Genomic DNA, 57,671 nt, shown 5'->3' on the forward strand with positions numbered 1-57,671 from the left:
TACAGCGTCCTGTCGGCAAGGGGCCGGCCGTAGGAATACGGCCGGCCCTGCTCTTAAAAAACGCCCATGCGACACCGAAATCATTCGGGTATCAAACCCGCCAGGCGCACGTCAGCCCAATGGGTCGGTCAAGTGCCGTGCAGGCGCCGATTGCGCGGCAAAACGCGTAATCATCGCATCGTTGAAGGCCGGAATATCGTCCGGCTTGCGGCTGGTCACCAGAATGCCGTCGGTTATGCAAGGCTCGTCGACCCAGTGCGCCCCGGCATTACGCAGGTCGGCTTCAAGAGAGGGCCAGGAGGTCATGCGCCTGCCCTTGACCAGCCCTGCGTTGATCAGCGTCCAAGGCCCGTGGCAGATGGCGGCGATGGGTTTGCCAGCATCACCAAACGCTTTGACAAACGCGACTGCAGCTTTGTTCATACGCAGCTGATCCGGGTTGATTACACCGCCCGGCAGCAGCAAGGCATCGAACGCCCCCGCCTGGGCATCCGTCAACAATTGATCAACGTTGAAGCTGTCGCCCCATTCCGTGTGTTTCCAGCCGCGCACCTCGCCTGGCTTTGGTGAAATGAGTACCGTCGTCGCGCCGGCGCCATCCAGCGCCGCCCGCGGCTCAACCATTTCTTCCTGCTCGAATCCGTCGGTAACCAGAATAGCGATGTTCAGATTTTGAAGTGTGCCTGACATGACCTAACCTCCATATGGGTTAGAGGTTTCTAGGCGCACGCGCGTAAGTATCCGAGGCCTAAACCCCCATGCCGTGTCAATTTGCCATAAGGCGTAAGCGATGATTGCTAGACGCGCCTAATCCACCCAATCCTTCTTCAAGGTGCGCGAGGCCAGAAGGAGCAGGATGGCGGCCAGCACGTAGAAAGCCAATCCACAAATAAAGGCGTATTTGATGGAATCCGCACCATAAGCCGGTTTGAAGACGTCCGACATCTTGCCAAAGAAATAGGGGCCCACGCCAAGCCCGATCAGATTGTTGATCAGTAGAAATAGAGCAGACATCTGGCTGCGCGACCGTGCCGGCCCCAGATGTTGAACGGCTGTCAGGACTGGCCCAAGCCACATCAAGCCCAGCGCCTGGGGCAACAGAAAGAGGAAAAACGCGTGTTCCGGTGTGACAGCCAAAACACCCAGCGCATACAGGGGCGCCGAAACGATGAAGGCCGCCGCCGGGATAAGCGGATAGGCAGATTTTGATTTCTGACCCAACTTGTCGGCCAGCCAGCCGCCGGCCAACATGCCGATGACGCCGCCGACAAGGGTTATGGTCGCAATGAAGCGTGACGCTTCAGGCAGGGCGAAATGAAAGGATCTCACCAGGAACGACGGCAGCCAGAACATCAGCCCGTAGCCGACAAGGGACGAACAGCCCGCGCCGATGGCCAAAAGCCAGAAGGAGGGCTTGGCGAACGCAATACGGGCAACGGTAAGAATGCCAGGGGCCTTTTCCACCGCTGGGGCGTTCGCGGCGCGTTTGGGCTCACGCACCAAAAGCCGGAAAAAGGGCGCAACCGCGATCCCCGCAATGCCGACCGTAATGAAGGCGCGTCGCCAATCCGAGGCCAGCAGTCCGCCGACGAAGGTGCCGGCAGCGGCGCCCACGGGGATGCCCAATGAATAGATGGCCAGCGCCCGGGCGCGCGACTTAGGCGGGAAATAGTCAGACACCAGGCTGTACGCGGGAGCCACGCCGCCCGCTTCGCCAACCCCAACCCCCATGCGTGAAATAAACAACTGCGTGAAATTGGTCGCCAGGCCGCAAAAGCCGGTGAAGCCGGACCAGACGACCAACGCGCCAGTCATGATCCAGGTCCGCGAAAATCGATCCGCCAGCCACGCCGCCGGTATTGCGAGAATGGAATATAGAGACCCGAAGGCCAGACCGCCCAACCACCCCATCTGCGTGTCGGTGAGGTTAAACTCGGTTTTAATCGGCACGGCCAGAATGCTGATGATCTGCCGATCGAGAAAATTCAGGATGTAGACCAGGATCAGCATGAACAGGACGAAATAGCGCCGCTTGGATGATATTCCGGCGGATTGACCTGAGGTATCGTCTGACATGTCTTTCCCCTATCGCATCACGCCACGTCGTGGACATGACTTTTGGCGACTTGATGCATACGTGATTTTTCGGGCGGTTACCCGTCGGTTTTCCGGACCAAAACGAAGATCGGGTTTACCCAACCTCGCCTTCGGTCCGTGTTCTGCATAGCCATAACAGAAACGACGGCTCAGGCCATGCCCGAACCGCCGCTTCCTGGATATGGGCCTAGTATTTGTATTCCAGCGAAACCATGAAGGTCTTAGGCGGACCGTAATAGGCGGTCACCGAATTGCCAAAGCCTGCTGTCGGGAAGTTGTATCCGCCGACGCGATAGCGTTCATCGGACAGGTTACGTCCATAGGCGCCGATCTTGTAACGGCCATCCGGGGTCGTCCAACTGGCGCCCAGGTCATAGAGCCAGAAGGCATTCTGATCGAGCGCCGGCACGGCAAACTCGAACATCTGCATCTTGGAACGATAGCTGGCTTGCGGGGCAATTACGAACTGGCCGCCGGCAATGGTGGTGCGATAGGTGGCACCGAAGCTGTTGGTCCATTTGGGTGTGTTCTGGAACGATGCGCTGCCGGCCAGGTTGGTCGTCACGCCCGTGGTCACGTTGTAGCTAAAGAATTCGTCGTATTTGGCGTCGATGTAACCGATTGAGGTCGAGACGGTGAGGCCGTTGGTAACACGAAGGGTGCCTTCGAACTCAGCGCCCTTGATCGACGCCTTGCCGGCATTTTCGACCTGGGAGGCGACGGTCGTACCAACCGTCGTCTGGCGCGTGATCTGCACATCGGTATATTTCGATGAGAAGACGTCCGCAGAGAAATTCAGACGGTTGTCAAAGATCGAGCCCTTGAGGCCGGCTTCCTGGGTGGTGACATGCTCCGGCTTGTATCCGTTGACCGTCGACGGTGTCACCGAGGCGTCACCGCGCATGTCGAAGCCGCCCGACTTAAACCCGCTCGAAACCGACGCGTAGCCCGTGACCGCAGGCGTAAAGGCGTAGGACAGAGACAGACGCGGCGTAAAGGCCGAGAAGGTCCGCTGGTTTGTATAGTTGGTTTTCAGGTCAGGTGATGCCGTCAGGAACACCGTACCGCCGAATGCCGGGCTATGCGGGCCGTAATAGTTGGCCTTGTAGACCGAGCCGGTCTTGTGATCTTCGGTGTAGCGCCCCCCGACCGAGAAGGACAGCTTGTCATTGACCTTGACGCTCGAGTCGAAGAAGAAGGCCCAGGACTGAGTCCGCACCTTGCCTTGGGTCAGGGCGGTCAAACCATTGGCGAATTTCGCATAGACCGGCCCCAGTGCGGCATAGGCGTCATAGGTGCCCAGGATGGTGTCGAAGGCGCCTTCGGAGGTCGAGTTAAGATAGAACAGACCTGCCACTGTGTTCCAATGCTGGCCGGAATAGATGGTCTGCAATTCCTGCGTAACCTGCGTGTCGGCATAATAGGCCTGAACATCGAGCGCGTTCTTCGGCGTTCCATCGAAGTCAATAAGGGTGTCGGTACGGCCCTTGCGGACGGCGGAGATCGATTTGACGCTCCAGGTATCGTTGAACTTATAGGCCAGGGTCGCCGAAGCGCCCTCATTGGTCACCTTATTCTTGTCGCCGATGCCGGCATAGGTGTCATAAACGCTGGCAGTCGGCAGTCCGAGGTAGGCGTTCGCGCCGGTATAGAGGGGGCCGCCAAAGGCATTCTTGGCGATGACTTCACGGTGGCCCTGTTTGGGTGAGGAGTTGTCGGTGAAGTTGTCATAGGCCAGGCGCGCCGAAAACTGCTCGTTCGGATGATAATCGGCGCTTATGCGATAGGCAGTTACGTCCTTGTCATACTGCTGAGCGCCCGTGAGGAGGTTTTTACCATAGCCGTCATGCTTTTCGCTGGCCACGGCGGCGCCGACAGTCAGGCTGTCCGTCAAGGGCAAGGCCCCTGACAGGATCAGGTCGCGTTGATTGTATGAACCGAGATTGACCTTGGCGGTGAAGGTCGGCTTGCGACCCAGCGGGCGGGTCACATACTTGACCGCGCCGCCAATGGTGTTGCGCCCGTATAGGGTCCCTTGGGGCCCGCGCAGCACTTCGATGCGCTGCACATCATAGATATCCAGCACGGCGCCCTGGGGACGGGCGATATAAACGTCGTCCACATAAAGCCCGACGCCGGGTTCGAAGCCCCACAGGGGATCCTGCTGCCCCACCCCCCGAATGAAGGCGATGAGCGTCGAGTTCGAGCCGCGCGCCACCTGTAAGGTCAGGTTCGGTGTGGTCTGCTGCAAGGAGGTGATGTCGGGCGCGCCGGTGCGGCCCAGTTTTTCCGCCGAATAGGACGTGACCGCGACGGGCACGTCCTTCAGCGACTCGTCGCGACGGCGGGCGGACACGACGACCGTCACGGTATCGTCGGCGGCTGCGGCGCTTGGGGCTACGCCTTGCGCGAAAGTGGCAGGCGACAGAATGAGGCTGGAGGAGGCCACCCCAGCAAGCAAGGCAAGCTTGAGATTCGATTTCATGTTTCGGTTCCCTGTAAGCGGTGCGCTTCTAATTTGTCTCACCGCATATTTGGCAAGGTGTATTCAGTTGTTATTTATGTAAAGATAAAATGTAAATTTGGAAACGATCGCCGAAACTATAGTAAATACAGCGGCAATTTTACAACAAATGGGCAATATAATATATTAAGCACACAGATATACGTGAAAATACATAAATGTATTTTCATTTTAAAATTAGAAGAATTAATTTACGTCAATACATTAAAGCGAAGGAAATATGTATTGGCCTACAGCAATAGAAAACACATTCACCGCGCGGTCCACCCCCCATCGATCGGAATGGCGGTCCCGGTAATATTGTGCGCCAAAGGCGAGGTCAGCCATAAAGACAGCAGGCCGATTTCAGACGGCGCGGACAAACGTTGGGTCGGCTGCTTGTCGGCCAACAAACTGGCGATGCCGGCGGCCCGATCGCCACCAAGGCTTGCCGCCCGGCTGCGTATCTGGGGTTCGATCAATGCCGTTTCGGTCCAGCCCGGACAAATACAGTTGACGGTGACGCCACCGCCGTCGCGCGTTCCGGCGCGAGCATATTCCAAGGCGGCAACCTTGGACAAACCGATCAGGCCGTGCTTGGCGGCAACATAGGGGCCCTTGTCGGTCGAAGCGACCAGTCCGTGAACCGAAGCAATATTGATGACCCGCCCGTATCCGCGCCGGGCCATTTGAGGCAAGGCCAGGCGCATGGTGCGAAAGGCGCCGGTCAGATTGACTGTGATGAGATCGGTCCAGATATCGTCGGTGATCTCCGAAAAACTGACTGTCTTTTGTATGCCTGCGTTGTTGATTAGGATATCGGGGCCACCCTGCCCGCCCGTCCATTGCGACACAGCCGTCATAAGCCCGGTGATGGCAGCGGCGTCACGCAGATCCCCGGGGAAAAAACGAACGTCGGGCGCGCCCGCCTGGCGCATGATCTCGATCGCGCTCTCGACCTGCTCAGGCGTAGCCAGACCATGGAGGGCGACGCGCGCGCCGGCCGTCGCCATAGCGGTGGCGATGGCCAGGCCGATGCCTTGAACAGAGCCGGTGATCAGAGCGGTGCGACCATTGAGAAAAGCTTGCGTATTCATGCGGATACTCGCGGCTCCGCAAGAAAGGCATCAATGGCCGCAATCGCTTCGGGCTCATCCAGCATGGGCGCATGCCCCCGGTTTGGAACAGTGACCGTCTTCAAGCCGTCATGACGCTGCGCCATCTTTTCCAAAGTCCGCGCACTGAGCAGATCGGACAGCGCCCCGCGAATGGCCAGGATCGGCAAGCCAGCCAACGCGTCCCACATCGCCCACAGATCAGGCGGCACCACAGGTGTTTGTGTATCGGCCTTCAGCCCGCCTGATATAGCCGGGTCATAGGCAAGAACCGGCACGCCCTCGGCATTTTCTGTATAAAGGCGACGGGCGAACGCCACCCAGTCGTCAGGACCGTAGTCGGGAAAGGCAACGCCATTAGTCAGTTTCGCCAGTTCGGCAGCTTGCGCCCAATTAGCGGCCGGCGGGGTCTTGCCCGTATAGCTGGCTATACGCGCCAGCCCGGCCGGATCGAGCTCGGGACCGACATCATTCATGACAACGGCCACCAGTCTGGTACGAGCCATCGTCCCCAATATCATCGCCATCAGGCCGCCCATGGAGGTGCCGATCACGATAACGCGGTCAAGGCTCAGATAGTCGAGCAGGCGAACCATATCCGCAGCGTAAATCAACGGTTGATAGTTAATGGCGTCCGGGTCCCATTGCGACCGGCCGCGCCCTCTCTGGTCGGCGCAAATGACGCGGTATCGCCCCTTGAGATGCATGGCCAGGTCATGGAAATCGGCACTGTTACGCGTCAAGCCGTGTAGACAGAGTATAGCGGGCCCATTCTGCGGAATCCCTTGCAGCGACCCTTGCTGCGGCAGCCCGTAGTCGCGGGCATAGAGCGGCAGGCGTCCATCGCTGCTGGCATAATAGATATCGGAAAAGTCCGTCATCCTGTTTTCGCCCCCGACCTTCGGGATGAAAACGCCCAAGGCGCCGCGCCTGAGCGCAGACCTGTTCCGAGCTTCCCGTCCCTATACCGGCTATGTGTCCGGCTTTTTGTCGTTTGAGTATTTTTCAACAAACGTTGAATGTCAACATAAAATTCAACAGATGTTGAATTTGACGACACTCGCCTATCCATGCCACACAGTCATAAAGACGTCGCACACAACGCCGACGCGCCGCGTTCTGCCTGCGTGTACCTGAATTTATAGGAAATTTTCGATTTGCCGCCTGCCGATTCCAGCTTCCATAAGACGCCCGCCGCCCGAAAGGCGACGACACCAAAGGAATCGCCGCAGCGCCGTCGGCGCCTGCTGGATGCGGCTGAGGAATTGTTTTCGTCGCGCGGCTTCTATGGTGTTACGGTGCGCCAGGTCGCCGAAATAGCCGAAGTCGATGTCGCGCTTCCCAACTATTATTTCGGTTCGAAACGCGGCCTGTTCGACGCCGTTTTCCATCGCCGGGCAGAGGTATTGAACCAGGCACGCAGCGCCGGCATCGACGCTGTTATCGCGGCAGCCGGTGACGGACGGCCGTCGGTCGAAGATATTCTGCACGCCTTCATCCAGCCGGTTTTGGAGGCCCAGGCCAGCAGCGACCCTGGATGGCGCAACTATTGCCGCCTTGTCGCGCAGGTCAATTCATCGGCGGTGTTCGCCGAAATGATGAGCACCCATTTTGACGAACTCATAGCCAAACTCATAAGCGCGCTCCGGATCGCCTTGCCACAGGCCAAGGAACGTGAACTCTATTGGGCCTATCACTTCCTGACGGGCGCCCTGACCCTGACCATGGCAGATACCGGCCGTATCGACCACCTGTCGCATGGGTTATGCCATTCGGCAGACGCCCATGACGCCTACCGCCATCTGGTCACCTTCTTTGCGCGCGGATTTACAGCCGCCGCCAACGACTGAACGCGAACGCCACAGCGTCTTACTTGCACGTCCGTCCCTTGGCGGGGTGGCGCACCATCTCGCCGAACCGCCGCGCCGTCTCCGTCGCCGCAGCGGCGGCGTCAGGCACATAACCCGTGGTTTGCAGAAAGGCATGTATCAAGGTGCCGTAGGTCCTCACCTCGACGGGGCACCCCTTGTCTTTCAGCCGCGCGGCAAAGGCCAGTTGCGAACCGCTCAGCGGATCGAACCCCGCCGTCACGATCAAGCTTTGCGGCATCGGACACAGGTCCGCCTGCATGGGCGACGTGTCCGCCGATGTCGTTGCCGACCCTGCCGGATAGACCAGACCGGCCAAGTAGGCGAGCGCATCCGCATCCAGACCATAGCCCGTCCCAAAGGTCTTCATCGACGGATAAACACCCTCGCGATCGACGCCCGGGTAATACAGCAGCAATGCCGATGGACCGGTCTTTTTCGCCTTCGCCGCGCGTAGGGCGACCGATATGGCCAAGGTGCCGCCCGCGCTGTCTCCCCCGACGGCAACCGCACGGGCGTCTCCGCCGAACGCACGGATATGCGAGAGCGTCCAATCATAGGCGTCTTCGGCATCGTTCCAGGCGGCGGGATACGGATGCTCCGGAGCCAGCCGGTAGGCCACAGACACGACAATGACCCGCCCTTCGTTAGCAATCAGGCGCATGGCCCGGTCCCAGCCTTCGATACTGCCGAACATGAAACCGCCGCCGTGGTAGTAGACCAGGACTGGCAGCCGCTTTTCGGTAGACTTCGGCTGGTAGATGCGCACAGCGATACCATCGCCAGCGCGGCCTGTGACCATGTCATCGGACACGGTCTGCATCGCGGCCGTCTCCAGGGTGCGCAATGCCCAATAGCGATCGAGCGCCGTACGGGCAGCGTCCCGGCCTTGCGCTGTGGCATAGCTGCTGCGCAGATAGGCCTGAACCGCCGGCGCCGACGCAGGGCGGGTAACGGTTTCCAGGACATATTGAAGGCGGGCGTCTAAAATGGCGCCATTGGCCGTTTCGCGCGGCCCTTTCAGGTGGGACACAAACCAGTCTTCCGGTTGATACAGCGCGTCAAGTTGCACCTGCTCGGCAGGCGTGGCTGCGATCGGTTCCGCCATTGCGCTCCCTGCCAGCCCCAGAACGGCCACCGCGGCCAATAGAACGAATCTGATCATTGTCCCTGCCCTTTTTGTGTTTATCTTTACGCATACGTCAAACAGCGGAAAAGGAAAAGGGGCTTCACCAGATCGCCCGGCAAGCCAGCAACGCCACTTTATCAAAAGGCCGACCCACAATCGCGACAGCGGGTATCTGGCGGACTTGAAAGCCGAATTACAGCCTTGCACAGGTGCGAATGTGCCATCTGCTGTATGAAGCAGCGGTTCGAAGATGGGTTCGCTGCCCAGGCAACGCCGTCTTTAGTCAGCTGGCAACGCCGGTCTGACTGAAGTGGTTTTTTATTGGTTTCAGGATCACACCAACACAATGAATGTCTTGATAGTCGATGCAGATGCTTCGCCTTCTGCCTTGTGGCGAAGGCATTCGCGCGGATTGCCTTCGACTCGTTCCTTCAGCGCATTCCCTTTGCCTCATTTTCGGGTATCGGCTATTCGTTTCGAATTTAGACCTATAGTTGCATTTAATAAAAATGCAGCCATAAATTAACGCTTCCTCAACCACAATAATCAACCATAGGCTTTAGCCATCGGAGGAGGCTTGTAATGTTGAGTACCGTGAAAATTAAAACGAAACTATTGGCCCTGGTCGGAGTCCTTGTCTTACTGACCGGAGGCGTCGCCGCTTTCGGAGTTAATCGCATCCAAGCGCTGGGCAAGGCTATCGTGCAGGTAGACCAGGTTGATGGCGCCGCTACCGCGTCGGCACGAATGTCCGCCCTGGCGGCCGCCATGAACCGCTCTGAATACAAGGCCATGACCGATTTTTCGAACGGCACGATCGCACAGATTCGCCAGTCAACCGTCGAGCGCGACGCAAACTTCGAGAAACAGCTCAGTTCAGCTGTCGCAAGCGTGACAGACGACGCGCAACGCCGTCAACTGGAGGACATTAAAGCCGCCTACACGCAGTACAAAGCGTCCCGAGCAACCACGTTCGATATGGCGGAACGTCATGCCGGACAAGCTGCGCTCGCCGCGAACGCGGCCGATATGCTGGATCACGTCAAGAAAAGCCGCGCTGGTTCGGACGACTTCGCCAAGAAGCTCGACGCCTACGCAGATGCCGCCGAGCACCTCGGTACGCAGACAGCTTCTGCGCAGAGCCGTCAAGCTCAGGCCGCAGCAATGGCCATGATAATCGTAGCCGCTACAGGCGTTCTGATCGGGATGATCGGCGGTTACGTGCTGGCGACCTTCGGGATTTCAAATCCCGTCATCAAAGCCGTCGAGCAATTGCGCGACCTAGCCGATGGCAAGCTGGATATCAAAATCGCCGGGCTTGAGCGCAGGGACGAATGCGGCGATATTGCGCGCGGCCTTGAGGTGTTTCGCGGGAATGCCCTACGCTCTCGCGACATGGCGCGTTCGGTGAACGGCATAGTGTCGATCGTCTCCTCAGCCTCTACAGAGATGCAAGCCACAGCCACACAACTCAGTGCCTCTGCGCACCAAACCAGCTCGCAATCGGTGACCGTTTCAAGCGCGGCTGAGGAAGCCGGCAGCAATGTGACATCCGTGGCGGGAGCGGCCGAGCAACTCGGTGCATCCATCACTGAAATCAGCCGCCAAATTCATGCGTCGACGGAAATTTCAGCACACGCTGTGCTCGAAGCGGACAAGGCGATGAAAGTCGTGGACGAGTTGAACCAGTTGGCAGCCGGCATTGGAGATGTGGTCGACATCATTTCAAATATTGCCAGCCAGACCAACCTCTTGGCATTAAACGCGGCGATCGAATCGGCACGCGCCGGCGAAGCAGGACGCGGCTTTGCCGTGGTCGCCTCGGAAGTCAAGCAATTGGCAACCCAGACCAGCCGTGCAACGACCGAAATCGGTAAGACGATCATGCAAATTCAATCGTCCTCCGAGCGAGCCGTTGAGGCCATTCAGGCGATCAACGGCACCATCGGCGAAATCCAGAAGACGGCCAACAATATCGCCGTAGCGGTTGAGCAGCAAAGTGCCGCCACCGGCGAAATTGTGCAAGCCGTTGCTCAGGCCTCGATCGGAACGCGTCACGTTACGGAGAACATGGTAGGTGTCGCGCAGGCTGCGGAAGAGACTGGTGCCGCTGCCGGCCAGATGCTGAACGCATCCGGGGAATTGGCACAGCAGGCCGGCATGCTCCAGACTCAGATGGATGATTTCATGCGCCTGTCCAAGGTCGCTTGAATCGTCGCAAGTCAGGGAAGGCCTTCGATACGCGCGGTACTGCCTACGCTTCCACGCTTCATAGGTTTAGAAGGCCTTCCCATCAAACTTTCGATGTATAGTGTTGGCCTCTTGGCTCAGGCGCAACCAGACTGGAGAACCCGTGTTCGACGGTCAAAGACGTATGCAATCCAAGCTTTCGCAGTTTAATAAAAGTCCGCCACTTTAATAAACTTGCGCGCACATTAATGCTAAATATTAGTCCTGTATTCAGGTCTTTCCTATAGGGTTGTCCCGCAACAGGGTATAGACCGAAGAGATGTCAAGCATAAGCGCCATTAATAATTTGCCGGATAGCAAATGTTGCTTCGGGACGGCGGCAATGGCAGAAGACGAAAGCCTTTGGCTTACCTCGCGAGCGTTCAAGGAAGTCAACGCCGCGGCTATAATCGTCGATGATCAGGCCCATGTCTTGTCAATTAACGGCCAATTTTTTCACCTCATCGGCATTGGGGCGGACGGTTTGCTTGAAAAGCCGCTACACATTCACTGCCCTGAAATAGCCGCTTCCATCGAGCACTTGCGGCGCGAGGGGAAGAGTCACGATGAATTTCTCATTCGCGATCAATCCGACCATCCCGTTTGGATTCAATTAAGCATTCGCACGATTAGCGAAGCCGGGGCCCCTATAAGGCAGGTAGTGACGTTGACGGACATCACCTATGCCAAGCTCCATGACGGCCTATATCATAAGATCCTGGAAGCCTTGATCCAGGACAGACCGGTAGGCCAGATTCTCAACCTGCTATGCACCGAAGTAGAGCAATTCTTGCGCGGTGTAAGCATGTCGATATTACGCGTCGATGCAGATGGGCGGCTGCGGCATATCGCGGCGCCAAACCTGCCTGATCGCTACTGTCGCGCAATCGACGGTATAAGGATAGGCCCCAAAGTTGGGTCTTGTGGAACCGCAGCGTTTCGTGGGGAACAGGTTCTCGTGCATGATATCCCAAACGATCCGCTTTGGGAGGATTTTCGCGACGCCGTTGCCCCAATGGGCTTTACGACCTGCTGGTCGATTCCAATCTGCGCTAAGGACGGCAGTGTCGCTGGTACCTTTGCCTTTTATGCGCAGCAACCGTTACCGCAAACCGCATTCATGAGCCATATGGTCGACATCTGCGGTCGGCTGTGCCGACTGGCGCTTGAAAAGCGTGAATATGAAGATAAAATTCAATACCTTGCCCACAACGACATGCTGACAGGTCTGGCGAACAGAGCCTTTTTCCAGACACGCCTGTTCGAAGAAGCACAAAGGTCGATCCGCCAAAAGACATCGCTTGCACTTCATATGATCGATCTAGATCGGTTTAAGGAAATTAATGACGGGCTGGGACATCCCGTCGGAGATGAGGTCTTATGTATCGTGGCAGATACGCTCAAATCGGCGGCACGTAATGGCGATGTCGTTGCCCGCCTTGGCGGTGATGAATTCGTTTTGCTTCAGGTCGCCGTTCGCCGGAAGGAACAGGCAGAAGCCCGCGCCCATGAGATTATTAGCGCCCTTGACACCGCCATTCAGAACCGCCTCGTAGGGACAGGTATAAAGGCCGGCGCCAGCGCGGGGTTCGCCGTGTTCCCACAAGATGCCGACGATATGGACATGGTTGTCAGACACGCGGATATGGCGCTTTACCAGGCAAAATCGGATGGGAAAGGCGTTTGGCGTGCTTTTGATCTGACTATGGCTGAAGCTTTACATCGGCGGCGCACGCTTGAAGGGGACTTACGCGTAGCCTTGGCCAATCCTGCCGACAATTTATGGGTGGCTTACCAGCCGCAGGTCCGGCTCAGCGACAGTGCGATAATTGGATTTGAAGCATTGGCGCGCTGGACGCATCCGCACTTGGGTGAGATCAGTCCGGTGCAATTCATTCAGGTGGCGGAAGAGAGCGGTTTGATCGGCTGTCTTGGCAGATGGATCCTCGAAAGTGCCTGTAATACGGCCGCACATTGGCAAGACCCTAATGGCATATCGGTAAACCTGTCGGCGCTGCAAATTTTTGAAGATGACCTGGTCGAATTTATCCAAGAACTCCTTATTCGAACCGGCCTTGCGCCAAACCGTTTGGAACTTGAGGTTACCGAGAGCATCCTGATCGAAAACACTGATCGCGGTCTTCACACGCTCCGCCGCTTGAAGGCATTGGGCATTCGGATAGCCATGGACGATTTTGGGACGGGCTATTCTTCGCTAAGTTATCTTCAGACCTTCTCCTTCGACAAGATCAAAATCGATCGAAGTTTTGTCAACGGCCTTGAACGCGGGGTCCACGCCCGCGCCATCATCCGGGCGGTAATCGGTCTGGCCCACGCCATCGATGTCCCGGTCATTGCGGAGGGGGTCGAGACCGGGATTCAGTTCGAACTGTTACGAGACCAGGGATGCGACGAAATCCAGGGATATTTCGTAGGCCGTCCGATGTCTGCCGATATGCTCGAAGCGTGGCGCTTTGACTGGAGAAACAGAAGCCTCGGTCTGGCCAGACGGGCATCATAGCACTGCCGTGCTACCGAGCAAGTAATCAACATGCCTGGTTACGGCTTCGAACTCAACTCTACGCATCCGCAAACGTCTCGAAGAACTCGTCCAGTCATCTTGTCAGTGGCTTCCAACCGTGCCAGGCGACGGCGCTTCCGGCTTTCTGATGAAGAACGCAGCAACGACTGCACCAAGGGAGATAACGGCGCCACATAGGAAGGCGGCCTTTATGCCACCGGTCGTTACCGAATGCAAATCAGCCCCCGCAGCGGCCAAGCCTGCGCTCTCCAGCGTCATGATGGCAACAAACAGGGCCGTGCCCGCCGCACCCGCCACTTGCTGTGTAGCGCCGAGCATGGCGCTCCCGTGCGAATACAAATGTGGCGGCAATGCCCCCAGGCTGACCGTGAATAACGGCGTGAACATTAGGGCGAGGCCAACGCTTAGCGTCAGGTGGGCGATCAGTAACAGCCAGACCGACGTATCCCGCTGGATGAAGGTCAGCCCCCATAAGGCAAGGCTTAGGAGAATAGCGCCTGGAATAACCAGTGGCACGGGACCATGCTTGTCAAACAGACTGCCAACGGTCGGCGCACATAGCCCCATGATAAGGCCGCCCGGCAAAAGCAAAAGTCCGGCCTGTAATGTCGTTAGGCCCAGGACATTTTGGAGATAGATCGGCAGGAGGATGAACGCGCCGAACATCGACATCATGAGGATGGCCATCATCGCCATGGCGATTGTGAAGCGTCTGTGGCTCAATGTGCGCATGTCGAGCAGGGCGCGGTTCTCTCTCTCCAAAAATCTCTGCCGCATGATGAAGATCGCGATGACGGCGGCTCCTATCAGCAAGGGAATCCACGGCGATATGACGGGGACATGGAGGGCCGCCTCCCCCAGTCCGCTCAGGCCGTAGACGAAACCTCCGAAGCCTATGGCTGACAGGAAAATCGAGAGAATATCGATCGGCGCCTTGTTTGGAACGGACACATTCTGGATCCGTGCCGCCCCTAAAGCCAGTGCGCCCAAAGCGATCGGCAGCACGAGCAGGAACATCCACCGCCAGTCCAGGACCGAAAGGATCAGCCCGGAGATGGTCGGGCCAAGCGCCGGGGCAACCGAGATGACAATGGAAATATTGCCCATGGTCTTGCCTCGGGATTCAGGCGGCACGAGAGTCATAACCGTCGTCATCAGAAGCGGCATCATAATGGCCGTGCCTGACGCCTGCACAATTCGTCCAATGACCAGGATAACAAAGCCCGGCGCTAACGCCGAGATCAATGTGCCCAGGCAAAATAGCGACATGGCCAGAATAAAAACCGGCCGGGTGTTCAGGCGTTGCAAAAGGAAACCTGTGATGGGGATTACCACAGCCATGGTCAGCATGAAGGCCGTCGATAGCCATTGCGCAGAGCTGGCCGTAACACCGAGGTCCTTCATCAGATGCGGCAGAGCCACAATCATAAGGGTTTCGTTCAGGATCACGACAAAGGCCGAGACCAGCAGAAGGCCGATCACAAGCCTGTTGCGGGCGCCGTGGTCTTCTGTGATCCCGACGGGCTCAGGATCCAATGGAGATTGCATGTCTGTGGTCATGAGCTTTTGAGCCGATCTCGTTCACGTAGGGTTGCCGCCAAAGGCAATCACAGCCTGCCTCTAGCGACCATTCGTGCCAAAAGGCGACAGTGGCCGCAAGTTTTGACTGTCAATTTGTCAAACTTGCCTCACGGCTTACATTCGTCTGGATGCGGCGCACTTACCCGTTCTTTGTGCATCTGCGAACAAGGCCTGCCACGCAATTATACGAGACTGTGCTAACCTTAGTTGCCACCGGGCCTCCGTCTGAAACTGAAGGCAATATCAGGCAAACCACATGTCCGATACGTCTCCCCATTTTATCGAATGAATACCCTCGGATAGCAGGCTTTCCAGGTTCGCACCGTCAAGGACCTGATCGCATATCAAAGCGATGAGCTGGCGCAGTTCCAAAGAAACCTGGCGTCCGCAGCGAACATCCATTATGCCATTTGGCAATGGTGGGCCCAATCCGAAGGCCACGGATCAGGTTCAAGAAACAAAAGATACGCTCCGCGCCGTGGCTTAAATTTGATCGGCGGCTCAGTTGGGTTTCAAACCGATTGTGCCGCCAGTCTGCCGTTGATAGCGGTCCCTTATATCTTACATCTCTAACGCATCGATACCTGTCACCGGTTTAGGTTGTGGTTCCTTGCATCATGTCGGATATCAAGGTGTGAACATGCATACGCGACGTCCATATTCGCGCCAGCCTATTGTGCCCTTATAAAGCGTTGCGTCTCTTGCCTCCGCCCGGCCCGTTCGCGGTGATCGCTCATCATCAAACGACAGATATCAAAACCACCGCCGCCAAATCGCGACGATCACAATCGCCACGGCCGATCCCACCATCAATCCCGTAACATAGGAAAAGCCGGAGACACCGGAATGAAAAAATGGCGTGTCGAAATTCATGCCGAAGATACCCGCCGTTGCGCCGACGATTCCTGTGATGACCGTCACGATCGTCAGGGCTTTCACCAGTTTGTTCGTGTCCTGAGCCACCCGGGTGGTGTAAAGATCAAAGCTGCCAATGACCGTTTCGCGGGCATTCGACACGGCATCCTGAAGACGCTCTAAGATACGGCCCAAGCCTTCGAAATACACCCGGTCGGACTCCTCAATATGAGCAAAAAAGTCGGGTCGTGTGAGCGCGTGAATGGTGTTGGCCGCCTCCGCCAGGGATTTCCGTAACCTGGACACCTGGCCCCGCAATTTCGCCAAGGTTTCAAGCAGAGTCTGCTTTTCATTGGAGGTGAAAATCGCGCTGTCGAGCTTGTCGATCTCCGTTTCAATCCGGGTAACCTCTTCTCGGTATACCTCCAGGAGCTCAACAACGAGCGCCACGGCAAAGGCTGATGGGGTCAGACGCCCGTTCAAAGTTTCGCCGCGGTCCGTTTCAACAAAGCGGTCCATGAATTTTGGGCGTGTCTCAGAAACAGTCAATAACCAGCTCTTGCCGACAATGAAAACCAGTGATGCCGAATGTTTGCCTTTCGATGCGGACGGGCATGGCATAACAAACCTGTAAAACGTGTCGAAAATTTCCAGACTCCCGGTTCCGCGTTCTTCCGCCAGCGCTGCCTTCATATCTGGCGGCAGATGCATAAAACCGTCAAGATCAACGCCAGAGCCGTCAACCCAAAGAAGCTGGTTCTTGCCTATTCGTCTAGGCCGGTGTGTCAGCTGGATTTCTTCGTCGTGACCTTCGGCGTTGTAGAGAAAGGTCCGTATCGATGTCATAGCCCTGTTCCGATCTGCCTTCATGTGGGAAACGGTGGTGTTGATCGACGTTATGCGGCGCTACATCTGGTAAGTGACCGGTGTATCACGGCCAGACTCTCGAAATCGCGCGCGCAGAGGCTATGGGCCAAGCTTAAAGCTGAGATTTCGACATCATTAAGCGTGCCGGTTCGTACCCACTGATCCTCAGTCAAATCATTCAAGACGCTAAGTGTTCGACTGCGCGCAGTCTCAAACGCTTCCAACAGCGTGTCCAGTTCATCCCCTTTGACCTTGGCGTCCGAGGCATCCCATGTCGTTTCAACCCATCGAAACGACAACGCCGGACGCTCTTCCAGCAGCACGCACGTCAGGTCCGACTGAAACGTCTGTATCTCGAAATCCAGACTGTGTTTGAGTTGTTCGATCGCGTCATCTGCTGCGGAACCTTCGGCGGCCTCGGCCCTTGGATCAGACGCCAAGGCTTTGGTATGAGCGACTACACGGGCCGGGAACTCAGCCAGGGCTGAAAAAGTCACGATGCGCATATGGGATGTGCTCGCCTTATCGTGCCTTGTTTGGCCAAAGCAAGAGGGCGGCAAGTATAATGCCCACGCCAACGGCTAACGGCGTGACCGACAGTGGAGCGTGATGATTGATCCGCAGGATACGCCGGCCGGTGGCCTGAAGCCGCTTATCCGCGCGGACGACGTCTTGGTGGAGCCGTTGCCGGCCGTGTTCGGCGCTGCGTTCCACATCTTTGAGCGCCCGCCTCACCTCACTGTGGACGAACTCTGACAATATCGATGCGTCGCCCGATATCGCGACATCAGGCATATGATCGTGGTCGCGCGGCACTGATTTAACGGTAAGTGGCATGATTCATCCCCTTTAGTGTCACGGCACTTTAAGTCCGGTCCCGTAGAGAAGCAGCGCGCTTCCCTTGCCCCTTTTATAATAAATACATAGGCACCCAGACTCTCGGGTGGACGGACTTTTGAGCCTGCTACAGCTTACGCGTTTTTGATTTCCCGTCCTGTCTCCCACCGGCCTTCCTTACGGCCGTCCTGGTAGCCTCAAACGCATATTAAGGTGTTGCGTCTGGAGTAAAATCGCAGGCCAGCGCAGTTGAGGAGATATCAATGACGATAACTGTGGCCAAGGGCGTTGCCATGCCCAGCATTATCAAACCCGGTGACACGGAACTGACCGACGCCAAGGGTGTTCCCTTTACCAGTGAAACACGCGACCAGCACGGTGCGGACACGGTTCCAACCGGTATCGATGACACGCCCAAACCCTATAGCGGGGCTGGCGTCGATATCGACTCTACGGACATGCCGGATGATGGGGTCATTGCCGTGCACGACACCGATGACGACCTGCTTGCAGAAGAGCAAACGCACAAGATCAGTGATATCCCCTCTCCGGACGGACACTGACCAAACGATACAGAACGCATACCGGCACCCTGCCCACCTTTTGAGGTAAGAGCAAAAGATAAGGAAGCTGTATTTGGGAACTTAGAAATGCGCCTGTAAGTCTACAGTTCCGACCCGCCGCAGAGGCCGGTCCTAAACCAGGATAAATCCCATGAGCATTGAAACCCTTATTATCTGGCTAGTCATCGGCGCCGTAGCTGGATGGATTGCCGGCGCAATCGTCAAGGGCGGTGGCTTTGGTCTTATTGGTGATATTGTCGTAGGCATCTTGGGCGCGTTCATAGGCGGTTGGCTTGCGGGTGTCCTAGGTATCCACATCGGTGGTGGGCTTGTTGCCACCATCATCACGGCAACCGGCGGCGCAGTCGTTCTTCTTCTCCTGGCACGTCTGATCAGGCGCGCTTAATCTCGGCCACCTCATAGATCAGGACGCCTATAGATAAGGACGGCCCTTACACCGTGTCGCTGATTTGCGATCTATAGCTGGTGCGCGCCATCTTGTTCATGATGAAGATCGCTGAGTTCAGTTGAATTTGGCGGTCGCCACTCCGATCTATGGATGGAACTCCAAGTAAAGGACACCGATGAATCGGCATTTTCATCCGACTCTTTGGAACCAGGTCGAAAACCAGGCAACGCGAATACCCGCTATCTACGGCGATATAGACTTCGCCGCAGTGCCTGAGCGTTTCACGATCAATCCGTCCGGGGAGGGTCTCCAAGGTTTTGAAAAACTGATCCCCGAGATCATGGCTGACGCCCCTCTGGTAGAGATGATGGCAGCCTATACCTTGACCGGAGATGTGGTGGCGGACGCCTATGCCGCCAGAATTCCGGAATTTGGCTTTCGTCAGCTCGTCATGTGGCTTAAGACAGCGTGCGACAAAGGCGTCGAGGCTGTTCCTGATGCGCCGGACGAGTTGCGCGCCTTCCTGGCCGCCATGGAAGCGAGGCCCAAGTGGCTCGATATGAATCTGGTACGTGAAGGCGCCCGGATTGAACGCAATCACTATGCCCATTTAGTGCCCTTCGCTATTCGTGGGGCGTTTCTCGCCACCTTCATGAATAAATACTCTGCCCTACCTATGGCATTGACCGGGCATTTATCGGATCAACTGGCTGCCAAACGTGTGCATGAGACGGCGACCTTCTTCACCCTGACCGTCATGCCGGGCGCCCTTGAACGACAGGGGGCAGCGTTCAAAGCCGCCGCAATGGTGCGCCTAATGCACGCAATGGTGCGCTTCAACGTCATGAAACATAGAGGCTTATGGGATACACGCGTCTATGGCGTACCTATTCCACAGGTCGATCAAATGCCGGCGGGGCAGATCGGGTCGTTCCTAATCGCGTTTCGCGCTCTGAAGGAAGGCCGGGAGCAATTTACCACGGAAGAACGCGCCCGGATCGAGATTGGACGATATCGCTGTTTCCTTCTGGGCCTGCCCGAGCCCTTGCTAGGCGACACTCCGCGCTCCGTCGCCAGGTTGATGCTCGCGCGTCAAGCCACCTTACGCAGCGGTTATGATGAAGACACATGCGGCGCCCTGGTTCGCGGCACCATGAATACAGAACTGTCTTTTGACACCTCCTTGCCAGGCAAGATCGACCGCGAACTGGAGCGAAGTTTTTCAAAAGCCTTCTTCATCAAGCACTTCCTGCAAGGCGATACGAAGCGCGCCGCCAGGATGGGCGTCACCTATACGCTGAAAGACCGAAAGCTGGCTCTAATTGCCGCGACGTGCATTTTCTCGCAGCTAAGGGTGTTCGGGTTCCTGGCGGACATCCCGGTGGTGCGCGACTTCGCGGATCGGCTCCTGGTGGGCAAGCTGGAAGGCTTGCTCAAACGCTACGGTCACGCCAGCTTCTCATCAGACGCGGCCTCGTATAAAAGCAGCCATCATGCCCACAATTGATCCTTCATAATTTTGTTCGCTAAAGTTGCGCGATAAATTGCGCATTCGCTTTACGGAAACGCTCGCCTCGCGCATCCTATATACAGGAGGGCCTTCATGGACTCGGCACCGGGGCACATTATTGGGTGGGTAGGATCGCATGTTCTGCCGCACGAAGCCGACGTGCGAGCCTGGCTACGCCGCGCGCAACTGGGGCACGAAGACATAGAAGATATTGTCCAGGAATCTTATTGCCGCATGGCGGCGCTCAGCAGCGTCGATCATATCGCGTCGCCGCGAGGCTACTTTTTTACCGTCGCCAAGAATATTGCCCTGATGCGTGTCCGCCGAGCCCGGATCGTGCGCATAGAAAGCGTGGACGAGATCGACCGCCTCGATGTCATGAGCGACGCCCCCTCACCAGAGCAGATAACGGTGGGACGCTCGGAACTGGCCCGGCTGAAACGGCTGATCGCCTCGCTGCCCACCCGGTGTCGCCGCATATTCGAGATGCGCAAGATCCAGGGCCTACCCCAGAAAGAAATCGCCCGGGTCATGGGTGTGAGTGAAACCATTGTTGAAAATGAGTCAGCCAAAGCCCTTAGGCTGATCATGCGGTCAATTGCTTCCGAAGAAAGCCATTTTCAGCCGCAAAAGGAGTTGAAGCGTGACACCGACGCCGATCGAAACTAGCGACGAGATTGAGCGCGCGGCGAGCCTGTGGGCGGTCAAGGACCGGCCGCTGACTCCTATGGACGAAGCATCTCTGCGTGAGTGGCTGGATGGAGATCCCCGTCGGCGCGGCGCCTTGTTGCGAGCGCAGGCCACCTGGTCGTCGCTGTCTCGGGCCCGTGCCCTCGGCCCGTCCGCCCGTTGGCAGGGTGCCCAGCCCGGCATAATAGCCAGCGTGTCACGACGCAATCTGCTGGCCGCAACCGGAGCGTTAGGCGGCCTGATGGCAGCCGGCCTGGCCGGTCTGTTTATCAATCGGTATATAAATGAGACGATCACCCGCAAGGGTGAAATCCGCCGCCTGCCGATGAGCGATGGTTCGATTGCAACCATTAACACCGAAAGCCGTATCAAGATCGACATGACCGATACCCAGCGACGCGTCGATCTGATCCGCGGCGAAGCCTGGTTCAAGGTGGCCAAGAACAAAGAACGCCCCTTTGTGGTGGCTGCCGGTGTCGCACGGGTTCAGGCCGTAGGCACGGCGTTTTCGGTAAATCGGCGGGATGGCGGCGCAGAGGTGCTGGTGACCGAAGGCACCGTCAAAGCCTGGTTGGACGGTGCTGATCAACAGGCCGTCCTGCTCAATGCTGGCGACCGCACCTTCATGGGTCACAAAAGCGCGATCATGGTCGAACACGCGCCCGAAGCGATCGATAGCGCGTTAGCCTGGCGTGAAGGCCAGATTGCGCTTAACGGAAAAAGCCTTTCGGAAGCCGCCGCAGAGTATAACCGCTACAACCAGATTAAAATCGTCATCGGCGACCCAGATCTGGCCCGCGAACGCTTACTGGGCCGATTTAGTACCGACGATCCCGAAGCCTTTTCCAGCGCTGTCGCCCAGGCCTTCGGTGCAGAAATCACCAAGACCGACACGACGATATATATCGACACGAAAAAAAAGTGACCTAGACCGTACGGAACTGAAACGGCCGAACATCGTTTAAAAAGGGGGGCGTTACGTCCTCTATATAAGGCGCCATAAGGCGCTATACACAGGAGGAAATCGATGACGAACCCATGCGTGCGCCTGTTTAATGGCCCGTTGCTGCTTGCCGGCACCACCTTACTTATGGTCTCGGCCATGCCGGTCCAGGCCCAAGCCCAGGTCAAGACCTTCAATGTTCCCGCCCAGGCCGCTCAACAGGGCATTCCACAATTTGCCCAACAGGCCGACATTCAGCTTTTGGTTCCTGAAAAACTGGCGACTGGCAAAACGACCGCAGCGGTAAAAGGCACTATGCCGGTACGCGACGGACTGGCGCGCCTCTTGACAGGCACAAATTTGACACCGGTTACCCAATCAAATGGCGTCGTTATCCTGGCTGAGGCCCGTCCCGCTGCGGCAGCGTCCAGCGCTAGCTATCCTATAACGAAAGCCGCCATTACACTGACTGATGCCAGCCCTGTCGCCGCACCAGCCCAGGACACCGTCGATGCCCCTCCCGCCGGAAACGACGTCGTTGTCGTCGTAACTGGCATTCGCGGCGCCCTCAATAAGGCGCGCGATATCAAACGCAAGGCGGCCAACTCGGTCGAAAGTATTGTCGCCGAAGATATCGGCAAGATGCCGGATCTGAACCTGGCCGAATCCATTCAGCGCGTGCCCGGCGTCGCCATGTCGCGCGAAGGTGGCGAAGGCCGCAACATCACGTTGCGGGGCTTTGGACCGGACTTTACGCGTACGACCTTGAACGGCATGGAAGTCCCGGCCAGCAGTGACGGCCTGGATAGCGGCGGCGTCACCATCAATGCCGGTCGCGCCTTCGATTTCCACCTGTTCGCGTCCGAACTGTTCAATCGCATCGATATAGAGAAAACCCAGAAAGCATCTACCGAAGAAGGTGGTATTGCCGGCACCGTCGACCTCTATTCCGCGCGTCCTTTCGATTACCGTGACGATTTTACCGTCTCCGCATCGGCACAGGATAACTACAACACCCTCACCCAGAAGAACGATCCGCGCCTGGCCTTTCTGGTCAGCAAGAAATTTGCGGACGGAAAATTCGGCGCCCTGTTCTCCGCAGCGGTGTCCAATCGCACCGTCCATCAGGAAGGATATGCAAGCGTCCGTTGGACCTCCCCTTACGTAAATGGCGATTCCTGGGCCAACACCAATCCGACCGTAACCGGAACCCCCTCGGCCGCCTGTGGTGCCGCCAATCCGCTCGATTGCCTGTGGGCGCCGCGCCTGCCGCGTGCGGACTTCTTCGGCAATGACCAAAAGCGTGTCGGCTTCACCGGCTCGTTGCAGTACAAGCCATCCGACAATATCCTGATTACGCTCGACGCCCTGCATTCCGAACTGAACAATGACCGCTACAGCTACAACTCGATGGAGTGGCTGCTGACCCACGGCGTCGCCGGCAACTATACCGGCCAGACCCCGCTGTCCTTTACCGTCGGACCAGACGGCAAGCAGCTGGTCGCGGCCAGCTTCAACGACGTCACCTCATGGTACGAAAGCCGCCACCAGGAATCCAAGTCAGCATTCAATCAACTGGTCCTGTCCGGTAAATTCAAGGTCACGGACCAGTTGACCATCGACGCTATGGCCGGCACAGCGTCGGACGACGCGGACCGCACCGAGCTGCGCTTCTATTTCCGCTCCATTCCGCACTTCTATTCCTACGATTACAGCAACAATCCGTACGTGCCCGTCGTTAATTTCGGCAATTACGATCCCAATAAGGCCAGCAATTACGTAAACGCCCTGACGGCCGCCAACCGCATCAACAACGTCAAGAAGGAGAATGCCTCTGCTAAATTTGACGTGACCTACAATGCCGACGCGTTTTCCATCAGGGCCGGCCTGAATTACAATGACCGCAAGGTGAAATACAGCGAAGGCTATGGTGACAGCCCGAGCTTCGATCCATCGTCCTATACCAGACCCTTCCCGATTTCGAACTTCGGCAGTGGGCTGGATGGCGCAACCCTTGACAAATTCCGCGTCGCCGATTTTGACGCCATTGCCGCGGCCGGTATCGTAAAGCCCGGTTACACCGACAATACCGGCGCTGACTGGACTGTCGGGGAAGAAACGCTTGGTGGCTATGTCGAGTTGAACGCCGAATATTATCTCGGCGACATGCGTCTGCGGACCAATACCGGCCTGCGTTACGTCAAGACCAATGTGACGTCTGAGGCTCTGGTCAGCAATACGCCGGTTCAGGACAAGGTGTCCTACGACAACTATCTGCCGTCGATCAACCTGGCCCTCGACGTACGCGATAACCTGGTCGTGCGCGCTGCCTACGGCCGTAGCATGACGCGGCCGGGGCTCAGCTCATTGAATATCGCCGGCCCGGTGTTTGGCTATACGACGCGGACCGTCGGCAATGTCGGCAACCCCGAACTGAAGCCCTACGAATCCAACGACCTAGACTTGGCGGTCGAATGGTATTTCGGCAAGGAAGGGCTCCTGTCCTTTGCCGTCTTCAACAAGGACATCGTCAGGTCGTTGAAGACGGATGTCGTGACGAAGATGATCGATCCGTCCTTCTGGCCAGCCATTTACGCCGACCCGCAATATGACCCGTCTTATAATGCCGATCCGGCCAAGGTCCCCTATACATTCACCATTCCCGTCAACAGCGATCAGGGCAATAGCGTCAAAGGGTTCGAACTGACCTACAATCAGCCCTTCAGCTTCCTGCCCGGCCTGTGGTCCAAGTTCGGCATTGCCTCGAACTACACCCATGTGTCCGCGAAGGATTCGACGGGGCTTTCGCCCAATTCCTACAATGCGACGCTCTACTACGACACGGGTCGTTTCGGCGCGCGTGTTTCGGTCAACAAGCGCGACGACTACCTGTTGAGCGAACCCGGCGGCAACGGTCACGTCCAGGAGCGCAAGTACGGCCCGACCCACGTCGATTTCGCCTCCTTCTACAATGTCAACAAGAACCTCACCCTCACCTTCGAAGGTATCAATATCACCGACGAGGTGGAGCGTATCTATGGCACGGGTGACACCGGCGACATGGATCTGACGCGCGAATACAACCACACCGGCGCGCAGTGGATCCTGGGGCTGCGCTACAAGTACTGACTGGCATTGACGACGGATCGCCGGTTTCGATGATGCGCCACCCGGCGTATCGTAGGCGCCGACGGTCCGTACAAGTCATTTACACCCACCCGGAGGCAGAGAATGCAGAGGCTTTTTACGGCGATTTCGATGCTTGCGCTCACCGTCTCATGCGCGGCACATGCCGGGGACCTGCGGCCGATCGACGATAGCTATACCATTGCCCAACGCTACAACGGGTATAAAGACACCTATCCCGGCCTGACTTGGCCCGTATCCGAATTCCACGGCGGTCAAACGGTTCTCTTCGACCGGCTATATAAGACCATCGGCAATCGCGACCTCCATATCGACGTATTTCTGCCCGTTCCCGGACAAGCTCGGCGACAGGGTATTCTCCTGGTTCATGGCGGTGGCTGGCGTTCGGGGAGCAAGTCGCACTTCTATGCCCTCGCCAACCTGCTGGCTCAGAAGGGCTATGCAGTCTTTCTGCCGGAATATCGCCTGTCGCCGGAAGCGCCATACCCTGCCGGTCTGACCGACATCAACGACGCCATCGTCTGGGCGAAGGGTCACGCCACGGAATTTGGTATTCCTGAGGCCAATCTGGCGCTCGGCGGCGCATCCTCCGGCGGCCAGATGGCGGCGCTTCTTGCCTTTACGGCGGACAGCGGCACCTACAAAACCCATGCAAGCGACGACACTCGGGTGAACGCGCTTATCGACATCGACGGCGTGCTCGATTTTACCACGCCACTCGCCCTGCGCTACGAAAACGCGGCGGGCAGCGCGTCGGTGGCCGCCCTTTGGCTCGGCGGCTCCATGGAGCAGGCACCAGAGCGATGGCGGGAAGCAAGCGCGGCCAAGCATGTCAGCGCGCAATCACCGCCAACCTTAATTATCAGCAGCGGACAAACGCGGTTCACCGCGGGCCAGGACGAAGTTATGACAGGCCTGGGCCGGTTCGGCATTCGCCACCAGTTCTTCGCCTTTGACTCTGCACCGCACGACATCTGGCTTTTTGAGCCTTACCTTAGTCAAATTGTTGAAAAAATGGACTTATTTTTGCAACCGCCGACCGATGCTAAGGACGCCCGTCAATGAGCGCGCTTCGAACCAATATGAGCCGCCGCCTCACGGGCGTGCTGGCGCTAGGCGCGGTCCTAGGGCTGAGCTTGACGGGTTGCGTCACAGGGCCAGGGCCGCAGTCGCCGAAACCCAGCCATTATTCCGTCCGACAGAGCTGCGGACAGCAGCCGGGATGCTTCACGACGATTCAGTCCGCAGTTGACGCCGCCGCCAGCGACAAGACGGATCGCTGGGTGATCGTGGATATTGCGCCGGGCAACTATTATGAAAAGGTCACTGTCACCAGGCCCAGGACGAAGCTGCGCGGACAGGGGGCGGCAACCACCCGGCTCTATTTCGACGCCGTAGCGCAAACGGCCGGCCATTATCATCGCAACAAATGGGGGACCCCAGGATCGGCGACCTTAACTATCGATGCCGACCAGGTAAGCGTGGACGGACTTACCGTCGAAAACACTTTCGACTACCTGACCAATGATGCCTTGCCCGACAAGGACCCGCGCAAGATCGGCAATTCGCAGGGCGTGGCCGTTCTGCTCGATATTCACAGCGATCGCGTGATGTTCGACCGATCTGCACTGGTGGGATATCAGGACACCTTGTTCGCCAATGGCGGACGCGTCTTCGTTCGCAACAGTCATATTTCCGGGAATGTCGACTTCATTTTCGGCAATGGCCAGGTCCTGATCGAGGACAGTGTGGTGCAAACCCGCCGCCGGGCACCGACAAGCGAATCCGAGGCCTTTGAGTCCTTTATCGTTGCGCCCTCAACCCAACTGTCTCAGGCAATCGGCATCGTCATATACCGTTCCCGTCTCACGCGGGAGGACGGCGTGCGCGACGGCGCGGTGGCGCTCGGCCGGCCCTGGCACCCGACGACGACCTTCGCCGACGGCCGTTATGCCGATCCGAACGCCGTTGGACAGGCCAGCTTCATAGACTGCTTCATGGATGCCCACATTCACCGTGACCACTGGGCCCCCATGAACGGTACTGCCCGCGACGGCACAAAAACCGCCGTCTTCTACCCGCAAGACTCCCGGTTTTCGGAAACAGAGTCTTACGGCCCGGGCGCCGCGCATTCGGACATCGGTATCCGTTGGCAACAAAGCCTGACGATTGACCAGATCCATAGCCTGTTCTTCGACGGCTGGCCCCAATCCAGCCGTCACCGCTGACACCGCCTCTCCACGGCCCTCTGCCCCTGCAGACGGAGCGTGACCTGAGCTGCCTCACGGGGTGAGGCAGCTCCTTTTTTTGTCTGTCGCCGTTAGGCGACTTTTGAATAGCGGTTACCGCCCTCACCTTCGGCATATGTGTCGAACACGCAGGCGACGGATCGCACCAGCATCTTCATCGGCGATTCAAAGCGCACAAGGCGTTCATCGATTGTAACAATGCCGGCTGCGACGAAATCTGCCAAACGCTGAATATCCTGATCCAGATAGTCGACTGCATAGCCATGACGGTGCAGAACCTCAGCCACATTGCATTCGAAGCGACACATAAGGTCCGAAATAACCGCGCCACGGACCTTATCATCCGACTGATAGGCCCATCCCCGTACGGTCGGCAGGCGGCCTTCTTTGATAAGCCTCTGATAGGAGGTGCTTTGCGGGATATTTTGGGCGATCCCGTCATCCAATTGACTAATGGACGAGGCGCCAAAGGCGATCTGGCGGTCGTTTGGCAGGTCTGTGTAGCCCATGAAATTGCGCCGCAGGGTGCCATTGCGCGCAGCGACGGCCAGGCCGTCACTCGTCTTGGCAAAATGGTCGATGCCAACGGCATCATAGCCCGTCGCGCGTAATTGGGTATCGATCTGAAGATACTGGAGCACCTTTTCATGGATATCGGGCAGGGCGGCCGTATCTATCAACTGTTGATGCTTTTTCATCCACGGCACATGTGCATAGGAAAAGGCACTGATGCGGTCAGGATCGAGACGAATGATATCGTTCAGGGTCGCCGCCAGGCTGTCGGCAGTTTGATGCGGCAGTCCGTAAAGCAGATCGACTCCAATCGACGTTAGTCCGTGCTCGCGCAGCGCTGCTACGGATTGCGCAATGACCGCGAACGGCTGGTGCCGGTTAATGGCCGCCTGGACCTGTGGCTGGGTGTCCTGAACCCCCAGGCTGACCCGATTGAACCCCAGGTCGGTATAGGTTTTCAGCTTCTCATTTGTAATCTGGCGCGGATCAAGCTCGATCGAAACCTCGGCATCCGGTTTCAGCTCAAAGGACCGGGTCAGGGCTTCGAACACGCGAGTCATCGCCGCAGGTGACAAAATGCCCGGTGAGCCCCCCCCGAAATGCAAGGCGTGCACGGACGGCCGAAACGCCAATTCCCGTCCGACCATGGCAATTTCTTCGATCAGGCAGGCGACATAGGCCTCAACCGGCTCCGCACGATGCGTGATCTGGGTATTGCAACCGCAGAACCAGCACATCTGTTCGCAAAAAGGAATGTGGACGTAGAGCCCTATGCTCTGGTCACGAGGCAAGGTCCTCAGCCACCCGGCGTAGGTTTCCGGCTCCAGAGACGTAAAGTGATGCGCCGAAGGATAGCTTGTGTAACGCGGCGCTTCACGGCCTAGATAGGCCATCATGTCCTGATCCTGCCAGGAACGCGGGGGATTAATATTTTGCATGGCGCAAACCTTCTGCAGGGGCGTTGAAACGAGGGTTAGGGGCGACAGACGACAGGGCGGCATGACACCGGGCCGGCCTGATGAGGCGAAATTAGGGAGCAATCAGGTCATAGGCGTGGCACGCGCCCCAGACGCAAGGCATTCAGGACGACCACCAGAGATGAGGTCGACATGGCCACAGCGGCGATGAGCGGGGTTGCCAGGCCAAGCACCGCCACGGGAACCGCGATGATATTGTATGCCAAGGATGTCCAGACATTCTGCCGGACCAGGCGCTTGGCGGCGCGGGCGGTGTCGTAGGTGGTCAGGATGGGCGAAAGCCCTTGATCGCGATAGACGAAATCGGCGGCCGTCTGAGTGATATCCACGCCGCTGGCCGGCGACATGGAGACCGAGGCCGCAGACAGCGCGGCAGCATCGTTTAATCCATCGCCGACCATCAATACACGGTGCCCTTCGGCCGTCATCGCTTCGACGGCGGCCACCTTGTCTACCGGCGACAGGCCCGAGCGGACATCGGAAATGTCCAGGTCCAGGGCCACTTTTTGGGCCACCTGATCCCGGTCACCCGACAGCATACAGAGCGTCAAACCGCGCGCACGCAAACCAGCAATCACCTTTCGAGCGTCCGCGCGCACCGCGTCGGCGAACAGAAGACGTATCGCTGGCCCTTGCGCCCGCTGAAACCAAAGCTCCATCTGGGCATCGCCGCTGGCCGGAACACCCAGCCACGACGCCTTGCCCATCCAGACCAGGTCTTTGCCGACCATGGCCTTAAGTCCCTTCCCGGGATGATCGCTCACGATCATCCCGGGAACCTCACCGACCGCCCCTCCCCGGGCGACGGCTTGGGACAGCGGATGTTGACTTTGCCGAGCCATGGCAATCGCTATCCGCCGGTTTTCACCACTAAGAACGTCCGAGTTCATCCAGCGCGGCGTTCCTTCGGTCAGGGTTCCCGTCTTGTCGAAAACAACCGTGTCAATGCACGCCATTGCCTCCAGCCCCTTGGTCGATTTCAGCAATATGCCCCGCTTAAACAGGCGCGACGACGCCAGGACATGGACCACGGGCACAGCCAGGCCGATGGCGCATGGACAGGTGATGATCAGGACGGCCACGGCCTTTAACACCGCGTCTTCCCAGATCATGGCGCCGTGCAGGTAACCGTAGATCATCCACCCGACAAAGGTCGCCAGGGCGAGGCCGTGGACGACAGGCGCATAAAGCCCCGCCAAGCGATCGGCCAACCGGACATAGGGGCCTTGCGACCGTTCGGCTTTTTCCATGAGACTGACGATTTCCGACAGCAGGCTGTCATCCGCTGCGGCGCTAACCTGGATCAATAGAGGCGCAGAGCGATTGATCATGCCCGCATAAAGCTTGTCGCCGGGGCCGGCTGTCCGGGGAAGAGTCTCACCGGTCACCAGTTGTGTATCGATATCGGACTCGCCAGTCAGGACCAGGCCATCGGCGGCAATCTTTTCGCCGGCAGCGACCAAAAGGTGCTGCCCTGGCGCCAGGTCACGTATCCGGACCGACACCGTGCGTTCACCATCGATGACCGTGGCCGTGCCTTCAAGCATGGCCAGCAGCCCCTCGGCCGCTTCGCGCGCCTTGCCCCTCGCCTTTATGTCCAGATAGCGGCCGATCAGCAGGAAAAACAACAGCATGATCGATGCATCGAAATAGACATAGCGGCCATGCGTCAGGGTCTCATAGACCGACAGGGCGTTGGCCATGATGACGGCCAGGGAAATCGGCACATCCATATTGGTGCGTCCGTGGGTCAGCGCCTGCCATGCTGAACGGAAAAAGGGCCGTCCCGACCAGATGGTCGCCGGCAGCGCGATCAGGCTCATCATCCAGTACATGAGATCGCGCGTTGCCCCCGTGACGGCGCGGGCTGGCAGGAACCACAGGGGATCGACGAACAACATGATGGCGCAGGTCGCAAAGCCGGCGACCGCCAGGCAACTGAGCAGGTCGCGCTCTTCCGTCTTCGAGGCCTGCAACCGGCTGTCGGCGTCGAACGGGGCGACGTGGAACCCCAGAGCTTTAATTTCATCGGCGAACTGATTGGCATTGTCATTGGCCGCTCCGGCCTCCAACGTCTTAGGCCAGCTGATACGCAGCCTTTGCGTCGAAAAATTCACCCGCGCTTCCACGCCCGGATGGGCTTGAAGGCTTTGCTCTATCTTCCACGCGCAACTGGCGCAATGCATGCCCTCCACCTGCATGTAGAGGGAGAACCGGTCGGCTTCCTCGCGGGCAAAACAGCTGAAATCGACAGCGCGGCTCATTCGTCGTCCTCCGGCTGGAAAATACGGATCGCCGGATCGTCCAGATCGTCGAATTGTCCAGTATTCAGGGCCCACAGGAAGGCCGCCAGACAGACCAATCCAAGCAGGAAGGCCAAAGGGACGAGGATGAGCAGGATGGCCATGACTATTCCACTTCCACCGTCGTCACCGATTGGTACTGCCGACCCGCCTTTTCCGCTGTGACATGAACCGTCCACACGCCCTTTACCGGCAGAGGGGCATCCGTAACATATCTGCCTTCGCCGTCGTCACGCAGATCGAAACTGCGGTCTTCGACGGCGTTACCCGGATGAACGAACCACGCCTTGACCCGGGCGGCCGTCACGGGCTGGCCCGCATGGTCCGTCAGGCTGAAACGAAGCCGTCCGGCCGTATAATCGATATCAGACCGCCAGCGGAGTTGCGCCTGCGCCCCGGCCTTGGCAAGGATATCGTTATAGGCAAGCCCCTTGGCGTAGGCGTCTTCGGTCGTCTCCGAAGGTGGATGCGCATAGGCGATGAATACGAAACCGACTAGCGCGGTCATAAAGGTCAGATAGAAGGCCGCAATGATCCACGGGACGAAACGGCCACGCCGGCGATTAAGCGCCTCCGTGTCCACAGCATCCAGAGCGTGAGGCACCTCAGGGCCTGATGAAGTAGCTGTCATGGCTCGCGGCCTTTCCTGTAGTGCGATCGGTGAGTATAAAGTGGACAGGGACGCGGGCCGACGCATTCGGTTCGGCCATGACTTGCACGCGGAATTCGCCAACGCTGTTCGCCGGTACCCGCAGGGACGGCACGGCGACGTCTCCAGCCCCCAGCAGCTCGACACGACGCGTGGTCAGGCCGTCGATTTTGACGGCGTAATCGCGATCGGAATGGGTCTTGTTGAGCACCTTGATCTGGTAGTTGTTGCGTATGGTGCCGTCCGAAAGCCGCACATATAGCGGGGATCGGTTATGGATGATGTTCAGTTCCGTCTCGGTCCGCAGCACAATGGCCCCCAGCATCAATCCACCAACGAGAAACAGGATGGCGGCATAGAAGACCGTGCGCGGCCGGATCCATTTCATTCGCCCGCGGGTGGGGACCGCCTGGCGCGCGATCTCATCGGCGCGCCGGTGCTGGTTGTTTTCCGTGTCATAATGAATGAGCCCGCGCGGCAGCTTCATTTTTTCCATGACGTTGTTGCAGGCATCGACACACAATCCGCAGGAAATGCATTCGTATTGCAGGCCATTGCGTATATCGATGCCCATGGGGCAGACGACGACGCAGGCAGTACAATCGATGCAATGGCCCCTGCCCTCCCAACTCGTGCCTATTTTATGCTTGCCTCGGGGTTCACCGCGTTCGCCTGCGTAGGATATAATCAAGGTATCCCGGTCAAACATGGCCGACTGGAACCGGGCATAGGGGCAGGCGAATTTGCAGATATTTTCCCGTGCATACCCGGCCATAAAGTAGGTCGAAAGCGTCAGCGCGATAATCCACACGAGCGTCAGGCCGGGCAGATCAAGATGCAGGATGCCGTCAAGCAAGGTCGGGGCGTCATTGAAATAAAAGACCCACGCCCCACCAGTGGCCAGCCCGATCAGCAACCAGATGGCGTGGGTAAGTAACTTCTTCCAGATCTTTTCCAGCGTCCAAGGCGCAGCATCCAGCTTTCGGCGCGCATTGCGGTCACCCTGGATCAGATGTTCCACCAGGACGAACAGGTCGGTCCATACGGTTTGCGGACACGCATAGCCGCACCAGACGCGCCCGAGCAGGGACGTGGCAAAAAAGAGCCCAATGGCCGCCAGAATAAGCAGTCCGACCAACAGGTAAACCTCCTGAGGCCAGATTTCGATGCCGAAGAAATAGCCGCGCTGTCCGACCAGATCGATCAGGATGGCCTGGTCCGGCACGTGCGGGCCGCGATCGTAACGCAGCCAGGGCGCGGCGTAGTAAATACCCAGCAAGACCACCATGGCCGTCCACTTCAAGGTGCGGAACAGGCCATGGGTGCGCTGAGGATATATCTTCTCATCCTTGGCGAATAGTTGAACCACGGCTACTCGCCACCCCCCAGGGAATGCACATAGAGGGCAACCATGCGTTGGTTGTCATCGCTGAGGCGATGTTTCCAGGTCGGCATGACGCCGGCGCGGGCATTGGTGATCGTCTCGACGACGTCGGCGCGACGCCCGCCATAGAGCCAGATTGCGTCATTCAGGCGTGGCGCGCCCAGGTCACGATTACCTACACCGCCTTCGCCGTGGCAGGACACGCAGTTTGTCGCAAAAAGCGCCTGACCGCGTACCCAGGATGCCCCAGGGTTCGCTGGCGTGCCATGGGACAATTGCAGCACATAGGTGGCCACATCCTGAATCTCATCGCGCTTCAGGATCGCCCCGAACTTTGGCATCTGGGTTGTGTGGGTGTCCGGATCTGTGGACCGCGATCCAACCTGAATCGTGTGATAGATTGTGTCCACCTTACCGCCAAACAGCCAATCGTCATCATTCAGATTGGGGTAGCCTTTGCGTCCTTCACCGCCACTGCCGTGACAGGCCGCGCAGTTCTCCTTGAAGACCACGGCACCGCCGGCGCGGGCAAATTCATATACGGCGGGATCGGCACGAACCTGATCGAAGCTTTCACTATGAAAACGCGCCAGATAGGCCCCTTGCCGATCGGTGATTTCCTTCTGCTCGGCCTTGAGCTTGGTGTACTGCGTCCAGCCGAACAGGCCCCTGGTGTGCCCGCTGATGGAGGGCCAGGCCGGATAGACCACCCAGTATCCGATGGCGAAGACGATGGTGATCATCCACACGGTTAGCCACCATCTCGGTGCCGGCGTGTCCAGCTCCTTCAGGCCATCCCAGTCGTGACCAGTGGTTTCGGTTCCGCTAATCGGATCGACCTCAACGTTCGGGTCGCTGTTATTCCCCTTAGTTTTCTTCGACATTGTCTGTGTCCTCTTGAAGGGGAATAAGCCCGTAGGATTGGAGGCGCAGGCGGTTAGTTGGCCAGTACGCCCAGATGCAGATGGCGAAGAAGGTCGCCGAAAAGGCGAGCAAAACGGCCATACCTATATGTGTGTGGTTCATTTTATCACCGTCTTGGGCTCAACCGCCGCGGCGGCATGCAGTTCGAAATCAGGGTCGTAGGTCGTAAAATCGACCTGGGTGCCCAGTTGCTGGAGGTAGGCGATCAAGGCGTCCATTTCGGTCGGCGTTCCCGGTATGCCACCAAAGGCCTGAGGTACGACCTTGGCACCGTAACGGGCCTGCAAGCCCGATGCATCCTCATCCGGCAGGGTCTGCAAGGCCGCATCCTGCTGGGCATTGGCGATGTCGTCCTTTGTATAGGGCACGCCTTCAAAGCGGAGGACCTTCATACGATCGCCCAGGTCCCAGGTCTGCAAATAGGTCTTCGCCAGGAAGTCGTAATTGGGCATGATCGATTCCGGCACGACGCTGCGCGGATTGGTCAGGTGCTCGACATGCCACGCATTGGAGTACTTGCCGCCGACGCGGGCCAGATCAGGCCCCGTCCGTTCTGAGCCCCAAACAAAGGGATGGTCGTACATGCTTTCTGCGGCCAGAGAATAATGGCCGTAGCGCTGAACTTCATCGCGCAAAGGACGGATCTGCTGGGAATGGCAGACATTGCAGCCTTCGCGGATGTAGATGTCCTCACCTGCCAGCTCCAGCGGTGTAAGCGGACGAATACCCTTAACCGGCTCGATGGTCGTTTGCATCCGAAACAGCGGGACAATTTCAACAATGCCACCTATGGAGACGGCGACTACCGCGAAGATTAGCAACAATATGGAGTTGCGTTCGAGTTTCTTGTGACTTTCCAACATGGCGCGCTCCTTATTCCGCCGCCGCCAAAACGGGTGATGGCGCGGGTGTTTGGCTGTTGGCAGGCAGGGCGTCAGGCGATTGGATCGTCTTCCAGATATTCCAGACCATGATCAGCGCGCCGATCAGGAACAAGGCGCCGCCGACCGCGCGAATGATGTAATAGGGGTGCATGGCCTGAACGACCTCGACGAACGAGTAGGTCAGGAAGCCCATCTTGTCGTAGGCACGCCACATCAGGCCCTGCATGATGCCGGCGACCCACATCGACGTGATGTAGACAACGATGCCGACCGTGGAGATCCACAGGTGCAGGCTGATCGCCTTGGTCGAGTACATGCCCGCCTTTTTCCACAAATGGGGAACGAGGTAGTATATAGCTCCGAACGAGATATAGGCGACCCAGCCGAGCGCACCGGCGTGGACGTGACCGATGGTCCAGTTGGTGTAGTGCGACAAGGAGTTGACCGTCTTGATCGACATCAGCGGTCCTTCGAAGGTCGACATGCCGTAGAAGGACAGCGCAATGATCATGAACTGAAGGATCGGATCGTCCCGCAATTTGTGCCAGGCGCCCGAGAGGGTCATCATGCCGTTGATCATACCGCCCCAAGACGGCATCCACAGCATGATAGAGAAGGTCATGCCCAGGGTTTGTGCCCAGTCCGGCAGGGACGTGTAGAGAAGATGGTGCGGTCCCGCCCAGATATAGATGAAGATCAGGGACCAAAAGTGGATAATGGAGAGACGATAGGAATAGACCGGACGCTCCGCCTGCTTGGGGATATAGTAGTACATCATGCCCAAAAAGCCGGCGGTGAGGAAAAACCCGACCGCATTGTGCCCGTACCACCATTGTATCAGTGCGGACTGGACGCCCGCGAACAGGGAATAGCTCTTCGTTGAAACGGGCGAAATGGGAATGGCCAGGCCGTTGACCAGGTGCAGGATGGCAATGGTGACGATGAAGGCCAGGAAAAACCAGTTGGCGACATAGATGTGCTTTTCCTTGCGCAGGGTGAGCGTCATCAGGAAGTTGATCAGGTACACCACCCAGACGACGGTCAGCCACAGGTCGGCATACCATTCCGGCTCCGCATACTCCTTGCCCTGGGTAACGCCGAACAGATATCCCAGCCCCGCCATCAGGATGAAGGCCTGGTAACCCCAAAAATGGAACCAGGCCATCTTTGTGGAAAACAGCCGTGTATGACAGGTCCGTTGGACTACGTGGTAGGACGTGGCGAAGAGAATATTACCGCCGAATGCAAAAATAACGGCGGAAGTATGCAGGGGCCGCAAACGGCCGAAGTTCAGATAGGGCTCAATGTTGAACACAGGAAACGCCAACTGAATCGCAAGCAAAAGCCCGACCGCAAAACCGGCGATCGCCCAGAACATGGAGGCGATGGTGAAATATTTGATCACCAATTCGTCGTAACGCGGCGCCGGGCGCGGCGGCGGCGCAGATGCCGCCGTCATCGACAGGGCGGGATTCAGGGTTTGCACAGCTCTCTTCCTCTTTTTTTTCACGTACTCAGCCGACCGCCAGGGCCAGCAGAATCACGCCATTTACGCCAAGCGCCGCCAGGGTCAGGCCATCCTGAAGCCTGGGGCTCGTTTTTAGTAGATTGCCCGAGGCGAAGCTCAGGCTCATAAGTGCCGGTGTGGTGCCAAGGCCGAACAGCAACATGCCAACCCCACCCGCCAGCGGACTGGCCGTCGTCGCCACAGCCAACAAGGCCGTGAAAATCAGCGGACACGGTATGAAGCCCAGAGACACGCCCATCAGGTAGCGCCGCCAAATGTCCGTCGTCGTCGCCAAACGTTTCAAAGCGCCCAGATCACACGCGCCCGCTAGACCGCCCGGCAGGCGGAACGGCAGAACGATACCCAGTCGCCGCAAAAGCCGGCCGGCGAACAGGGACAGGAACAGAACCGCAACCAGCCCCAGCACCAAATGACGCAACAGGGCAAACCCGTTCCAGGTCGAAATGAGATGAAAGCTGGCGCCCGCCACCACGCCCAGTCCGGCATAGGTGGTGACACGTCCGGCATGATACGGCAGCAGCAACCGCGCCAGCTTCCCCTTTGTCGCCACGCTGCCAACCTGCGCCAGGACAAATCCCGAACACATGGTCAGACAATGTGTGACGCTCCCACCTAGGCCGGCAAGAAACAAGGAGAGGAGAATCGGCCTCTGGACTGCGGTTATGTCACCGCATATTTGCTGCCAAAACGCCTCGCCCACTGCCCTGCCCACGCCTGATCGGTTACTGGATGACTCCAACCTGAATATGCAACTGACTGCGCAGACAGGCCGAGCCGATGACTGGTGACAAGAATCGCAACCAGCCCTTGTCATTGCCAGACCATGACCGGGCGCGTCTGTATTTGATCGAAATCAAATCGACGGTGTGCATCTTGCCATTAGCCATTGAATTATAAGGATTAGCGACGATTTGACGCACGATTGCGCCGGTGCCTCTGACGGACGCGGCGCGCCATTGAGGTCCGATATATCGCGGGTAAGGGGTATTCTCACGATCATATCGGCGACCTTTACCGATACGCCCAGGCTCTACGGGATCATGTCAGCATATCGACTGCCGGATCTTACACGCAATGGGTGCGACCTTCTGTCCGTCCTGTATTTGATCACGGTCAAACCCATTCAGTCCACTAACCGCTACCGAAGAGCATCCGAAGCAAGCTCAAGGAGGCGGCCATGAAAGACGCGACATTACGCAAGCACATTCTCGACGAACTCGAATTCGATCCGGCAGTTGACGCCCAGCACATAGGCGTTTCTGTCGACGATGGCATCGTCAGCCTGTCGGGTCATGTCACAAGCTACGCCGAAAAGCGCGCGGCCGAAAACGCTGTGAGCCGGGTGCGCGGCGTGCGCGCCATCGCCGAAGACATTGCCATCGTTGCCAGGCAGCCCGCCAAAGTCAGTGATGAAGATATAGCCCGCCAAGCGCTGGCCATCATTTCGTGGGACACCACCATTCCTAAGGACAAGGTGAAAATCCGGGTTGAGAACGGTTGGGTCACTTTGGATGGGGACGTCGATTCCTACTTTCAACGCCGCAACGCCGAAGACGCGGTTCATCGGCTGGCCGGCGTCGAGGGCATAACCAACCGCATCAACATGCGTATCGCCGCCCAACCGGCCGACATTCACGAACGCATCGTCGCCGCCTTCCATCGCGATGCCAGCCTCGATCCGTCCGACATTCGCCTGACGGCCTTCGGCGGCAAGGTGACTCTGGATGGCACGGTTCACACCCTCTACGAACGCCAGTTGGCCGAACGTGCCGCCTGGAGCGCGCCGGGCGTCACCTATGTCGAAAGCCATCTGCGGGTCGATGAAACCGCCCCAGTGAACTGAGACCGGCGACCATCCATGACTGGCCGCCGCGACCACTATGCGCATATTCTGGAACAGGCCAGGCGGCTGCCCCGCATTCGTGTCTGCATCGTCCACCCAACCGATGGGCACGTATTGCAGGCTGCGGCTGAAGCGGAGGCCGCAGGCCTGATTACACCTATCCTTGTCGGTCCGCGCGCCCGGATCCAGACCGCAGCCACGGCGAGCGGCATCGATATAGCCTCTTGGCGCCTGGTAGATACTCCCCATAGCCACGCCGCCGCGGAACAGAGCGTTATCATCGCTGCCAGCGGAGAAGCGGATGCATTGATGAAAGGCGCCCTGCACACCGATGAATTATTGACCGCGGTCTTGGCAAAGACCGCCGGCCTCAGAACGGAAAGCCGGGTCTCTCACGCTTACGTTCTCGACGTTCCGATGTATCATAAGCCGCTCATTGTCACCGATGCGGCCGTCAATATCGCGCCATCGCTCGACGACAAGGCCGATATATGCCGCAACGCCATCAACCTGTGGCGCAGCTTGTTCGGCGATGCCCGTAAACCAAAGCTCGCCGTTTTGTCGGCGGTCGAAACCGTCATGAGCGCGATGCCGTCAACGCTTGACGCGGCCGCCCTGTGCAAGATGGCCGAGCGCGGGCAGATATCGGGCGCCATCATCGACGGCCCCCTCGCCTTCGACAATATCATAAGCCGTGACGCCGCAGCGGATAAAGGGCTCGTATCGGATGTCGCGGGCGATGCGGATATCATCTTGGTTCCGAATATTGAAACCGGGAACGCCCTGGCTAAGGAACTGATCTATCTGGGGCACGCCCAAGCCGCCGGCATTGGGCTGGGCGCACGGGTGCCCATCATCCTGACCAGCCGGGCCGACAGCGTCCACACCCGTCTGCTATCATGCGCCCTGGCACAATATCTCACCGACGCCCGCCAGAAAGGACTGATAAAATGAACGACGCCCTGCTTGTTCTGAATGCCGGTTCGTCCAGCCTGAAATTTCGGCTGTTCGCCATGGCGCCGGACCTGCCCTGCCTCGTCGGCGGGAAGATAACCGACATTGGCAATCGCCCCACCTTCCGGGCGCAGTGGTACAGCCCGCAGACCGATGACAAGCGTTCCACAGAAGAGATTCAGGACTTGTCTGCCTATACCGATATGAACCTGGCCGTAACCTATATCCTCAATTGGCTCAGCTATTACACTAAGCCTTGGGATATAAAGGCCTGCATCCACCGGATCGTTCACGGCGGATCGGATTTCGACAGCGCAACCGAATTGGACAGCCAGACTGTCGATGACCTGAGCGCACTCAATAGCTTGGCGCCACAGCATCAGCCGCACAATCTGGCCGCCGTTAAGGCCATGTGGACCGACAATCCGCAACTGCGGCAATTCGCCTGCTTCGACACCGCCTTCCATGCGCATCATGACAGGCTACACCACGAATTTGCCCTGCCCGCTCGACTTCGCGCCCAGGGCGTCAGACGCCACGGCTTTCACGGACTGTCCTATGGCTGGATTGCTCACCGCCTGAAATGCGATCATCCGCACCTGTCAAAGGGCAAGGTTGTCGCCGCCCATCTGGGTAATGGTGCCAGCCTCTGCGCCATGATGAACGGGAGAAGCATAGACACAACCATGGGCATGACCGTACTCGACGGCCTGCCCATGGGCACGCGATGCGGCGCTATCGATCCAGGCGCAGTGATATACATGCAGCAAAATCTGAGAATGCCCATCGAAGACATCGCCGACGCGCTCTATAACGAGTCCGGCCTCAAGGGCTTGTCGGGGATCAGCAACGACATGAAAGCCCTTCTGGACAGCGACGCCCCACGGGCGGCGTTCGCGGTTGACTATTTTGCGCTGAAAACCGCCCAACAGATCGCAGCCATGGCGGTGAGCCTGGGCGGCATGGACGGACTGGTGTTTACCGGCGGCATAGGTGAAAACGCGGCGCCCGTCCGCGACAAGATATTGAACCACCTGGCCTTCCTGGCGCCCTTTGAAACCCTTGTGATTGCGGCGAACGAAGAACGTCAGATGGCGACGGAGGTATACAGAAACTATTTCCAGGCAGCCGTGCCCGCGTGATTTGCCCCCTATCAAATACAGCCTGTCCCAGACAGTCCAAGATATCTATTCCTACGTAGCCAAGCTTATATGAGAAAGGATACATTGCCATGTCTACCCTGACATCCCTCTCCGCCGTGGCTCCGGTCACACGCCCCGTCAACGATCTCGATGAACTGAGTGCAACCCTCATCCAGACACGAGAAACACTATCTTGTGTCTCTGAAAACTGTCTAAACCTGACGCAAGCCTGGCTGGAGATGGCGCTGCAAGCAAGCACGACGCTGTCTCGTGTGACAACCGAAGCGGGGCAGGCATGGATCAATAGTTGGGCGCAGGCCCTCCAGTATGTTGCTGAGGCCAGCGGCGACGCCATGGCCTGCACAAGCCTTTACGATGTCATCGCTCTGCCAGCTGACCAGATGGCGCGCTTAACCAAAATGGCCGAAGGGGCGACCGCGCGCTACGCACATCTTTACGACACCGCCACGCGCGGAGGTGAGGCTCTGGCCTCCCTGACCAGCGCCATTTCAGAACAGGCCTTACAGACGGCTATCGAAGCCCCACTTAATCACCCGATCCGCTTGCGTGACGTCGCCTGAAAACGGCGAACGCGCGCTCATAGCCGGCACGAATTATCCCCCTTCGTGCCGGCTATTCTTTATGATCGGCGGCGCTCTGCTCTTCAATCGCGCCAGAGGCAACCAATTACCTCAAGATCCTTGAAAATATACGCGGAGGGCGGGCTGCGCCTTTACCAGTAAGTCCGCGGCCATGCGTCCAAAAAAGGCGGAGCCTTTGGGACCGACGTGCGTATAGTCAAAGGCTTGCTTGACCGAGCTATCGGCTTGGGACGCATCGGTAAAGATCGCCGGCACGGAGGTGCCTGTGTCCTGGGTATCGAGAATATTCTGAGGAATAGGCTGGCCTGCCAGGGAATTGGATTCGGGCAACCCCATCGCCTGGACGGCGGCATAGCTTTCTGCATTGAGGTCCATCAAGGCCACGCCTTCGCTGCGTGCGACTAAGCGGGTCGCCGTCGCCCATGGCAAAAGATCCGGATTGACGCGACCGTTCCTGAAATGGCGCTGAGTCAGCGGTGTGACAAGGACCGGAACGCCGCCAGCCTTAACAACATCACGAGCGTAGTTGCGCATGTTGACGGGAAACTCCGTCTCGATATTGGTGTGGCGTTCCGGCTTGGACGACCCGTCGTTATGGCCGAACTGAATCAATACATAGGTCGCCTGAAATCCCTGGCGATCGGTGACCTGGCTCATCACCTTGTCCCACAGGCCTTCGACACGATAACTTTTCGAACTGCGCCCACCGCGCGCCGCATTAATACAGGTGACTTCTGGACGAAATTGCGCGCAGAACCCCAACCCATATCCGCTTTTGTCGGTCATGGTTGAATCCCCGACCAAGATGATACGTATCGGTTTCAGCGTTTGTGCCATTACAGGCGACGCGAAAAGTCCGATGACAACGCCAAGCCCGGCAATGCATAAGCGACGTGAAATTTTCATGGCAACATCCTGATGTTTATCAGTCTTTCTCTTCTTTGATCTAGTTATGCCTAAAAGACACAAGGTCGACAGCGTAGCGACCATTCATTTCACAAATTCGGCGCCATAGGTTTCGGCCGTATCGCCCACGAGGGCAAGGTTTCCGATCGCCGCCATGGCCCACTGCGCCGCGCCATTGGTCGACACTTGCGGGTCTTCATCGACGGCGTGCAAGACGTTCGGTCCAACGACCCTCTGGGTTTCTGGGCGAAGCCGCGTCGGTCGCCCCTCCCCTTGCAAAAATTCCTGCCAGGCGCGTTTGGCCAGGGCGGGATCTTTCAATTCACGCGCCGCATAGGCGGTAAAGCGTGAATGGGCTTCGCGTAACGACCGTCCCTTCGGCACGCTGCCCAAAAAAGCGGCGATTTCAGCTTCTGGAGCATTGTAATATTTGCAGTAATCGAGCCAGACTTTTTTATAAGCCGGTACATCCAGAAGCTTGAACAACTCCATGTGGATTTCAAACACGCCGAACACGCCGTTCAGATGGGAGACGCTGACCTTGTCCCCTGCACCAAGGAACTTACCGGTCTTCAGGTCGAAGGGCGCACCGCCGGCGAACCAGCCATATTTCATTTTGGCGATTGAGTTCATGCCGTTGAGAATGCGGTCACGCCATTGGGTATCCCCCGTACGCTCCCATTCGGTCAGCCATGCCGGCAGGAACGCGCCCCAGCTGGTGCCAAAGGCGCAATCGACCGTGCCGGGAATACGTTGGCGAATGCCCAGGCCGCTCCCTCCCTTGGCGCCCACCTTGCGCTCAATAAAGACTGTCTGCAAAGACTCTTCGGAATGGATCAGGTCACGCATCAGGTCGCCAACGCGTTCATCGGTGGTCAGATAATAGTAGAAGCGGCGATAGGCGGCGTTGCTGACGCGGGGCTGCTTGGACGAATCGCTGAAATGCTGCACGCCATGACGGGTCCCGAAACCCTTGTATGGCCCCAGATGATAGACATCGACCTCACCGGTATGCCGGGTCATGGCTTCGGCCATGCGGAAGACATCGGCGCGGCCTGTCCTCAAATAGCCGTACCACATCATCATGTCGGTGGAGAGCTCGGAGTTGTCCCACGCGAACCCACCAATATCATAACGCCAAACATGGCGATCGGCATCGTAGGCGTGCATGACGTCGCCATAGTTCCAGAACCCGTACCAGCGATGCTGTTCGATCTGGCTGAGATAGTAGTCAAGCTGGTAGGTAAAGCGGTTTTCGATCGCGGCCTTAACGGGCGTCGATGAATCCGGTACGGTCCATTCACCAAAAACATCAGCGGCGAGCAAACGTTCAGGCGACACTATCAGACGCGGCGCCTCAGCTACATTGCTAGCCATAGCCGCCAGGCGCTCGCGGTCCGGTGTCGACGCCAGGGCCCAAAGGGTCAGTTCGCTTGTCCGTGCAATGCCGTAAGGCGTGTCATATCCGGGTTCATAGTCTTCATAGGTGATATTGAGCCCGGCATTCTGCTTGTCATAGGTATCCATACCCCAGACGGGGCGGTAAGACCGCATATCCATGGCCGGCGCATCGGGGGACCATAGCCATGCCGTGACGCTGGCCATGTCGGTCACCGCATCGCGGATATCAAGCCGGGTCGGTGCTCTTTGCCAGAAATCCTTTAGACCCAGGGCCACGCCGCCACCTGCCCCACCGGTATAAACAAAGCCCGACGCGCGGCGATCTCCGGCCGCGTCTATCCAGGCTTGGCCGGCCTGGGTCCGCTTGCGAAGGCTGAACCCATCGGCATTGGACTGAGACAAGGTAAAGTCGCTCCAGGTCGGGATAGTATCGAGCCCTTGCCCAACCCCTTGCTGCATACCGGATATATCGGGTACGGCACGCCCAGCGATCTGCGCCTCGCGGAAAGCCTTGCCAGGGTCGCGGCGCAAACCGGTCAGCGGGCGCACCGCCTCCCCCCAAATCCCGTTGTCCTGGCCGGAAAACCGCACATGGCGGTTATGGGGCGCATCAGACATCGGCACGGCCGCCGTCAGACCCAGTCCGCGGATGAAATCCTTGTGGTTATCGCCATCGAATATGAAGCTATGGACAATGCGCAGGCTTTCCGCCCCGGCATAGGCATAGAGGCGGACGGTAAAGGGCAGCCATTCGCGACCATTCCCGACATGCTTGCCTTCCAGTTTGATGACTGCGCGCACGGGACCGCTCTGCTCGACGGTAAGCTTTGTAACCGTGCCTTGATAACGAGTCTGAGTCACCGTTTCGGCCTCATCCAGCGATGCCGCGCCCTGACACAGGCAGGTCAAGCCGACAGCGCCCATGACGGGCTTACCCGCCCGCGTGGCCGATGCGACCAATTGGGACCCGGCGGTTGGGATCGTCCAGGTCAGATCCCCCGACGTGATGATAACAGCCTGCGCACTCTGCTTAATACTCACCGGCGCCTGCGGCGCAACTCCCGCACCAAGCGTCAGCTTATAAGCCTTCGCCGGTGCCGACGACGACACCACTGCGTGGCCGGACCATTTCAAGGAACCGTCCGGCCAATAGGCCGCCGGCCAGGACTGAACGGCCAGTTCACCACTGGACGAACTCAGGCTGAAGGCTGCGTTCGCATTGACCGCACCGCGCGGCCAAGGCACCCCAAAGGCACCGCCTTCAAAATGGATCGGAGCATCACCGTCCAGCCAGTGCGCCACGGTATCGGGAGCTGACGCCTTCGTAGGCTTGGCGACTACCGTCGCTGCGCTAGACGCAAGAACGCCAGCAGCAGCCGCGTGAAGAAGCAATTGGCGCCGGGACAAGTCGGACATAAATTTCCTCGCGATGATAAGTGAGCGCTCCCCGGCGCGCCACACGACGATGAAATGAACACGATTGCGCAAAATAAGTCAATCTTGATCATAATGCAGAAAAAACGCCAGCTCCGTAAAAGAGCTGGCGCAAGAGTTTCAGGGAGGAACGCGTTTACTAGTAGCGGAGGGTAAAGCCAGTGGTAACCCGGTAGCCGGCATAACCGACTTCCATGATCGATTCGACACCGTCGCTATAGGTCAGGTACGAGCCTTGAGTGGTCAGCTTGGCCTTCTCCTTGCGGATGTTGGTCGCCTGCACAAAGACTTCGGCATGCTCATTCAGCTTATGATTGATTTTGAAATCAAGATACTGAGATTCTGCGGTATAGGTTGGAGAGCCCGGGTTGTAAGGCAGACGTACGGTCTGATAGCCGTCGCCAGGATAGTTAGCCCCAGTCGTCACGCCGCAGGAAGAGATACAGTTGAAGCTATCTGAACGGCCCTGCCAGGCGAGACGCGCAGTGGTGCGACCGTCATCGTACCACAAGGAGAGGTTGGCGTAGTAGCTTGGCTCGCCAACCGGCGGCATCAGGTCGCCGCTGTTCGGGTCGCGGATACCTCCCTGGGTCGTGGAAGACTCGATGGTTGCATAGTTTCCATCCATGCCAAGGTATTTGAGCTTCCACGGCAGGAAGGTAAATGCCGTCTTGAAGGCATATTCCTTGCCTCGACGCACAAAGGCGTTGGAATTGACGTACGTGGTATAAGTATAGTCTTCGTTGGATACATCCTTACCGGTAATCGGGTCTATCGCGCCTGTACCGGCCAATAGTTTACCGGTATTGTTGCCTTGCGTGGAGACACCGCCGGACTTGATATCGTTCTTGAATACGGCGAACGAGAACTGCGTATCCCTATTCGGATACCACTCGAGGCTCCAATTGTGGTTGTTTGAAATAAACGGATTAAGTGCAGGATTGCCGAAAGTGGTACAAGCCTCTGCCGCATCCGACTGATCTTTTCGTTGGTCAATCTCGCACTGCCCCCCCGGCAAAAGATAGTTCAACCCAGGACGCGCGATGACCTTACCGGAATAGTAACGCGCCACCAGCTTATCGCGCAAAACCCACAGATTATAATTATAGCTGTGCATCCAGTCGGTGGTTTCGTTTTGAACCGATACAATATTGTTAGCCGTATAGGTGGTAGTGGCATTATTCAGAGTCGACGGGGTACAATCCGCCAAGCTATTGCACCGACGGGCGACGATATTCGTCGTGCCAGTTCCATTCACCTCCGTCTTGACCATACGGACGCCCATATTACCGTTGAAGAGCATGTCAAACGGCAGTTCCTGCTCGAATTCGGTCATGAAATAGGCCGCAAACGTCTTTTCATTCGCCTGCGATTTCAGCATGTCATACATCTTGCCATCGCTGGCCATACATACCTTGACACAATCAAAGTTGTAATATTTGAGCGGATCGCCGCCCGCGCTGTAAGCTGCCGTTTTGGATGCTTCCTGGATCAGATTGTAGAACTTCTGCACATCGATCTGGGACCAACCGTCAATCAAATTGCCGCGGTCCGGATAGCCAGCGAAAAACTGGTTCGTGGGCGGCAGGAAGACTTGGCCCAGAATATTCTGCAGGTCTTGAGGACGCATTGTGAACGTCCCTTCGTGGTTAGTCCCAAGATCAGTATTGGCCAGATAACCGTAGTTACAAGGCAGGGCACCGGCGGGTGCTGAAGTCCCGGCCGCACCATACTTGGTATCGTCACAGGCGCGCACAACGCTACGTAAAGTAGAACGTGCGATGACAACCGGCGTCACGCCAGGCGAAGCGGGAACAACCGTGCGCCCACCGCCGCCCCAGCCGGTACTGGTATATTCGCGGGCGTTGAAACCCGACGAAACATTTTTGAAAAAGGGAACCTTGTTCTCAAAATTATAGGCCAAATCAACACGAGCCGTGTTTTCAGACGTCTCGGACAAGCGTGGCGACATCTGAATGCCGACATTGAAGCTTACCCATGGCTGTTGGGCGGCTGTGTAGGCCCCCATCTGTCCTGGCACGCAAGGGTTAGTGGCGCTCGGCGTACAGGCGCCGCGTGTCGTTGCCACTGGCCTTGTAACCGTGTAGAGAGACGGATCACTGTTTTGCAGACTGGACGGATAGGCAATGCTCCAAAGCCCGCCATCGCTGCGCGAAATCGTTGCAGAGCCGTAGGTGTAGGTCAGCCCCGGATTTATACGGTAGTCGTAGCGACTATATTCCGACTCAGACCGCCCGAAAATGCCTTTGGCTGTAAACGGGCCGCGGTGAAAATCAAAGCCAGTCGAAATATAACTGGATCGAATATCATTGACGTTCTGGATCTGGTCGGTGCTGATTGCGCCGTCGGTGATAGTGCCTGAAATGAGATGGTGACTGTCGTCAAAGACCAACGAATCGGGAACCAGGTTGACGGCCACACCACGGACGCCGTTCGCCGATGCAGCCGCATTATTTGGCGCAACGGACCCACCCAGACTGATCCCGTCATAGATGTAGTAACCGGAATTCGGCACCGCATTTCGTACGCCGGCGGTATCAAGATAAGCGACACCATTATAGGCGGGATTGCCACCGTTAGCGGGAATGCTGATCTGCCCTGATGGATTGAAGTTGATGCCACCGACGTTGTACGTCAATTGTGTGTCATGGTTTTTACGATGGTTAAATGTTCCGCGAACAAAAACATCGAGATCATCATTGACGCGATAGTCGGCGCGCAGATCGATCGTCTGACGCATTTCGATATTCTGGCGGACGAAGTAACGAATGAGCGAAGGCGTGTAATCGCCCCATTGATTCAAGCATGTCATTAGTTCGTTGGTGCGCTGCGCCGTTGCGGCCGAGTTGCCAGTCAGGAGCGGGAACGCCGCGTAACAATCGGCTTTGGTTGCGGCGGCCGCAGACTTTGTCAACAGCGACAGAGGTGTTTCCGTGCTGCCGTTTCCGAACACCGTGTTGATGCCCGCGCCAGAGAGGGTCGAAGGGTTAAATGTAAAGGTTTTATTGGGTGAATTATCTAAATCGACCGCCGCCGTACCCACAACATTGCCGGAACCCGCAGCGGTGAAATTTCGCATTAGACCCGTGCCGCCGTTAGACTGGGTAATCGCATTATTGTCGTTCTGAATATTCGACTGCGACATATTCAACAAGATGCCCAAACGGTCATTCATGAACTTGCGCGTGGCAATCAGGTTATAACCTGGCGTCCACTTCTTGCTGAGCGAGTTTTGTGTCTGGTCAAAACGCAGCGAAAGGAAAGGCTTCTTGAAGTCCAGTGCGGTACGAGACGTGACCTGGATAGATCCGCCGATACCGCCTTCGGTCATGGCGGCAGTGGAGCCCTTCACCACGTCGACACTCTTGATCAAATCCGCCGGAAATTCACGGAAATCCTTATTGCGACCACTTCCGCCAAATTGGAGACCGCCCGTCGTGGAGGTGTCCTGAACACCCAGGCCATCGATTTCGACATTGACCTGGTCAGATGTCGAACCGCGTAAGGCAACCGTTTCGCCTTCGCCGTAGTCCGAACGGGACAGGGCGACCCCCGCGATACGCGAAATGGCTTCGCCAATATTTCTATCAGGGAATTTGCCGACGTCTTCCGCCACGATGGAATCCGTGGCCGTCTTGGCCTTCTTCTTGCGGTCAATCGACGAACGCTGCGATCCACGTGTGCCAACAACGATCACCTCGGTGGCGCCAGACGTATCGGCCGCCGGAGCAGCGTCCTGTGCAAAAGCCGCTTGCGTCAGCGTCATGCCGGCGAACACTGTGACGATCGTCATAGCGGTGCCGCGGCACAAATAACGGCTGAATAGACTGGTATGGCTGATCTTCATAGTTTCCTCCTGATGCGGTCGAACACACACTCTTTTTTATTGTCGCGTGCTCGTCCGGTGACTTATCCCTGTGCCCGCTAGACGCGGAACGTTTGAAACGCAGAGGTCATCCTATGCACCTCCCCAAAAGACGCTTCGTCTAATGCTCACATCCTCATTGATTGAATTTGACAAGTCAAGACGACTGTGACCGAATTTAAGCTTAAATAGCATCATTCCAATCATATTGCGACCCAAAAGTAACACAAATGACACAATTTAGGCCAATTAAGAGGCGGGATCGCATCGACACGCCGCAATAAGATCACATTCACTCATATTCAATCATTACACAGATGGAGTGACTTCGACGGCGTATACGTGAATGGGCCCATGCATGTTGGAGCGAAACACCAACCATTTCCCGTCTGGTGTGAATTGCAGATTGGGTTCCGTGCGGTAATCGTGCCGCGCCATATTGACCAGCTTTTGCGCCCGCAGCACACCCGGGCGCACCAGATCCGCAGCATTGGGCGCGGACACACCCAAGTCTTCAATGATGTCTGGCCGGAAGAGATAAAGCCACTTCCCATCCTTGGCGAAAGCAACCATTTCCGAATCGCCACCGTCGCCGGCAAATAGCTTGCCATCGCGCGAAATCTGGAAATGAACCGACCATTCGTCTCGGTCCATATGATACCAGATGCGTTTCCGCGTCTTCAGATCGAAACTGGCCAGCCAGAAATCCTCGCTGCGCGGCGTTTGCAGGTCATAGAGAATGCGCTGACCATCGAAACTGAAGAACTCGTGACCAGCGATCTCCATGTTCATGGTACGCTTATGGATATTCTGCTTCTGCGTCCCGTCTGTGCGGATGGTCCATATCCGGTCAACGCTGTGCCAGGGCCCTTCGTGGCAATACATGATCTGTTGCGGATCGGTCGGAGAAAACTGGACGTGGTTCAACCAATCGGTAGAGGCGGTCACAACCTTGCGCTCACCCGTTGCAATGTTGAGCGTGAAGATTTCCATCGGGATGTTTTGCGCCAAGCGGTCGGCCATGCGCACTTCTTTTGCGGCCGCAAACGACAAGGGCTTGCCGTCTGGACCCACGGCATTGTACCCCCCATCCGTACCGGCAACCTTCGGACCAGGCTGCAGGTCGTAAGACCGCTCCGCCCACGTGCCGACCATCAGCGTGTCGTCGGCGTTCACTGACATGATACCGCCCTTAACGTCGGCGGCTATGGTCGTAATCGCACCATTTGCCATGTCAATGGTCACAATCTCACCACCTGTCGGCTTACCGTCGGCTTCGCGCCCCGTCTTGCGTGCGTAAAGCCGTGGTTGAGAGCGCGACATCATCATCGCGCGGTATCCCTTGCCGGTCAGCGGTGTAACCGCCCAGGTTTGCAAGTCGACTTTCATAATGCCTGACGGCGAATCGTAGACCATCCATCGCCCGTCGGGCGTAAAGGCGTTGTCGTGGAAATACAGGGATTTGGAGCCAGCTTCCGTCGAGATGCAGATAATCCGATGGCCCGTATCCGCATCGATCCATTCCTTCGGCAAAGCGGGTTCAGCGGCCTCGGCGACCGCAACGGGCAGGGCCGCCAGCGTCGTCAACGCCGCAGCGCTTTTCAGAAAGTCGCGTTTTTTCATCTGGCGTTTCCTTCATGTCTAGTTTGACATAAAGGTTAAACGTCTTTCTGGCAAAATCAATCACATAGAATCATTTTTGCTCAATACGTTTGTCGCGCTCAGGTGACGAGGCGACGAACTTCCAGATCGCTGTACATCGCCGATAAAGGCGCCATCTGGCGGAATCCGATGTAACCGTTGGTCGGGGCCGCGGCCGGATCGCCACGCCAGTTCAAAATCGGCAGATCATTGATAAAAAAAGCAACGTCAGCGCCGGACTTGCGCAGGCAAATGCGATAGGGTGGCGTCGCATCGGCGACATCCGGCAGGGGGTCGGCGCCCTGCGCCAGCAGTTCGAATCCCGGCGCTCGGCGCAAATTGCACAGATGGAAGGCGCGCTCGCTTTCCCAGCGGCGCCGAAAATAGGCAATCTGCAATGCCGAAACGTCGCTTTGGGTATATTGATCATAGATGCCGGCACGCGACTTTAAGCGAGTATCGAACAAGTCCACGCGCTCGGCCCCGACAAGGCCTTGCGCGGCAAAGAACAGAATACAGAGGCCCGGCTCTTCCAGGGCCGTGAAGTTCCAGCTTATTTCGATGTGGTCCGGTAAGACTTCCGGGCACCAAAAGACAAAGTTGGATGCCTGGCCTTGATCAGACGACAGTCTATTGCGTAATCGCAATTGCCCAATATCGAAATCGGCAATGGCCTCTCCTTCTAGCCGAAACCCCGCAATATCCGACGGGCGCTTCAGCGGATTGGCATACACCAGATCCCCTGCGGCAACGGCCGGTCCAGCCAGAAGTCCGGCCGCCCCCAGCAACAGACGCCGTCGGTCAAACAATGCCACCGCCTAGATCGCTGCGCAATCGGCGCGTCTTCATCTTCTGGCTACGATAGCCCGAGGCACGATAGGTGGCGATCGGGTCGATGGCGCCCCCTGCCCGCACGCGCGCCATGGCCAGGGCCGGGCGGACATCGGTTTCAAAGGACAGGCGCAGGCAGTTGTGTGCCATGATGACGTCATTGTCCTCCTGATAACCCTTGAGGGCGTCACGATCGACGATCAGCGCCTTGACATAGGCCCCAGCAATCGCCCGCGCCGAATTCAGCAGGCTTTCGATGGGGTCTGTAACATTGTGCGACTGGTCCATCATATAGGCCGGATCGAACTGTCCTTTAGCGCGCCGTTCCGCCGAAATCAGTTCGTTGAACACCAAGAAAAGCTGAAACGGATTGATAGACCCGGAATCGAGATCATCGTCGCCATATTTCGAATCGTTGAAGTGGAAACCGCCGAGTTTGCCGAACATGGCTAGGCGAGCGACAATCATCTCAATATTGACGTTTGGCGCATGGTGACCCAAATCGACAAGACACTGCGCCTTGTCGCCCAGCCGTTGCGCACACAGGATCGACGTGCCCCAATCCTGCACGACGGTTGAGTAGAATGCCGGCTCATAGATTTTATGCTCGATAAGCAACCGCCAATCGTTGGGCAGATGTGCATATACCCCCTGCAGACTCTCCAGATAGCGTTCCAACGTGTCGGTAAATTCGTTCTGGCCTGGGAAATTGGAACCGTCCCCGATCCAGACCGTCAAGGCTTTGGAACCCAGCACCTTACCGGCCTCGATGCAGTCGATATTGTGCTGGACGGCTTGTTCGCGCGTGGCCGCGTTGGAATGGCTGAGACTACCGTACTTGTAGGAGCGCGCCTGACCCGTCTGGTCCTGAAACGTATTGGAATTGATAGCATCGAACCCGATGCCGAGAGTTTCGGCATATTGTCGCAACTCGGAATAGTCATCCGTCTTGTCCCAGGGCAGGTGAACTGACACCCGCGGCGTCAGGCCGGTCAGTTGATGCACAACACTGCAATCCTCGATTTTTTCGAAGATGTTATTGGGCTCGCCGGGCAGGGGGAAACGGGCATACCGGGTTCCACCCGACACCATGCCCCAACTCGGCAAACCGACCTGAAGCGTCATTAGACGATCGACCATGTGTTCGATATCGATATTTTCTCGCGCCAGACGCACGGCCAACGCATCGTAATCGGCCAGGTGCGCGGACATCAGCTTGGCATTCGACGCGGCGATCACCTCTGGCGGTATCAGCGACATCTTGCGGTCTATGGTCAGATATCCCATGGGGTTCCCTCGCACCACTTTGTTTTCCTTCAACCTATGCTTTTTGTCATACTAAAGTCAAATATCGGCGCGGCCCCCAGGACAAGGCATTTGCCATTCAGTCAGACACTGGGTATTATATATTAATACATTAGAGGATTTTTTATGGGCACCACGGTCAATCTTGGCAACCACTTTGAGACCTTCGCTGCGCAGATGGTCCAAAGCGGAAGATACAACAACACAAGCGAATTGGTGCGTGAAGGTCTCCGGATCATAGAGGAACGCGAGCGTAGGTTGGCGGCGCTCGACGCCACACTCGAACTTAGTCGCGCCGATGTTAAAGCCGGTCGCGCCAAGCCGGCAGCAGACGTCTTTGACCGCCTTGAAGCAAAGTACACAACGATGGCCCTAAAGATGGCCCAAGAGAGCGGCGAACCGTGAGGGTTAGTCTTTCGGCACAGGCCGAGACCTCGCTTGAACAGATTGGTGATTACATCGCACAGGATAGTCCGCGCCAGGCGATGATCTTCATCCGCAAATTGCGCAAAGCTGCGCTCGCGTTGGGTAACCATCCCAAGGCCTACCCTCTGATCCCGCGCTACGAAAAATACGGTCACCGCCGCAAGCCCTACGGGTCTTACGTTATCATCTATACAGTTGACGGTGACCATGTCGTCATTGATGCTATCTTGCATAGTGCACAGGACTACGAGATCTTACTGTTTCCCAACGCCTAGCCATTCCTCACCCAATCACCCAAGGTCAACGCCCATACCTAACGTGTAAACGAGGCGGCATGGCCCGCGTCAACATTGATTATATTGCCTGTCGATTTACCTGCGGCGTCACTCGACAAGAAAATCACAGCCTGCGCGACATCTTCCGGATAGACGGAGCGCTTCAACAGGCTGCGCTGACGATAGAAATCCTCAAGTTCCGCCTCATCGAGATTGTAGGCAGCCGCCCGCTCTCGCCGCCACGCGCCCGTCCATATGTGCGATCCGCGAATGACAGCATCGGGATTGACCACATTGACGCGGATACCATGCGTCGCGCCTTCCAGAGCCAGACACCGCGCCAATTGAATTTCCGCTGCCTTGGCGGACGAGTAGGCGGATGTATTGGCCGACGCCGCCAAGGCATTTTTAGATGCCACGAAGACAATTGATCCGCCCCGAGCCTTCATCACCTTGAAAGCTTCACGCACGCTCAGGAAATACCCCTCAGACAACACCGCGAAATTGTGCCGCCAGATATCGAGCGTCGTGTCTTCGATGGGCGCCGCCGACGCGATCCCCGCATTGGCGACAAAGATGTCGATCCCGCCATATTCGCGCATCGCCTGATCAAAAGACCTCTGCACACTCCCTTCTTCGGTCACGTCTGTAGCTATGGCGCGTACACGATCGGCGCCAAACCGTTGCGCCAGGCCGGACGACACGGCGTCTAGCCGCTCTGCATCGATATCCGCGAGAACAACGCATCCCGCCTTGGCCAACACCTGCTCTGCGACCGCGCCGCCAATACCGCCTGCCGCACCCGTGATATAGGCCACGCGGCCGGCAAATGGCCCGGGCTTAGGCAAGCGCCTGAGCTTCGCCTCCTCCAGTGCCCAGTATTCAATATTGAAGGCCTCCTGCTCATCGAGCGCTACGTAGGCGCTCAAGGCTTCCGCGCCGCGCATGACCTGAATCGCGTTGATATAATATTCGCCCGCAATGCGCGCCGTCGCCGCATCATCAGCCACCGTCACCATGCCATAGCCGGGAATGAGGATAACCACCGGCGCGGAATCGCGCATGGCCGGGCTATCTGGGCGCCGGCATCGCGAATAATAGGCCGCATAGGCCTCACGATAGTGCTGGACAGCCTGAGCGATATGATCGGCGGCCGCCTCTGTTTCCAACACGTCCGCATCAAGCACCATCGGACGGATCTTGGTGCGCAGGAAGTGATCGGGACAGGATGTACCAAGCGCAGCCAAGCGCGCAAAATCGCGGGAACAGACAAACTTAAGAACCGGCGCTGAGGTGTCGACGCGCGCAATTTTCCAGCCGGACGCGCTGATTTCCGCACGAAGGATAGGTACGATGCGAGTAAAGAAGGCGTCACGCCTTGCCTCAGCGTGCAGCGTCGCGATCTGCCCACCAAAGGTCGGCCGGTCACCTGATCGCGCCGCGATAAACACTGCTGCCCGCCCGACCAGGTCCAGACTGTTGCGGTAGCAGGCCTCACTTGTGTCAGCCCAACTCACGAGGCCATGCCCCTCCAGAATTACACCGCGCCAATGGGGATTGCTCTTCAGGGCATCCCGCAGGCGTAATCCCAGATCAAAGCCGGGCCTTTGCCAGCCCAGCCAGCCAACGCTGCCGCCGAAACACTCGCGGCACAGGGCTTGCGATTGGCCCGCCGCCGCGATGGCAATGACCGCGTCCGGATGCAGATGATCGACGTGCGGGCGGTCGATAAACGCATGCAAGGGCGTGTCAATACTGGCGGGCCGGGGATTGAGCGCAAAAGTACAATGGCTTTGCAAGCCAACCATTTCATCTTCGAAAGCGCGACCGCGATAGCGAGTCTCCAGAAGGCGCAACCTGTCCATATAAAGGGTAGCGAAGCCGTCAAGCGTCATTGATCCGAGATCGCCGCCAGACCCTTTGACCCACAAAACCTCAACCGACTCCCCCGTCAAAGGGTCAGGCATGGCAAGCTTGGCCGACGTATTTCCGCCGCCATAGTTGGTCAGGGTTGGGTCACGGCCCAGCAGGTTGGACCGGTACAATAGGCATTCCGTATCGCTCAAGGTCGCGGCCACGGCTGGCTCCCACAGGTCCATAGGCGGGCCAAAAGCCGACGAGTCGGCAGGACGAGAGGTGAGTTCTTGCGATACGGACATGACGCGCCTCGGATACGGAATGATTGAAAATGATAGTATAGATTGATTCAATGGCAATCAATCTCTTTCGATCATTATCGATGACTGCTGCAACCTCTTTGATTGATTAAGCCCCGTATCCAAATTATCGCACACACAAACGTGAATGCCACCGGTGTCAATGCCAGACTTGTCAAACCCGTATGGTGGGATATAGTCACACAAATTGAAACTGGCTGTACTACGGACAACGTGGCCGGCACGGGAACGACGGGGAATGGAAATGCCAGGAAAAGCGCGGGGAAAGTGCGTCGTTTTCGACATCGGAAAAACGCACACAAAGGCCAGCGTGGTAGGGGCCGACGGCTTTATCTGGGCTCAACGCCGCACGCGTACCCCGCATTTCAACGCGCCTCTTTACCGCGCGATTGATGTTGACGCCATCCATGCCTGGTTCGTGACCCAACTGCGGGATTTCGGGCGCGCTTTCTTCATAGACCGCATTATCCCGGTTACGCACGGCGCGACCTGCGCTTTTCTTGATGAGGAAGAACGACTGGTCCAGCCCGTTCAGGACTACGAATCCGTCGTGCCCGCCCCCTTTGCGGAAGCCTACGGCCGAATCCGGCCGCTTTTTAGCGAAACCCAATCGCCCCACCTGCCTCAAGGGCTGAACCTGGGGTGCCAAATATTCTGGCATGCGCAACGTGACCCGAAGACCTTCGCCCGCGTGCGCTGGATACTCAACTATCCGCAATACTGGGCATGGCGCCTGTCCGGCGAACTGAGCAACGAAGTCACCTCTATGGGATGCCATACCGATCTCTGGTCGCCGGCGAAAGGCCAGTTCTCGACGCTTGCCCACGACCAGCACTGGACCGACCGCTTCCCCGCCATGCGACCGGCCTGGGAGCGGCAGGCCACACTACGGTCGGATATTGCGCGCGCTGCCGAATTGCCGCCGTCGACACAGGTCTGCGTCGGTCTGCATGATTCGAACGCGGCACTGGCCGGGTCTCTGTTAAGCCCTCAGGACAGGCCCCAGGCCTTGCTGTCAACCGGCACATGGTTTGTCGCGATGGCGCCCGGCGCACCGATCGCGCCCCTAGCACCGCAACGCGATTGCCTGGCCAATGTCGATATCTTTGGTACACCCGTGGCCTGTTCGCGCTTTATGGGCGGTCGCGTTTATGGCCATTTCAATCAAGGCGACCGCGCTATCAACCAAGCCGCGCTGCGGGCCGTCATGGAGGCCAAGGCCTTGGCTATGCCGAGTTTTAGCGATTGCGGCGGTCCCTTCCCGACCCTTCGTGGCGAGATTCGCGGCCTGGGCGATGCCCCGCCGGAGTATCGGGCGGCCTTGGGTGCCCTTTATCTTGCCTCGATGAGCTCCACCTGTCTGGACCTGATCCATTCCGAAGCTGACCTGTTGATCGAAGGCCCTCTCGCGCAAAGTCCGCATCTGTGCGGGCTGCTAGCTGCCCTGCGTCCTGGTGCGGTCCTCGTGAACGATACGGTCAGTGGTGTCACATTGGGCGCTGCAGCTCTCTCTTTTTACGGCGAGACTTCGCCGCCCCTCGTCTCACGCCGCCCAGTGAAGCCCTTGTTCCGAAAGGCATTGCGCGCCTATCACCATCTGTGGCGCACCGTTGTCGATGCCGAGCTAACTGCCTGATTTCAAAGCCTTATCGACAGATTAAGAATCTATCGCTATAGAATGATCATTATCGATCAGCTCAGGCGGGGATTTTTATGCATTTTCAGGATCGTTGGAAGCGGATTATCGACGAACTCAGCCCCGACCGCGTCACGTCAGTCGACGAGTTGACCGAGCGGCTTGACGTGTCACCGGCGACCATACGCCGCGACCTGACCGAACTGGATGAGCTGGGATATCTCATGCGCGTCCGCGGCGGCGCGATGCGGATCGACAGCAAGAATTACAACGTCAAGGCCAATGAAGAAAAGCGTCAGGATGGCCTCACAGGCCAATCCGCCTTTCTGGACAGCGTCATCACGAACGCCGCCGCCAAACGGGCCATTGCCCGCGTGGCGCTTGAATTTGTCAGTCCCAATCTGTCAATGATCATCGATGGCGGCACTACGACCTATTCAATGGCGTCGTTGATGGCCAACGAACCCTATCATGTTATGACGACGTCGATCGCCATCCTCCAATGTCTGATGGATCGGCCACAGGTTAAGGTGACCATCCCGGGCGGCGAATTCTTTCGCAAGCAAAGCATCGTGCTCAACCCCTATGAAGACGGTATCCTTCAGCATTTTACCGCCGCCCGCATGTTCATAGGGTGTCAATCTCTCACCAAGAACGGCCTCCTACAGACGGACACCCTGCTCATCCAGTCCGAACGCCGCCTCATGGAACGCGCCAATGAAATCATCGTTCTGGCCGACTCCAGCAAGATCAATGCCCCGGCTTCACTGTCGGTCTGCCCCCTCAGCGACATAGACGTTCTGATCACGGACGAGCACATCGCACCCGATGCCCTGCAATGGCTGAGGGCCGCTGGCATCGACGTGCGTATTGCCCATCTGACAGCGGAAGATCGAAACGCCCCCCTGCCCCTGCC

At 57.6% G+C, this 57,671-nt stretch carries 46 protein-coding genes (1 of these 46 only partly in view); 20 read left to right on the top strand and 26 right to left on the bottom strand.

What is annotated here, in order from left to right; translation table 11 throughout:
- Positions 1 to 111: 111 nt before the first annotated feature.
- The 5 genes from AEAC466_RS39020 to AEAC466_RS39040 all read right to left on the bottom strand — a co-directional run bounded on the left by AEAC466_RS39020 (position 112) and on the right by AEAC466_RS39040 (position 6,596).
- Complete coding sequence (locus tag AEAC466_RS39020) at positions 112 to 690, bottom strand: type 1 glutamine amidotransferase domain-containing protein (RefSeq protein WP_023459366.1); 579 nt, start codon at positions 688 to 690, stop codon at positions 112 to 114.
- Between the two features lie 117 nt (positions 691 to 807).
- Positions 808 to 2,076, bottom strand: coding sequence for a spinster family MFS transporter (locus AEAC466_RS39025; RefSeq protein ID WP_023459367.1), 1,269 nt, complete (start codon positions 2,074 to 2,076; stop codon positions 808 to 810).
- A gap of 208 nt (positions 2,077 to 2,284) precedes the next feature.
- Positions 2,285 to 4,582: a TonB-dependent receptor gene (locus tag AEAC466_RS39030; RefSeq protein WP_023459368.1), complete on the bottom strand. Its 2,298-nt coding sequence runs from the start codon at positions 4,580 to 4,582 to the stop codon at positions 2,285 to 2,287.
- Positions 4,583 to 4,872: 290 nt separating this feature from the next.
- On the bottom strand, positions 4,873 to 5,697 hold the full coding sequence (locus AEAC466_RS39035; RefSeq protein ID WP_023459369.1) for an SDR family NAD(P)-dependent oxidoreductase: 825 nt from the start codon (positions 5,695 to 5,697) through the stop codon (positions 4,873 to 4,875).
- The gene (locus tag AEAC466_RS39040; protein WP_031239247.1) at positions 5,694 to 6,596 is read right to left on the bottom strand and encodes an alpha/beta fold hydrolase; all 903 of its coding nucleotides are present in this window, start codon (positions 6,594 to 6,596) and stop codon (positions 5,694 to 5,696) included. Before AEAC466_RS39040 ends, AEAC466_RS39035 begins: the two co-directional genes overlap by 4 nt.
- A gap of 276 nt (positions 6,597 to 6,872) precedes the next feature.
- Here AEAC466_RS39040 and AEAC466_RS39045 point away from each other — a divergent pair, with 276 nt between their 5' ends.
- Entirely contained in the window at positions 6,873 to 7,565 is a 693-nt protein-coding gene (locus tag AEAC466_RS39045; RefSeq protein WP_023459371.1) for a TetR/AcrR family transcriptional regulator, read from the top strand.
- A gap of 19 nt (positions 7,566 to 7,584) precedes the next feature.
- On the opposite strand, the gene AEAC466_RS39050 is transcribed toward AEAC466_RS39045, so the two are convergent.
- Entirely contained in the window at positions 7,585 to 8,748 is a 1,164-nt protein-coding gene (locus AEAC466_RS39050) for an alpha/beta hydrolase (RefSeq protein WP_023459372.1), read from the bottom strand.
- A gap of 546 nt (positions 8,749 to 9,294) precedes the next feature.
- Between AEAC466_RS39050 and AEAC466_RS39055 the strand changes: the two genes are divergently transcribed.
- The gene (locus tag AEAC466_RS39055) at positions 9,295 to 10,923 is read left to right on the top strand and encodes a methyl-accepting chemotaxis protein (protein WP_023459373.1); all 1,629 of its coding nucleotides are present in this window, start codon (positions 9,295 to 9,297) and stop codon (positions 10,921 to 10,923) included.
- A 361-nt stretch (positions 10,924 to 11,284) separates the two neighbouring features.
- Positions 11,285 to 13,462 (top strand): putative bifunctional diguanylate cyclase/phosphodiesterase, encoded by a 2,178-nt coding sequence (locus tag AEAC466_RS39060; RefSeq protein WP_023459374.1) that lies wholly within the window; start codon positions 11,285 to 11,287, stop codon positions 13,460 to 13,462.
- A gap of 102 nt (positions 13,463 to 13,564) precedes the next feature.
- Here the strand turns inward: AEAC466_RS39060 and AEAC466_RS39065 are convergent, their stop codons facing one another.
- The 3 genes from AEAC466_RS39065 to AEAC466_RS39075 form a co-directional block, all read right to left on the bottom strand.
- Positions 13,565 to 15,031 carry a DHA2 family efflux MFS transporter permease subunit gene (locus AEAC466_RS39065; protein ID WP_200863983.1) on the bottom strand — a complete coding sequence of 489 codons (1,467 nt, stop codon included), beginning with the start codon at positions 15,029 to 15,031 and terminating at the stop codon, positions 13,565 to 13,567.
- A 786-nt stretch (positions 15,032 to 15,817) separates the two neighbouring features.
- Positions 15,818 to 16,765, bottom strand: a complete 948-nt coding sequence (locus AEAC466_RS39070) for a magnesium transporter CorA family protein (protein ID WP_023459377.1) — start codon at positions 16,763 to 16,765, stop codon at positions 15,818 to 15,820.
- 50 nt (positions 16,766 to 16,815) lie between these two features.
- A complete protein-coding gene (locus AEAC466_RS39075) occupies positions 16,816 to 17,292 on the bottom strand; it encodes a hypothetical protein (RefSeq protein WP_023459378.1) in 477 nt (158 codons plus the stop codon).
- A gap of 103 nt (positions 17,293 to 17,395) precedes the next feature.
- Here AEAC466_RS39075 and AEAC466_RS44590 point away from each other — a divergent pair, with 103 nt between their 5' ends.
- The 9 genes from AEAC466_RS44590 (at position 17,396) to AEAC466_RS39115 (ending at position 27,113) form a co-directional block, all read left to right on the top strand.
- Positions 17,396 to 17,542: a hypothetical protein gene (locus AEAC466_RS44590; protein ID WP_023459379.1), complete on the top strand. Its 147-nt coding sequence runs from the start codon at positions 17,396 to 17,398 to the stop codon at positions 17,540 to 17,542.
- 344 nt (positions 17,543 to 17,886) lie between these two features.
- Positions 17,887 to 18,186, top strand: coding sequence for a hypothetical protein (locus AEAC466_RS39080; protein WP_023459380.1), 300 nt, complete (start codon positions 17,887 to 17,889; stop codon positions 18,184 to 18,186).
- Between the two features lie 151 nt (positions 18,187 to 18,337).
- Positions 18,338 to 18,592 carry a GlsB/YeaQ/YmgE family stress response membrane protein gene (locus tag AEAC466_RS39085; RefSeq protein WP_023459381.1) on the top strand — a complete coding sequence of 85 codons (255 nt, stop codon included), beginning with the start codon at positions 18,338 to 18,340 and terminating at the stop codon, positions 18,590 to 18,592.
- 178 nt (positions 18,593 to 18,770) lie between these two features.
- Positions 18,771 to 20,102, top strand: coding sequence for an oxygenase MpaB family protein (locus tag AEAC466_RS39090; protein WP_023459382.1), 1,332 nt, complete (start codon positions 18,771 to 18,773; stop codon positions 20,100 to 20,102).
- Positions 20,103 to 20,198: 96 nt separating this feature from the next.
- On the top strand, positions 20,199 to 20,774 hold the full coding sequence (locus AEAC466_RS39095; protein ID WP_023459383.1) for an RNA polymerase sigma factor: 576 nt from the start codon (positions 20,199 to 20,201) through the stop codon (positions 20,772 to 20,774).
- Positions 20,749 to 21,720, top strand: a complete 972-nt coding sequence (locus AEAC466_RS39100; protein WP_023459384.1) for a FecR family protein — start codon at positions 20,749 to 20,751, stop codon at positions 21,718 to 21,720. Before AEAC466_RS39095 ends, AEAC466_RS39100 begins: the two co-directional genes overlap by 26 nt.
- 102 nt (positions 21,721 to 21,822) lie before the next feature.
- Positions 21,823 to 24,867, top strand: a complete 3,045-nt coding sequence (locus AEAC466_RS39105; protein ID WP_023459385.1) for a TonB-dependent receptor — start codon at positions 21,823 to 21,825, stop codon at positions 24,865 to 24,867.
- Between the two features lie 102 nt (positions 24,868 to 24,969).
- Positions 24,970 to 25,950, top strand: a complete 981-nt coding sequence (locus AEAC466_RS39110) for an alpha/beta hydrolase (RefSeq protein WP_035430241.1) — start codon at positions 24,970 to 24,972, stop codon at positions 25,948 to 25,950.
- Positions 25,947 to 27,113, top strand: a complete 1,167-nt coding sequence (locus AEAC466_RS39115) for a pectinesterase family protein (RefSeq protein ID WP_023459387.1) — start codon at positions 25,947 to 25,949, stop codon at positions 27,111 to 27,113. Before AEAC466_RS39110 ends, AEAC466_RS39115 begins: the two co-directional genes overlap by 4 nt.
- Before the next feature lie 92 nt (positions 27,114 to 27,205).
- Here the strand turns inward: AEAC466_RS39115 and hemN are convergent, their stop codons facing one another.
- From hemN to AEAC466_RS0122700, 10 genes are all read right to left on the bottom strand, one after another.
- Positions 27,206 to 28,585, bottom strand: coding sequence for an oxygen-independent coproporphyrinogen III oxidase (gene hemN / locus AEAC466_RS39120; RefSeq protein WP_031239252.1), 1,380 nt, complete (start codon positions 28,583 to 28,585; stop codon positions 27,206 to 27,208).
- A gap of 107 nt (positions 28,586 to 28,692) precedes the next feature.
- Complete coding sequence (locus tag AEAC466_RS39125; protein ID WP_023459389.1) at positions 28,693 to 30,888, bottom strand: heavy metal translocating P-type ATPase; 2,196 nt, start codon at positions 30,886 to 30,888, stop codon at positions 28,693 to 28,695.
- Complete coding sequence (gene ccoS, locus AEAC466_RS39130) at positions 30,885 to 31,031, bottom strand: cbb3-type cytochrome oxidase assembly protein CcoS (RefSeq protein WP_023459390.1); 147 nt, start codon at positions 31,029 to 31,031, stop codon at positions 30,885 to 30,887. The genes AEAC466_RS39125 and ccoS overlap by 4 nt, the downstream gene beginning before the upstream one ends.
- A 2-nt stretch (positions 31,032 to 31,033) precedes the next feature.
- Positions 31,034 to 31,558 (bottom strand): FixH family protein, encoded by a 525-nt coding sequence (locus tag AEAC466_RS39135; protein WP_162148966.1) that lies wholly within the window; start codon positions 31,556 to 31,558, stop codon positions 31,034 to 31,036.
- Positions 31,533 to 32,945, bottom strand: coding sequence for a cytochrome c oxidase accessory protein CcoG (gene ccoG / locus AEAC466_RS39140; protein ID WP_023459392.1), 1,413 nt, complete (start codon positions 32,943 to 32,945; stop codon positions 31,533 to 31,535). Before ccoG ends, AEAC466_RS39135 begins: the two co-directional genes overlap by 26 nt.
- A 2-nt stretch (positions 32,946 to 32,947) precedes the next feature.
- Positions 32,948 to 33,844 carry a cytochrome-c oxidase, cbb3-type subunit III gene (gene ccoP / locus AEAC466_RS39145; protein ID WP_023459393.1) on the bottom strand — a complete coding sequence of 299 codons (897 nt, stop codon included), beginning with the start codon at positions 33,842 to 33,844 and terminating at the stop codon, positions 32,948 to 32,950.
- Positions 33,828 to 33,986, bottom strand: a complete 159-nt coding sequence (locus AEAC466_RS44215; protein ID WP_081714693.1) for a cbb3-type cytochrome oxidase subunit 3 — start codon at positions 33,984 to 33,986, stop codon at positions 33,828 to 33,830. The genes ccoP and AEAC466_RS44215 overlap by 17 nt, the downstream gene beginning before the upstream one ends.
- Entirely contained in the window at positions 33,983 to 34,747 is a 765-nt protein-coding gene (ccoO, locus tag AEAC466_RS39150) for a cytochrome-c oxidase, cbb3-type subunit II (protein ID WP_023459395.1), read from the bottom strand. The genes AEAC466_RS44215 and ccoO overlap by 4 nt, the downstream gene beginning before the upstream one ends.
- A 10-nt stretch (positions 34,748 to 34,757) precedes the next feature.
- Positions 34,758 to 36,227 carry a cytochrome-c oxidase, cbb3-type subunit I gene (gene ccoN, locus AEAC466_RS39155; RefSeq protein WP_035430259.1) on the bottom strand — a complete coding sequence of 490 codons (1,470 nt, stop codon included), beginning with the start codon at positions 36,225 to 36,227 and terminating at the stop codon, positions 34,758 to 34,760.
- Positions 36,228 to 36,282: 55 nt separating this feature from the next.
- Entirely contained in the window at positions 36,283 to 37,110 is an 828-nt protein-coding gene (locus AEAC466_RS0122700; protein ID WP_081714694.1) for a sulfite exporter TauE/SafE family protein, read from the bottom strand.
- Positions 37,111 to 37,473: 363 nt separating this feature from the next.
- On the opposite strand from AEAC466_RS0122700, the gene AEAC466_RS39160 reads away from it, so the two are divergent.
- The 4 genes from AEAC466_RS39160 (at position 37,474) to AEAC466_RS39175 (ending at position 40,816) form a co-directional block, all read left to right on the top strand.
- Entirely contained in the window at positions 37,474 to 38,139 is a 666-nt protein-coding gene (locus AEAC466_RS39160) for a BON domain-containing protein (protein WP_023459399.1), read from the top strand.
- A gap of 15 nt (positions 38,140 to 38,154) precedes the next feature.
- The gene (locus AEAC466_RS39165; RefSeq protein ID WP_023459400.1) at positions 38,155 to 39,093 is read left to right on the top strand and encodes a bifunctional enoyl-CoA hydratase/phosphate acetyltransferase; all 939 of its coding nucleotides are present in this window, start codon (positions 38,155 to 38,157) and stop codon (positions 39,091 to 39,093) included.
- Positions 39,090 to 40,235: an acetate/propionate family kinase gene (locus AEAC466_RS39170; RefSeq protein WP_023459401.1), complete on the top strand. Its 1,146-nt coding sequence runs from the start codon at positions 39,090 to 39,092 to the stop codon at positions 40,233 to 40,235. The genes AEAC466_RS39165 and AEAC466_RS39170 overlap by 4 nt, the downstream gene beginning before the upstream one ends.
- Positions 40,236 to 40,324: 89 nt before the next feature.
- Positions 40,325 to 40,816: a hypothetical protein gene (locus AEAC466_RS39175; protein WP_023459402.1), complete on the top strand. Its 492-nt coding sequence runs from the start codon at positions 40,325 to 40,327 to the stop codon at positions 40,814 to 40,816.
- Positions 40,817 to 40,927: 111 nt separating this feature from the next.
- Here the strand turns inward: AEAC466_RS39175 and AEAC466_RS39180 are convergent, their stop codons facing one another.
- The 6 genes from AEAC466_RS39180 to rhaI form a co-directional block, all read right to left on the bottom strand.
- On the bottom strand, positions 40,928 to 41,623 hold the full coding sequence (locus AEAC466_RS39180) for an SGNH/GDSL hydrolase family protein (protein WP_235074330.1): 696 nt from the start codon (positions 41,621 to 41,623) through the stop codon (positions 40,928 to 40,930).
- A 204-nt stretch (positions 41,624 to 41,827) separates the two neighbouring features.
- Complete coding sequence (locus AEAC466_RS39185) at positions 41,828 to 44,560, bottom strand: exo-rhamnogalacturonan lyase family protein (protein WP_031239258.1); 2,733 nt, start codon at positions 44,558 to 44,560, stop codon at positions 41,828 to 41,830.
- 157 nt (positions 44,561 to 44,717) lie between these two features.
- Positions 44,718 to 48,446 carry a TonB-dependent receptor gene (locus AEAC466_RS39190; RefSeq protein WP_023459405.1) on the bottom strand — a complete coding sequence of 1,243 codons (3,729 nt, stop codon included), beginning with the start codon at positions 48,444 to 48,446 and terminating at the stop codon, positions 44,718 to 44,720.
- 327 nt (positions 48,447 to 48,773) lie between these two features.
- Positions 48,774 to 50,087: an oligogalacturonate lyase family protein gene (locus AEAC466_RS39195; RefSeq protein ID WP_023459406.1), complete on the bottom strand. Its 1,314-nt coding sequence runs from the start codon at positions 50,085 to 50,087 to the stop codon at positions 48,774 to 48,776.
- Between the two features lie 98 nt (positions 50,088 to 50,185).
- Complete coding sequence (locus AEAC466_RS39200) at positions 50,186 to 50,914, bottom strand: DUF1961 family protein (protein WP_023459407.1); 729 nt, start codon at positions 50,912 to 50,914, stop codon at positions 50,186 to 50,188.
- Positions 50,907 to 52,223 (bottom strand): L-rhamnose catabolism isomerase, encoded by a 1,317-nt coding sequence (gene rhaI, locus AEAC466_RS39205; RefSeq protein WP_023459408.1) that lies wholly within the window; start codon positions 52,221 to 52,223, stop codon positions 50,907 to 50,909. The genes AEAC466_RS39200 and rhaI overlap by 8 nt, the downstream gene beginning before the upstream one ends.
- A 144-nt stretch (positions 52,224 to 52,367) precedes the next feature.
- Between rhaI and AEAC466_RS39210 the strand changes: the two genes are divergently transcribed.
- Together AEAC466_RS39210 and AEAC466_RS39215 are read left to right on the top strand one after the other, a co-directional pair.
- The gene (locus tag AEAC466_RS39210; protein ID WP_023459409.1) at positions 52,368 to 52,646 is read left to right on the top strand and encodes a type II toxin-antitoxin system ParD family antitoxin; all 279 of its coding nucleotides are present in this window, start codon (positions 52,368 to 52,370) and stop codon (positions 52,644 to 52,646) included.
- Entirely contained in the window at positions 52,643 to 52,942 is a 300-nt protein-coding gene (locus AEAC466_RS39215; protein ID WP_023459410.1) for a type II toxin-antitoxin system RelE/ParE family toxin, read from the top strand. Before AEAC466_RS39210 ends, AEAC466_RS39215 begins: the two co-directional genes overlap by 4 nt.
- 38 nt (positions 52,943 to 52,980) lie before the next feature.
- Here AEAC466_RS39215 and AEAC466_RS39220 read toward each other — a convergent pair whose 3' ends face one another.
- The gene (locus AEAC466_RS39220) at positions 52,981 to 55,101 is read right to left on the bottom strand and encodes a bifunctional rhamnulose-1-phosphate aldolase/short-chain dehydrogenase (protein WP_023459411.1); all 2,121 of its coding nucleotides are present in this window, start codon (positions 55,099 to 55,101) and stop codon (positions 52,981 to 52,983) included.
- Between the two features lie 262 nt (positions 55,102 to 55,363).
- Between AEAC466_RS39220 and AEAC466_RS39225 the strand changes: the two genes are divergently transcribed.
- Together AEAC466_RS39225 and AEAC466_RS39230 are read left to right on the top strand one after the other, a co-directional pair.
- A complete protein-coding gene (locus AEAC466_RS39225) occupies positions 55,364 to 56,755 on the top strand; it encodes an FGGY-family carbohydrate kinase (protein WP_035430265.1) in 1,392 nt (463 codons plus the stop codon).
- Positions 56,756 to 56,832: 77 nt separating this feature from the next.
- Positions 56,833 to 57,671 carry the 5' portion of a DeoR/GlpR family DNA-binding transcription regulator gene (locus AEAC466_RS39230; RefSeq protein ID WP_023459413.1) on the top strand. It continues 10 nt past the right edge of the window, so the window shows 839 of its 849 coding nt (coding positions 1-839); the start codon lies at positions 56,833 to 56,835; its stop codon lies off the right edge, out of view.

The organism is Asticcacaulis sp. AC466 (assembly GCF_000495815.1).
In the GTDB taxonomy this organism is placed as follows: Bacteria; Pseudomonadota; Alphaproteobacteria; order Caulobacterales; family Caulobacteraceae; genus Asticcacaulis.

What these genes read in the sequence shown, in the direction of transcription:
- AEAC466_RS39220 (WP_023459411.1), bottom strand. Translation starts at nt 55,101, where the DNA reads ATGTCCGTATCGCAAGAACTCACCTCTCGTCCTGCCGACTCGTCGGCT.
- AEAC466_RS39105 (WP_023459385.1), top strand. Translation starts at nt 21,823, where the DNA reads ATGACGAACCCATGCGTGCGCCTGTTTAATGGCCCGTTGCTGCTTGCC.
- AEAC466_RS44215 (WP_081714693.1), bottom strand. Translation starts at nt 33,986, where the DNA reads ATGAACCACACACATATAGGTATGGCCGTTTTGCTCGCCTTTTCGGCG.
- hemN (WP_031239252.1), bottom strand. Translation starts at nt 28,585, where the DNA reads ATGCAAAATATTAATCCCCCGCGTTCCTGGCAGGATCAGGACATGATG.
- AEAC466_RS44590 (WP_023459379.1), top strand. Translation starts at nt 17,396, where the DNA reads ATGATTGATCCGCAGGATACGCCGGCCGGTGGCCTGAAGCCGCTTATC.
- AEAC466_RS39125 (WP_023459389.1), bottom strand. Translation starts at nt 30,888, where the DNA reads ATGAGCCGCGCTGTCGATTTCAGCTGTTTTGCCCGCGAGGAAGCCGAC.
- AEAC466_RS39225 (WP_035430265.1), top strand. Translation starts at nt 55,364, where the DNA reads ATGCCAGGAAAAGCGCGGGGAAAGTGCGTCGTTTTCGACATCGGAAAA.
- AEAC466_RS39110 (WP_035430241.1), top strand. Translation starts at nt 24,970, where the DNA reads ATGCAGAGGCTTTTTACGGCGATTTCGATGCTTGCGCTCACCGTCTCA.
- rhaI (WP_023459408.1), bottom strand. Translation starts at nt 52,223, where the DNA reads ATGGGATATCTGACCATAGACCGCAAGATGTCGCTGATACCGCCAGAG.
- AEAC466_RS39115 (WP_023459387.1), top strand. Translation starts at nt 25,947, where the DNA reads ATGAGCGCGCTTCGAACCAATATGAGCCGCCGCCTCACGGGCGTGCTG.
- AEAC466_RS39160 (WP_023459399.1), top strand. Translation starts at nt 37,474, where the DNA reads ATGAAAGACGCGACATTACGCAAGCACATTCTCGACGAACTCGAATTC.
- AEAC466_RS39065 (WP_200863983.1), bottom strand. Translation starts at nt 15,031, where the DNA reads ATGCAATCTCCATTGGATCCTGAGCCCGTCGGGATCACAGAAGACCAC.
- AEAC466_RS39075 (WP_023459378.1), bottom strand. Translation starts at nt 17,292, where the DNA reads ATGCGCATCGTGACTTTTTCAGCCCTGGCTGAGTTCCCGGCCCGTGTA.
- AEAC466_RS39165 (WP_023459400.1), top strand. Translation starts at nt 38,155, where the DNA reads ATGACTGGCCGCCGCGACCACTATGCGCATATTCTGGAACAGGCCAGG.
- AEAC466_RS39080 (WP_023459380.1), top strand. Translation starts at nt 17,887, where the DNA reads ATGACGATAACTGTGGCCAAGGGCGTTGCCATGCCCAGCATTATCAAA.
- AEAC466_RS39095 (WP_023459383.1), top strand. Translation starts at nt 20,199, where the DNA reads ATGGACTCGGCACCGGGGCACATTATTGGGTGGGTAGGATCGCATGTT.
- AEAC466_RS39035 (WP_023459369.1), bottom strand. Translation starts at nt 5,697, where the DNA reads ATGAATACGCAAGCTTTTCTCAATGGTCGCACCGCTCTGATCACCGGC.
- AEAC466_RS0122700 (WP_081714694.1), bottom strand. Translation starts at nt 37,110, where the DNA reads ATGACAAGGGCTGGTTGCGATTCTTGTCACCAGTCATCGGCTCGGCCT.
- AEAC466_RS39210 (WP_023459409.1), top strand. Translation starts at nt 52,368, where the DNA reads ATGGGCACCACGGTCAATCTTGGCAACCACTTTGAGACCTTCGCTGCG.
- ccoO (WP_023459395.1), bottom strand. Translation starts at nt 34,747, where the DNA reads ATGTTGGAAAGTCACAAGAAACTCGAACGCAACTCCATATTGTTGCTA.
- AEAC466_RS39175 (WP_023459402.1), top strand. Translation starts at nt 40,325, where the DNA reads ATGTCTACCCTGACATCCCTCTCCGCCGTGGCTCCGGTCACACGCCCC.
- AEAC466_RS39025 (WP_023459367.1), bottom strand. Translation starts at nt 2,076, where the DNA reads ATGTCAGACGATACCTCAGGTCAATCCGCCGGAATATCATCCAAGCGG.
- AEAC466_RS39185 (WP_031239258.1), bottom strand. Translation starts at nt 44,560, where the DNA reads ATGTCCGACTTGTCCCGGCGCCAATTGCTTCTTCACGCGGCTGCTGCT.
- AEAC466_RS39055 (WP_023459373.1), top strand. Translation starts at nt 9,295, where the DNA reads ATGTTGAGTACCGTGAAAATTAAAACGAAACTATTGGCCCTGGTCGGA.
- ccoS (WP_023459390.1), bottom strand. Translation starts at nt 31,031, where the DNA reads ATGGCCATCCTGCTCATCCTCGTCCCTTTGGCCTTCCTGCTTGGATTG.
- AEAC466_RS39030 (WP_023459368.1), bottom strand. Translation starts at nt 4,582, where the DNA reads ATGAAATCGAATCTCAAGCTTGCCTTGCTTGCTGGGGTGGCCTCCTCC.
- AEAC466_RS39170 (WP_023459401.1), top strand. Translation starts at nt 39,090, where the DNA reads ATGAACGACGCCCTGCTTGTTCTGAATGCCGGTTCGTCCAGCCTGAAA.
- AEAC466_RS39195 (WP_023459406.1), bottom strand. Translation starts at nt 50,087, where the DNA reads ATGAAAAAACGCGACTTTCTGAAAAGCGCTGCGGCGTTGACGACGCTG.
- AEAC466_RS39070 (WP_023459377.1), bottom strand. Translation starts at nt 16,765, where the DNA reads ATGACATCGATACGGACCTTTCTCTACAACGCCGAAGGTCACGACGAA.
- AEAC466_RS39085 (WP_023459381.1), top strand. Translation starts at nt 18,338, where the DNA reads ATGAGCATTGAAACCCTTATTATCTGGCTAGTCATCGGCGCCGTAGCT.
- AEAC466_RS39180 (WP_235074330.1), bottom strand. Translation starts at nt 41,623, where the DNA reads ATGACCGACAAAAGCGGATATGGGTTGGGGTTCTGCGCGCAATTTCGT.
- AEAC466_RS39020 (WP_023459366.1), bottom strand. Translation starts at nt 690, where the DNA reads ATGTCAGGCACACTTCAAAATCTGAACATCGCTATTCTGGTTACCGAC.
- AEAC466_RS39135 (WP_162148966.1), bottom strand. Translation starts at nt 31,558, where the DNA reads ATGACAGCTACTTCATCAGGCCCTGAGGTGCCTCACGCTCTGGATGCT.
- ccoP (WP_023459393.1), bottom strand. Translation starts at nt 33,844, where the DNA reads ATGTCGAAGAAAACTAAGGGGAATAACAGCGACCCGAACGTTGAGGTC.
- AEAC466_RS39060 (WP_023459374.1), top strand. Translation starts at nt 11,285, where the DNA reads ATGGCAGAAGACGAAAGCCTTTGGCTTACCTCGCGAGCGTTCAAGGAA.
- AEAC466_RS39190 (WP_023459405.1), bottom strand. Translation starts at nt 48,446, where the DNA reads ATGAAGATCAGCCATACCAGTCTATTCAGCCGTTATTTGTGCCGCGGC.
- AEAC466_RS39090 (WP_023459382.1), top strand. Translation starts at nt 18,771, where the DNA reads ATGAATCGGCATTTTCATCCGACTCTTTGGAACCAGGTCGAAAACCAG.
- AEAC466_RS39050 (WP_023459372.1), bottom strand. Translation starts at nt 8,748, where the DNA reads ATGATCAGATTCGTTCTATTGGCCGCGGTGGCCGTTCTGGGGCTGGCA.
- ccoN (WP_035430259.1), bottom strand. Translation starts at nt 36,227, where the DNA reads ATGACGGCGGCATCTGCGCCGCCGCCGCGCCCGGCGCCGCGTTACGAC.
- AEAC466_RS39040 (WP_031239247.1), bottom strand. Translation starts at nt 6,596, where the DNA reads ATGACGGACTTTTCCGATATCTATTATGCCAGCAGCGATGGACGCCTG.